Annotated in this window: 59 protein-coding genes and 3 tRNA genes; 28 read left to right on the top strand and 34 right to left on the bottom strand. The window is 65.3% G+C overall.

What is annotated here, in order from left to right; genetic code table 11:
• Positions 1-59 precede the first annotated feature (59 nt).
• The 16 genes from BEMPMBAN_RS22480 to BEMPMBAN_RS22405 form a co-directional block, all read right to left on the bottom strand.
• Entirely contained in the window at positions 60-593 is a 534-nt protein-coding gene (locus BEMPMBAN_RS22480) for a RusA family crossover junction endodeoxyribonuclease (protein WP_159233480.1), read from the bottom strand.
• Positions 593-1,366: a DNA translocase FtsK gene (locus BEMPMBAN_RS22475; protein ID WP_159233479.1), complete on the bottom strand. Its 774-nt coding sequence runs from the start codon at positions 1,364-1,366 to the stop codon at positions 593-595. Before BEMPMBAN_RS22475 ends, BEMPMBAN_RS22480 begins: the two co-directional genes overlap by 1 nt.
• Positions 1,363-2,370: a phage-derived integrase/recombinase RecT gene (locus BEMPMBAN_RS22470; protein ID WP_159233478.1), complete on the bottom strand. Its 1,008-nt coding sequence runs from the start codon at positions 2,368-2,370 to the stop codon at positions 1,363-1,365. The genes BEMPMBAN_RS22475 and BEMPMBAN_RS22470 overlap by 4 nt, the downstream gene beginning before the upstream one ends.
• Entirely contained in the window at positions 2,367-3,296 is a 930-nt protein-coding gene (locus tag BEMPMBAN_RS22465; RefSeq protein ID WP_200846085.1) for a PD-(D/E)XK nuclease-like domain-containing protein, read from the bottom strand. The genes BEMPMBAN_RS22470 and BEMPMBAN_RS22465 overlap by 4 nt, the downstream gene beginning before the upstream one ends.
• Positions 3,293-3,475: a hypothetical protein gene (locus BEMPMBAN_RS22460; protein ID WP_159233477.1), complete on the bottom strand. Its 183-nt coding sequence runs from the start codon at positions 3,473-3,475 to the stop codon at positions 3,293-3,295. The genes BEMPMBAN_RS22465 and BEMPMBAN_RS22460 overlap by 4 nt, the downstream gene beginning before the upstream one ends.
• Positions 3,476-3,741: 266 nt before the next feature.
• Positions 3,742-4,020, bottom strand: a complete 279-nt coding sequence (locus BEMPMBAN_RS22455) for a hypothetical protein (RefSeq protein WP_159233476.1) — start codon at positions 4,018-4,020, stop codon at positions 3,742-3,744.
• A gap of 238 nt (positions 4,021-4,258) precedes the next feature.
• Positions 4,259-4,729, bottom strand: coding sequence for a hypothetical protein (locus BEMPMBAN_RS22450; protein ID WP_159233475.1), 471 nt, complete (start codon positions 4,727-4,729; stop codon positions 4,259-4,261).
• Positions 4,730-4,892: 163 nt separating this feature from the next.
• The gene (locus BEMPMBAN_RS22445; protein WP_159233474.1) at positions 4,893-5,180 is read right to left on the bottom strand and encodes a hypothetical protein; all 288 of its coding nucleotides are present in this window, start codon (positions 5,178-5,180) and stop codon (positions 4,893-4,895) included.
• Positions 5,177-6,268 carry a PE-PPE domain-containing protein gene (locus BEMPMBAN_RS22440; RefSeq protein WP_159233473.1) on the bottom strand — a complete coding sequence of 364 codons (1,092 nt, stop codon included), beginning with the start codon at positions 6,266-6,268 and terminating at the stop codon, positions 5,177-5,179. The genes BEMPMBAN_RS22445 and BEMPMBAN_RS22440 overlap by 4 nt, the downstream gene beginning before the upstream one ends.
• 231 nt (positions 6,269-6,499) lie before the next feature.
• Complete coding sequence (locus tag BEMPMBAN_RS22435; protein WP_159233472.1) at positions 6,500-6,871, bottom strand: hypothetical protein; 372 nt, start codon at positions 6,869-6,871, stop codon at positions 6,500-6,502.
• Positions 6,872-7,457: 586 nt separating this feature from the next.
• Positions 7,458-7,643, bottom strand: coding sequence for a hypothetical protein (locus BEMPMBAN_RS22430; protein WP_159233471.1), 186 nt, complete (start codon positions 7,641-7,643; stop codon positions 7,458-7,460).
• Complete coding sequence (locus tag BEMPMBAN_RS22425; RefSeq protein ID WP_159233470.1) at positions 7,640-7,903, bottom strand: hypothetical protein; 264 nt, start codon at positions 7,901-7,903, stop codon at positions 7,640-7,642. Before BEMPMBAN_RS22425 ends, BEMPMBAN_RS22430 begins: the two co-directional genes overlap by 4 nt.
• The gene (locus BEMPMBAN_RS22420) at positions 7,900-8,139 is read right to left on the bottom strand and encodes a hypothetical protein (protein ID WP_159233469.1); all 240 of its coding nucleotides are present in this window, start codon (positions 8,137-8,139) and stop codon (positions 7,900-7,902) included. Before BEMPMBAN_RS22420 ends, BEMPMBAN_RS22425 begins: the two co-directional genes overlap by 4 nt.
• Positions 8,136-8,930, bottom strand: coding sequence for a phage antirepressor (locus BEMPMBAN_RS22415; RefSeq protein WP_159233468.1), 795 nt, complete (start codon positions 8,928-8,930; stop codon positions 8,136-8,138). Before BEMPMBAN_RS22415 ends, BEMPMBAN_RS22420 begins: the two co-directional genes overlap by 4 nt.
• Positions 8,927-9,157: a cyclin family protein gene (locus BEMPMBAN_RS22410; protein ID WP_159233467.1), complete on the bottom strand. Its 231-nt coding sequence runs from the start codon at positions 9,155-9,157 to the stop codon at positions 8,927-8,929. Before BEMPMBAN_RS22410 ends, BEMPMBAN_RS22415 begins: the two co-directional genes overlap by 4 nt.
• Positions 9,154-9,351 (bottom strand): helix-turn-helix domain-containing protein, encoded by a 198-nt coding sequence (locus BEMPMBAN_RS22405; protein WP_159233466.1) that lies wholly within the window; start codon positions 9,349-9,351, stop codon positions 9,154-9,156. The genes BEMPMBAN_RS22410 and BEMPMBAN_RS22405 overlap by 4 nt, the downstream gene beginning before the upstream one ends.
• Before the next feature lie 127 nt (positions 9,352-9,478).
• Between BEMPMBAN_RS22405 and BEMPMBAN_RS22400 the strand changes: the two genes are divergently transcribed.
• The 9 genes from BEMPMBAN_RS22400 (at position 9,479) to BEMPMBAN_RS22360 (ending at position 15,746) form a co-directional block, all read left to right on the top strand.
• Positions 9,479-9,757 carry a helix-turn-helix transcriptional regulator gene (locus BEMPMBAN_RS22400; RefSeq protein WP_159233465.1) on the top strand — a complete coding sequence of 93 codons (279 nt, stop codon included), beginning with the start codon at positions 9,479-9,481 and terminating at the stop codon, positions 9,755-9,757.
• A gap of 168 nt (positions 9,758-9,925) precedes the next feature.
• A tRNA-Glu gene (locus BEMPMBAN_RS22395) sits at positions 9,926-9,998 on the top strand.
• Between the two features lie 37 nt (positions 9,999-10,035).
• Positions 10,036-10,112 (top strand) — tRNA-Asp (locus BEMPMBAN_RS22390).
• 42 nt (positions 10,113-10,154) lie between these two features.
• Positions 10,155-10,231: transfer RNA gene (locus tag BEMPMBAN_RS22385), tRNA-Phe, on the top strand.
• On the top strand, positions 10,231-10,797 hold the full coding sequence (locus tag BEMPMBAN_RS22380) for a chorismate mutase (protein ID WP_159233464.1): 567 nt from the start codon (positions 10,231-10,233) through the stop codon (positions 10,795-10,797). Before BEMPMBAN_RS22385 ends, BEMPMBAN_RS22380 begins: the two co-directional genes overlap by 1 nt.
• Positions 10,798-10,818: 21 nt before the next feature.
• The gene (locus BEMPMBAN_RS22375; protein ID WP_159233463.1) at positions 10,819-11,448 is read left to right on the top strand and encodes a TetR/AcrR family transcriptional regulator; all 630 of its coding nucleotides are present in this window, start codon (positions 10,819-10,821) and stop codon (positions 11,446-11,448) included.
• A 29-nt stretch (positions 11,449-11,477) separates the two neighbouring features.
• Complete coding sequence (locus BEMPMBAN_RS22370; protein WP_159233462.1) at positions 11,478-12,083, top strand: TetR/AcrR family transcriptional regulator; 606 nt, start codon at positions 11,478-11,480, stop codon at positions 12,081-12,083.
• A 120-nt stretch (positions 12,084-12,203) separates the two neighbouring features.
• Positions 12,204-13,766 (top strand): phytoene desaturase family protein, encoded by a 1,563-nt coding sequence (locus BEMPMBAN_RS22365; RefSeq protein WP_159233461.1) that lies wholly within the window; start codon positions 12,204-12,206, stop codon positions 13,764-13,766.
• 564 nt (positions 13,767-14,330) lie between these two features.
• On the top strand, positions 14,331-15,746 hold the full coding sequence (locus BEMPMBAN_RS22360; protein WP_159233460.1) for a hypothetical protein: 1,416 nt from the start codon (positions 14,331-14,333) through the stop codon (positions 15,744-15,746).
• Positions 15,747-15,826: 80 nt separating this feature from the next.
• Here BEMPMBAN_RS22360 and BEMPMBAN_RS22355 read toward each other — a convergent pair whose 3' ends face one another.
• On the bottom strand, positions 15,827-15,976 hold the full coding sequence (locus BEMPMBAN_RS22355; protein WP_200846084.1) for a hypothetical protein: 150 nt from the start codon (positions 15,974-15,976) through the stop codon (positions 15,827-15,829).
• Positions 15,977-16,118: 142 nt separating this feature from the next.
• Here BEMPMBAN_RS22355 and BEMPMBAN_RS22350 point away from each other — a divergent pair, with 142 nt between their 5' ends.
• From BEMPMBAN_RS22350 to BEMPMBAN_RS22340, 3 genes are read left to right on the top strand one after another with little or no spacing between them, the layout of a single operon-like run.
• On the top strand, positions 16,119-16,559 hold the full coding sequence (locus BEMPMBAN_RS22350; protein WP_159233459.1) for an SRPBCC family protein: 441 nt from the start codon (positions 16,119-16,121) through the stop codon (positions 16,557-16,559).
• Positions 16,556-17,632: a CaiB/BaiF CoA transferase family protein gene (locus tag BEMPMBAN_RS22345; RefSeq protein WP_159233458.1), complete on the top strand. Its 1,077-nt coding sequence runs from the start codon at positions 16,556-16,558 to the stop codon at positions 17,630-17,632. The genes BEMPMBAN_RS22350 and BEMPMBAN_RS22345 overlap by 4 nt, the downstream gene beginning before the upstream one ends.
• 59 nt (positions 17,633-17,691) lie before the next feature.
• Positions 17,692-18,135 (top strand): SRPBCC family protein, encoded by a 444-nt coding sequence (locus BEMPMBAN_RS22340; RefSeq protein ID WP_159233457.1) that lies wholly within the window; start codon positions 17,692-17,694, stop codon positions 18,133-18,135.
• 3 nt (positions 18,136-18,138) lie between these two features.
• Here BEMPMBAN_RS22340 and BEMPMBAN_RS22335 read toward each other — a convergent pair whose 3' ends face one another.
• Positions 18,139-19,311 (bottom strand): pyridoxal phosphate-dependent aminotransferase, encoded by a 1,173-nt coding sequence (locus tag BEMPMBAN_RS22335; RefSeq protein WP_159233456.1) that lies wholly within the window; start codon positions 19,309-19,311, stop codon positions 18,139-18,141.
• A 47-nt stretch (positions 19,312-19,358) separates the two neighbouring features.
• Positions 19,359-19,850 (bottom strand): MarR family winged helix-turn-helix transcriptional regulator, encoded by a 492-nt coding sequence (locus tag BEMPMBAN_RS22330; RefSeq protein WP_159233455.1) that lies wholly within the window; start codon positions 19,848-19,850, stop codon positions 19,359-19,361.
• Positions 19,851-19,943: 93 nt separating this feature from the next.
• Here BEMPMBAN_RS22330 and BEMPMBAN_RS22325 point away from each other — a divergent pair, with 93 nt between their 5' ends.
• Positions 19,944-20,366 carry a Rid family hydrolase gene (locus BEMPMBAN_RS22325; protein WP_159233454.1) on the top strand — a complete coding sequence of 141 codons (423 nt, stop codon included), beginning with the start codon at positions 19,944-19,946 and terminating at the stop codon, positions 20,364-20,366.
• 21 nt (positions 20,367-20,387) lie between these two features.
• On the opposite strand, the gene BEMPMBAN_RS22320 is transcribed toward BEMPMBAN_RS22325, so the two are convergent.
• Genes BEMPMBAN_RS22320 through urtA form a run of 7 tightly spaced genes read right to left on the bottom strand, consistent with a single transcriptional unit; the run spans position 20,388 to position 26,690 of the window.
• Positions 20,388-21,086 carry an urease accessory protein UreF gene (locus BEMPMBAN_RS22320; RefSeq protein WP_159233453.1) on the bottom strand — a complete coding sequence of 233 codons (699 nt, stop codon included), beginning with the start codon at positions 21,084-21,086 and terminating at the stop codon, positions 20,388-20,390.
• Entirely contained in the window at positions 21,067-21,558 is a 492-nt protein-coding gene (locus BEMPMBAN_RS22315) for an urease accessory protein UreE (RefSeq protein ID WP_159233452.1), read from the bottom strand. Before BEMPMBAN_RS22315 ends, BEMPMBAN_RS22320 begins: the two co-directional genes overlap by 20 nt.
• Positions 21,555-22,373: an urease accessory protein UreD gene (locus tag BEMPMBAN_RS22310; protein WP_159233451.1), complete on the bottom strand. Its 819-nt coding sequence runs from the start codon at positions 22,371-22,373 to the stop codon at positions 21,555-21,557. The genes BEMPMBAN_RS22315 and BEMPMBAN_RS22310 overlap by 4 nt, the downstream gene beginning before the upstream one ends.
• Positions 22,370-22,990: an urease accessory protein UreG gene (ureG, locus tag BEMPMBAN_RS22305; RefSeq protein WP_159233450.1), complete on the bottom strand. Its 621-nt coding sequence runs from the start codon at positions 22,988-22,990 to the stop codon at positions 22,370-22,372. The genes BEMPMBAN_RS22310 and ureG overlap by 4 nt, the downstream gene beginning before the upstream one ends.
• A gap of 13 nt (positions 22,991-23,003) precedes the next feature.
• Entirely contained in the window at positions 23,004-24,719 is a 1,716-nt protein-coding gene (ureC, locus tag BEMPMBAN_RS22300; RefSeq protein WP_159233449.1) for an urease subunit alpha, read from the bottom strand.
• A complete protein-coding gene (locus BEMPMBAN_RS22295; protein WP_159233448.1) occupies positions 24,719-25,420 on the bottom strand; it encodes an urease subunit beta in 702 nt (233 codons plus the stop codon). The genes ureC and BEMPMBAN_RS22295 overlap by 1 nt, the downstream gene beginning before the upstream one ends.
• A 4-nt stretch (positions 25,421-25,424) precedes the next feature.
• Positions 25,425-26,690 carry an urea ABC transporter substrate-binding protein gene (gene urtA, locus BEMPMBAN_RS22290; RefSeq protein ID WP_159233447.1) on the bottom strand — a complete coding sequence of 422 codons (1,266 nt, stop codon included), beginning with the start codon at positions 26,688-26,690 and terminating at the stop codon, positions 25,425-25,427.
• Positions 26,691-26,879: 189 nt separating this feature from the next.
• Between urtA and BEMPMBAN_RS22285 the strand changes: the two genes are divergently transcribed.
• The 3 genes from BEMPMBAN_RS22285 to BEMPMBAN_RS22275 all read left to right on the top strand — a co-directional run bounded on the left by BEMPMBAN_RS22285 (position 26,880) and on the right by BEMPMBAN_RS22275 (position 30,081).
• Positions 26,880-27,899, top strand: coding sequence for a helix-turn-helix transcriptional regulator (locus tag BEMPMBAN_RS22285; RefSeq protein WP_159233446.1), 1,020 nt, complete (start codon positions 26,880-26,882; stop codon positions 27,897-27,899).
• Between the two features lie 184 nt (positions 27,900-28,083).
• Positions 28,084-29,103 carry a LacI family DNA-binding transcriptional regulator gene (locus BEMPMBAN_RS22280; RefSeq protein WP_159233445.1) on the top strand — a complete coding sequence of 340 codons (1,020 nt, stop codon included), beginning with the start codon at positions 28,084-28,086 and terminating at the stop codon, positions 29,101-29,103.
• Between the two features lie 75 nt (positions 29,104-29,178).
• Positions 29,179-30,081, top strand: a complete 903-nt coding sequence (locus BEMPMBAN_RS22275; RefSeq protein WP_159233444.1) for an ABC transporter substrate-binding protein — start codon at positions 29,179-29,181, stop codon at positions 30,079-30,081.
• Positions 30,082-30,087: 6 nt separating this feature from the next.
• On the opposite strand, the gene BEMPMBAN_RS22270 is transcribed toward BEMPMBAN_RS22275, so the two are convergent.
• Together BEMPMBAN_RS22270 and BEMPMBAN_RS22265 are read right to left on the bottom strand one after the other, a co-directional pair.
• Positions 30,088-31,215 carry an MFS transporter gene (locus tag BEMPMBAN_RS22270; RefSeq protein WP_159233443.1) on the bottom strand — a complete coding sequence of 376 codons (1,128 nt, stop codon included), beginning with the start codon at positions 31,213-31,215 and terminating at the stop codon, positions 30,088-30,090.
• 39 nt (positions 31,216-31,254) lie between these two features.
• A complete protein-coding gene (locus BEMPMBAN_RS22265; protein ID WP_234897643.1) occupies positions 31,255-32,799 on the bottom strand; it encodes an aldehyde dehydrogenase family protein in 1,545 nt (514 codons plus the stop codon).
• 235 nt (positions 32,800-33,034) lie between these two features.
• On the opposite strand from BEMPMBAN_RS22265, the gene BEMPMBAN_RS22260 reads away from it, so the two are divergent.
• From BEMPMBAN_RS22260 to BEMPMBAN_RS22235, 6 genes are all read left to right on the top strand, one after another.
• Positions 33,035-34,246, top strand: a complete 1,212-nt coding sequence (locus BEMPMBAN_RS22260) for an amino acid ABC transporter substrate-binding protein (protein ID WP_159233442.1) — start codon at positions 33,035-33,037, stop codon at positions 34,244-34,246.
• 31 nt (positions 34,247-34,277) lie between these two features.
• The gene (locus tag BEMPMBAN_RS22255) at positions 34,278-35,159 is read left to right on the top strand and encodes a branched-chain amino acid ABC transporter permease (protein ID WP_159233441.1); all 882 of its coding nucleotides are present in this window, start codon (positions 34,278-34,280) and stop codon (positions 35,157-35,159) included.
• On the top strand, positions 35,156-37,012 hold the full coding sequence (locus tag BEMPMBAN_RS22250; protein ID WP_159233440.1) for a branched-chain amino acid ABC transporter ATP-binding protein/permease: 1,857 nt from the start codon (positions 35,156-35,158) through the stop codon (positions 37,010-37,012). The genes BEMPMBAN_RS22255 and BEMPMBAN_RS22250 overlap by 4 nt, the downstream gene beginning before the upstream one ends.
• A complete protein-coding gene (locus BEMPMBAN_RS22245; RefSeq protein ID WP_159233439.1) occupies positions 37,009-37,767 on the top strand; it encodes an ABC transporter ATP-binding protein in 759 nt (252 codons plus the stop codon). The genes BEMPMBAN_RS22250 and BEMPMBAN_RS22245 overlap by 4 nt, the downstream gene beginning before the upstream one ends.
• Before the next feature lie 17 nt (positions 37,768-37,784).
• Positions 37,785-38,726, top strand: coding sequence for an NAD(P)-dependent oxidoreductase (locus tag BEMPMBAN_RS22240; RefSeq protein ID WP_159233438.1), 942 nt, complete (start codon positions 37,785-37,787; stop codon positions 38,724-38,726).
• Entirely contained in the window at positions 38,723-39,988 is a 1,266-nt protein-coding gene (locus tag BEMPMBAN_RS22235; protein WP_159233437.1) for a M24 family metallopeptidase, read from the top strand. The genes BEMPMBAN_RS22240 and BEMPMBAN_RS22235 overlap by 4 nt, the downstream gene beginning before the upstream one ends.
• A 407-nt stretch (positions 39,989-40,395) precedes the next feature.
• Here the strand turns inward: BEMPMBAN_RS22235 and BEMPMBAN_RS22230 are convergent, their stop codons facing one another.
• The 3 genes from BEMPMBAN_RS22230 to BEMPMBAN_RS22220 form a co-directional block, all read right to left on the bottom strand.
• The gene (locus tag BEMPMBAN_RS22230; protein ID WP_159233436.1) at positions 40,396-41,328 is read right to left on the bottom strand and encodes an alpha/beta hydrolase family protein; all 933 of its coding nucleotides are present in this window, start codon (positions 41,326-41,328) and stop codon (positions 40,396-40,398) included.
• Positions 41,329-42,000: 672 nt separating this feature from the next.
• Positions 42,001-42,189: a thioredoxin family protein gene (locus BEMPMBAN_RS32800; protein WP_234897642.1), complete on the bottom strand. Its 189-nt coding sequence runs from the start codon at positions 42,187-42,189 to the stop codon at positions 42,001-42,003.
• 310 nt (positions 42,190-42,499) lie between these two features.
• A complete protein-coding gene (locus tag BEMPMBAN_RS22220; RefSeq protein ID WP_159233435.1) occupies positions 42,500-43,099 on the bottom strand; it encodes a carboxymuconolactone decarboxylase family protein in 600 nt (199 codons plus the stop codon).
• Between the two features lie 222 nt (positions 43,100-43,321).
• On the opposite strand from BEMPMBAN_RS22220, the gene BEMPMBAN_RS22215 reads away from it, so the two are divergent.
• Positions 43,322-44,332, top strand: coding sequence for a LacI family DNA-binding transcriptional regulator (locus tag BEMPMBAN_RS22215; RefSeq protein WP_159233434.1), 1,011 nt, complete (start codon positions 43,322-43,324; stop codon positions 44,330-44,332).
• Between the two features lies 1 nt (position 44,333).
• Here BEMPMBAN_RS22215 and BEMPMBAN_RS22210 read toward each other — a convergent pair whose 3' ends face one another.
• From BEMPMBAN_RS22210 to BEMPMBAN_RS22200, 3 genes are read right to left on the bottom strand one after another with little or no spacing between them, the layout of a single operon-like run.
• Positions 44,334-45,710, bottom strand: coding sequence for an NADP-dependent succinic semialdehyde dehydrogenase (locus BEMPMBAN_RS22210; RefSeq protein ID WP_159233433.1), 1,377 nt, complete (start codon positions 45,708-45,710; stop codon positions 44,334-44,336).
• Positions 45,711-45,737: 27 nt separating this feature from the next.
• Positions 45,738-46,397 (bottom strand): GntR family transcriptional regulator, encoded by a 660-nt coding sequence (locus tag BEMPMBAN_RS22205; protein WP_159233432.1) that lies wholly within the window; start codon positions 46,395-46,397, stop codon positions 45,738-45,740.
• Between the two features lie 7 nt (positions 46,398-46,404).
• Positions 46,405-46,929 carry a VOC family protein gene (locus tag BEMPMBAN_RS22200; protein ID WP_159233431.1) on the bottom strand — a complete coding sequence of 175 codons (525 nt, stop codon included), beginning with the start codon at positions 46,927-46,929 and terminating at the stop codon, positions 46,405-46,407.
• Positions 46,930-47,092: 163 nt separating this feature from the next.
• On the opposite strand from BEMPMBAN_RS22200, the gene BEMPMBAN_RS22195 reads away from it, so the two are divergent.
• The 5 genes from BEMPMBAN_RS22195 to BEMPMBAN_RS22175 all read left to right on the top strand — a co-directional run.
• Complete coding sequence (locus BEMPMBAN_RS22195; RefSeq protein WP_159233430.1) at positions 47,093-49,282, top strand: alpha-ketoacid dehydrogenase subunit alpha/beta; 2,190 nt, start codon at positions 47,093-47,095, stop codon at positions 49,280-49,282.
• Complete coding sequence (locus BEMPMBAN_RS22190; protein ID WP_159233429.1) at positions 49,282-50,502, top strand: dihydrolipoamide acetyltransferase family protein; 1,221 nt, start codon at positions 49,282-49,284, stop codon at positions 50,500-50,502. Before BEMPMBAN_RS22195 ends, BEMPMBAN_RS22190 begins: the two co-directional genes overlap by 1 nt.
• Positions 50,503-50,664: 162 nt before the next feature.
• Entirely contained in the window at positions 50,665-51,768 is a 1,104-nt protein-coding gene (locus BEMPMBAN_RS22185; RefSeq protein ID WP_159233428.1) for an alkene reductase, read from the top strand.
• A gap of 195 nt (positions 51,769-51,963) precedes the next feature.
• Positions 51,964-53,175 (top strand): acetyl-CoA C-acetyltransferase, encoded by a 1,212-nt coding sequence (locus BEMPMBAN_RS22180; RefSeq protein ID WP_159233427.1) that lies wholly within the window; start codon positions 51,964-51,966, stop codon positions 53,173-53,175.
• Positions 53,176-53,186: 11 nt separating this feature from the next.
• A partial coding sequence (locus BEMPMBAN_RS22175; protein ID WP_200846083.1) for an enoyl-CoA hydratase/isomerase family protein occupies positions 53,187-53,961 on the top strand: 775 nt, incomplete at its 3' end.

Genomic DNA, 53,961 nt, shown 5'->3' with positions numbered 1-53,961 from the left:
CACCGTGTACCAAAACTGGCCGGTAGCGTTCTCCTTCTGGTCAACCAGATGTGGTCGTTTCAATCCCATAACGGCAGAGCACCTTTCGGCTTCTTCGGGACGGAGTAGTCCCGGGTCAGATTGGTGTCGTGCACACCGACCGCGACGACGGTTCGGGGCTCGTTCCGGTCGAGGAACAGCAGACCGGCTTGCGCGGTGCACTGGCAGTCATCGGCCCACAGCACACCCAGTGCGCCGCGCGCCGGCGGATTACCTGCATCGGCCACATGCTTCAAAAGGTTGTCGACGTCCACGACGCCGCGGGTAGGCCGGTAGAACAGGCACGCCAACGCCACATTCCCGGTGAACGGCTCCCGCACCGTGGCCCGCAGATACACGGCAGTCGTGCGTTCGGCGGCCACGTCCGCGGGGTCGTGGTAGACCCGCCGGTTCCTCATATCCGAACGCGGCCGCGACTTCGAATACGGCACACCAGGAATCGTCAACGTGAACGTCGGCTCGCCCGCCACCAGGCCGAGCGCGGCGAGCAGCGCACCGACACGCGCCGCGTCCGCCACGGTCGTGACCGGCCGCTCACCCAGACGAGTCGGCATCAGTCGCCCGGCTGCTCGTCGTCGATCGTGGTCTGCCCAGCTGCCGACTCCCCGCCGTCGAGCACGGGTTCGATCGATGGGGCGTCTTTCGGCTCACCCGGCAGCGGCGGCGACGGGTAGGCGGCCCCGATCCACGTGTCACCGATCTGCACCAGCTGCGTCCGCTGATCCGATGACCGGAACAGTCGGATCGTGCCTCCGCGGCGTTTCGCGACCTTCACCAAAGGCCCCATCACGCCCGCCGACCACAACGTCAAAGGTGTAGCGGCGTAATCCTCCTCGTCGTCGTCGGCCTTCAAAATCTGGCCGCGCAACAACATCCCGGCGCGGCGCAGCGGAAACTTCGACGCATCATGGGCGTGGAACTGAAACTCCGTGTCCGAATCAAACAACGCCGATGTTTCCGCGATCGTCACAATCCACCCCGGGTGCTCACCCTCTTTCAAGTTCTCCGGCGGATCCGCCTGATACATGTCGATGTCGACGGAATGGTTGTCGCCCTTCTTCGCCAGCCGGCGCAACACACCGAGCGCCGTCGTGGTCGACCCGACCGGCCACACCGCCGACGTCAAATTCCCTTCGACGGGAATCCACATGTGTCCCACCACCGACCCGGTCGTCGACGTCGCCGCCAACAAATCCACGTCGCCCGGTTCTTCTTTCCACGGCGCCCGATGCGACGACAAGTGCACACCACCCGTGTGCGGCGCTGCGGTGTGCAGCGCATCGGTCAGCAGGTCCACCAGCGACGCTGTCGCAACCGAGATCGTCACTTCGCGGCCTCCTCAGCGAACAGATCGATCACGGTCTGCGCCTGCTCCGGCGTCAACCTGTCGATCGCCTCCACCCGGTCCTGCTGGATCGTGGCGGCCACGAAGTCCCGCCACCCGTCGTCGTCGTACTTCTCCATGTCCTGGATCTGCTTGAGCTTCGCCAACTGGTCCGCGGTGGCGAACACCTCATCCGCCGGCGGCTCCGCTGCCTTGCTGCGCGTCTTGCCCTTCGCAGGCTGCTTCGGCGCCTCCACGGCCGGCTGATCGTCCGGCATCACCTCACCGTCGACGTCGTAATCCGGGGCCACATCGATCACCTGCGACTTCAAATCCGTGCGGACAGCGCCGTCCAACACCGACGCGGCGTTGAACTCCGCCGACAACGGCAGCCACTTCGACAGCTGCTTCACCGCCGTCTTACGCGCCATCGCCGCCCAATCCGTCACCCACGGCCCGTTGCTGCTCGCGCGGGACCGTTTACGGATCGCATCCACCTCCGCGGTCGTCATCACCACGAACGGATGCCCGCCGTCCTTCAACTCCGCCGCCGCGTACACATGCGTCGGCTCACCCCGATCACCCTTCGCCGGGACATGCTTCAAATCGCGATGCAAACCCAACGTGTAGTCGAACTCGTCGTTGCTGTAGACGATCTCAGCCCAAATGTCGACGAGCTGCCCGGAGTTGCGGGCCAACTTGATCAGGCCGCGATAGCCGGGGATGAACGTGACGTCGCGGCCGAACGGCACAAAGTACGACTCGCCGATCGGGCCCGGCTCGAGGCCGAGCTGCGACGCCGTCAGCAGCGCCCCCAGAAAGCTCTCGGGTGTGCACCGCGCCAACGCCGGCGTCTGCCGCAACACCGTCGTCGCGATCCGCGCCATCCGCTCCGGCTTCATATGCGACGGCAACGCCTTCGCGATCTCCGGCTCCATCTGCTTGATCAGCTGCGCCAACGTCGGCTGCTTCTGCTCGTTCGTGGCGACCTCGGTCGTGGTGGTCACTGATAGATCCCTTCCAATTCGTTGATGAGTGATTCGGCCTCCGCCTGGTCGGCGAAGTCCTGTGCTTCACGCAACGCCCAGCCCGGAAGGCTCAGCGTCACAGTCGTATCCGGTGCATAACCGGGCCAGACACCGCTGTCGCGGCACCGCCGATACGTGTCGATCGCCTGCCGGTTCAGCCGGCGGCCCTCCGCGATCGCGTCGTCGTCGTAACGCACCACCACCACCTCGAACGGTGGTTCCTTCTCCTGCACGACGAACAGAAAGTCGGGGTTATCGGACAGGCCCAGCGCGATCAACAGGTCCCGATACCAGGCGGCCTGCATGAAGTAGCCCAGCTGCCAAAACTTGCGGACCAAGGCGTCAGGGTTGGCCGTCACCGACGTTTTGTAGTCCACACACACGAGCTGGTCATCGACGGTGGTGAGCCAGTCGGTGCGGCCACGCAGCCGCACCCCGTCACCATCAGTCCAGTACATCGACCGCTCCGCATGCCCACGCTCGAACAGCGGACCCGCCTCCGCATGGTTGCGCACCTGCTCGGCCATCTGTTCGGCCAGCTCCCACTCCGGCAACCCCACCGGCGTCGCACCCGCCGCGCGGGCCTCCGCCTCCGCCTTCTTCCAGCCGGCCGTCGAACGTGGGCTGTCAGCGACGGTGCCGTCCTTCTTCACCCCCACGATCGCCGGATCCAAGATGACGAACTCGCCGCCCTCACCCAACACCATCAGATGCGCCAGATGCCCGAAGTCGTACACCCGCTTCGGTTTCTGCGGATGGTCCTGCGACCACCGGAACTTCGCCGGGCAACTCGGGGGTAGCAGCAGCTTCGCCCCCGACACCGACAGTGAGCTGCGGTCTGCGTGGTACGCCTCCTCCGCGACCCCGGCGAACACGCCATCCGGCTCGGCCTGCACCGCGGTCACCGCGCTGCCTCCGCAACAATCGCGGCGCGGCGGCCACGCTCATGCCGCGCAACCCGACCCCGCGCCCTCAGATACAGGTCCTCGGCGGTGCCATCGCACTCCCGCATCGCCGCGCACACCTCCGTCATCGCAGCGTCGATCCCCGCCTGATACACCTCGCCGTAGCTATCGCCGGTCATGCCTCGTCCCTTGTGACTAGTTGCTCACCGCACTGCCGGCACGCACCCGAGCGGCCCACCTGATGGCGGCACGACCGGGCGCGTTCCATCTCCGACATCCCGAAACGGGCCGACCGGGCCTCGTCACGCTCCGCCGCGTACACGGTGTCCTCGCGGGCGGCGTCGTTGTCGCAGCACCTCACGCACACACACACCGCACCGTGACGGGCAGTCGTGGGCGCGGTCATTCCGGTGCCCCCGAATCCGAGGGCCACAGGCCGCGCAGATCACCCAAGCGGGCGGCCACGATCCGGTCGAACTCGATGCGGGTTGCGTTCCCGGATCACCGCGATCGCCGACGCCACATGGGTGTCCCAGTCGTCGACCTCCCGCAGGGCCGCGGCTTCGGCGTGTGCCTGGCGAACGTGCGCGACCGCATCACCGGCCAGGAACGCCGCCGCCGAAGCCGCCAACAACAGCCCGAACGCGGGCAGGCTGAACCACACCGCCCACCACGCTGCGCAAAACAGCACAGCGGCGGGCAACACCAACGGATTACGGCTCATGACAGCGACTTCCGTAGCGAATCGGCAAAGTTTTCCATTTGTGCCGCCATCCTGGCTACGGACGCCGAAAGCTTCACGAATGACTTCCCGAATCCCAGGTAGGGATTCGCGGGACGCCTAATCTCAAACCCGGGGAGTTCACCCCCGTCGATGAACTCGTATACCGTGATGGTCTCGTTCACAGCCAGCTCCGCTCGAGCGCGGGCCAACAGTTCGTCGAGGCTGCGGCGGTTCGACATCATCCGTCAACCCCCCTGGCTGCGGGCAAGTCCAGTACCCAGCCAAATATTTCGGTGATCGTCGCGTCCGACGGAACCATCGCGAGCGCCACTATCGCAAACTCGACGAGCTGTCGATGAGTCAGTCGGCGCAACGCCTCGTAGACCACGACCGGATCCTCATCACGCAACATGCCCGCCCACTCAAATGCGGTCTGCGCCAGGCCCTCCACCTCGGCCGCCCGCTCCGCCGTGATCGACTCCGGGTCCGGCAGGTGCGGCGGCTCCACCGGCAACGCCTTCGACCGCAGACGCACCACATGCCGATCCGACAACTCCACCGCCTCAGCGATTTCCGCCGCCGACCTGCCGCACGCCGTCAACCGCCGCACCCGCTGCTGCCGCTCCCACGTGTCGCGGTGAACGTCCTGCGAAGACACAAACGCCTGCGCCTCACCGAGCACCGCATCCAAGTCCACCATCGCCGTCATGCCGCGAAATCCTCTGCGGTGCGGCGACAATCACACGACGACAACACTGACCGGGACGAGCCGCGCCGCTTCTTCAAACAGCCGACCTCGCCGTGCAGCCACTGCGGGCAGCCGCAGTCCGGGCACGCAGCGTCCAACCTGTGCGACACAAACCGGAACGCCATCACGCACCTCCCGTCTCGTCGTCCTGGTCGAGGCACGCGTCGTGAACATCCGGCAGGAACGGAAGCCGCGCCAACGCTTCCGGGAAGCGTCTTGCCAACTCCACGACGGCCGCCTGGTCAAGCTCGAGCCGCAGCCCGCCGGCGAACCGCACATCTACATGTGGGCGATGCCCTTGTCCCTCAATGCAGATAGGTGTCACCGACTGCACCGGGCCGAAGTGGGTGCCGACGGTGACGTCGCCCGTCATGCACAGCCGGTTCGGTGTGGCGTTCACGTTGAGCGTCACTCCGCACCCCCATCGCTGCCGTCACTGCCGTCACTGCCGTCGCCGCCGTCGCCGCTCTTGTCGCGGCCCGGTTTGTCGCCCGGGTCGGTGGTGTCAGGGCGCCCGGTGTCGTCCCCGGTACTGTCCGGGGTCGCGTGTGACGACCTCGCCGCGGCGCGGCCACTGGTTGTGCCGCCCGACCCGCTGGAGGGTGCTGTCTCGGTGACAGATTCGGCAGACAGGGTTTCGACATCGCTCGTCGTCGTGTCCCACTCGGCCTCCCCACGCAACGCCTCGGGCTCGACACCGTTGCCCCAGTCAGCACCCGCACCCTGTGGCACGTAGTCGGGCCGGTCGTAGTCACGCTCCACCAGCGGCCGATACTTTGCGTCCAGCTCCGCCATCCGCTCATCGGACAGCAGCCAGTCCCACTTCTTGAGCATGGGAAGCACGTCGGCCTCGATGAGCATGCGGGTCGTCTGCCCGTCCCGATAGACGAGGTGGCGGGGGTCATCAATGTCGACGTCGAAGTACGAGAAGTGCTGCGACGACGCCGTGTTGATCATCGAGTACCAGCCCCAACGGTCCGGTTTGTCGGCGATCTTGTCGTACTGCGCGACCACGTCGAGTTGTTCGTAGCGCGGCGCGGTGGCTGGGATAGCGGCGGCGCGGTCACGATCCCGGCCAGTCGGCTCCGGCGCCCCGAACGTCACCACCCGCACCCGGTCAACAGCCGGCGCGCTTTCGGGGTTGTCGGCCCACTCTCGTAGCTGCCGCTCGATAGATGCAGCTCCGAGGCTCCACCCGATCACCATGACCGGCCCCTTAGTCGCACCCACCGCGGCCGCGACCATCGCCGCGCCCCTCGGCACGTTCGTGAACGCCGTGAACAGCCCGGTCGGGTTGTTCACCGACTGGCAGGTGTGGTGCTCGCAGAACACGCCACCGAACGCCGTCTGCGTCTTGCCGGGGCGCTGCATGAGGCCCTCGGCTGCGAGGACGGTATCGGCCTTCGCAACCCCGGCAGTGATCGACCCGGCCGCGAGCATCCCACCGATGCCGACCAGCAGCAGACGCCGCCGCAGCACACGGGGCCGGATGCCCATCATCGCCCGAGCTCCGTTTCCATCAGTTCAGCCAGGCGGGGCGACCGGCCCAACACCACCGGCTCCAGCTCGGCGGTCCGCGCCAAATCGGCGCGCAGCCGGAGCGCCGCAGCATCGGTCGGCGTCCACACCGGCCTAGCAGAGGGCGGGATTATGATTCGGTGTGACATCGGGATTCCTTTCATCGATTCCGTTGTCGATAGACGGCCCCTCGTGACAGCGGGGGGCCGTCGCTTATGGGTTGGGATCAGCAGATCCGGCATCGAATAGCCGGTTGGCGAGCGAGCGCAGCCGATACTCCTCGGCACTGTCCGTCTGGAATTCAGCCCGAGTGCTCAATATCCGCGCCGCGTCGATGAGATCGCTGTGCGTGACTCCCGCTGGCGGTGTGGACTTCTTGATGCGATGGGAGCGCATAGCGCGGGCGCGTAGCGCGCCGACCAACTGCTCATGCTTCGGCCACTCCAGACAATTGGCGGCGTGCATCATCACCAGCCAGTCAGGCCACAACGGCATCTCGGCGGGATCGGGGGACTTCAGGTTTGGAGACTCGGCCGTGACGGAATCGGGGGGGAGGTCCGCCACGGCCGAGCCGGTATCGCCCACCGGGGATGTGATGGGCGACAGTTCCGCGGCCGCGCTGGCTGCGGAGTCTTGGTGTGGGCCAACGGAGCCACTACGAGCGTTCCCGTTGCTTTGTCCCGGCGTCCCGGTTGGCGCGGCCACACCCGCGGAATCATGGAGCCGGACCCACCGAATATCTAGTGGGCCAGCAGATTCAGCCTTCCAGCAGGTACCGCAGACGGGGCATACGTGAAGATCGCCCGCGGAACCCTGCCAGTATTCGGCATCCCCCACGCCGCACTCGTGAGGTTCGGACACCTCGACCTCAGCCTCAGCATCCGCCAACCCGTCGGCCGCCGCGTACATGCAGGTTGTGCACGGCTGCACACCCCGCCGCGTCGACACACCGCAATCCGTGCACGGCTCAATATGATTCGCCGGCATCAAAGCGTCGAGGAACCCGCCGATCGAATCAGTCGCCCACACGGCCAAACGCAGAGGCAGCGGCAAGACGCTCATCGGCGGAACCTCTCCACACGCGGATCAGTCCACGGCGCGTTATTGCGACGCACCAACCACAAACCGACAACCACAGCGGCCGCGAACACGGCAGGGACAGCGATGGCGATCACTGGTACACCACCACTTCCCACCGGACGACCAGCGAGAACACGCGCATCGCGAGCCAGATCGCCCACATGACAGCGAATCCGACCCAGATACCCATCCAAGCGAACCGGCGGTGTGAATACGCCCGACCGGCCATCAGACACGACAGGATGAGCATCACCGTGTTGATGAGCAACCAGTTCATGACGACCTCCTCGGAACGCCGGAACGATACGACTCCAGCTCCGCGCTCAACACCCGGATCTCGTCGCTGTACGTCGCGCACAACGCCGCAGCGTCAGCAGCTTTCGCCGTCAACTGCCGAACCTGGCGACGCAACAACGCGTTCTCAACGCGCAGCCGATCCAACTCACCCGCCACGCTGTCAGCCGCCGACAACACCGCCTCAACACCCGAACGCACACCGGAAAGCTGCTCGAGGCTGCGGAACACCGGGGCCGTCACGACGCCACCCGCGCCGCCAGGCGCTCACCAGCAGCCCGCAACTCCTCCGGCGCCGACGACTCCCGCAGACACGCCAACGCCAACGCCAACGCATCCGTCTGACCATCCAAAAAATCGACGTTCTTCGTCGACGGCGGAAACGGCTGCCCGTCATACGCCTCGCGGAACTCCCGCAACGACGAATCCAGCAGCCGCTCCAAAGCGCGCAACTTCTGAACCGGATCGATGATCGTCATGACACGACCGCCATCAACTCCAGCTGCCCACTGCCACCGAGCTTCTGATGCAAAGCCGCCAACCCCTTCGGCGTGACCCGCACGACAGGATCAGCGGCCACCACCTCATCGCGGCCAGCGTGGTAATACGGCTTACCGACCTTCTCAACCAGGCGGCCGCTATCCAACTGATCCTGATAGGCGCGCCAACGACCACCACGCGGCCGATAAATCCAGTGCATACCGTGCATCGCGTCGAACAGACGCCGCTCACCGATGCTGATCTTCGGATCCCGGCACAACACCTTCGCCGCGTCAGCGACCGAGTAGTCACCGGCCGCGTCGGCCAACTCGTTCCACGCAGCAGCTGGCGGCTCCAACTCGCGGGCCCGGGCTTCGGCGAGCTCGGCGCGTTCCTCAGCCTCGACGACCCACTGCGCCAGTTCCTTCTTCGACGGGAGCTGCACCGGGGCCGCAGGCATCTCGCTGTAACTGCCAGTGCGACGGATCTCGGGCAGCACCTTGTGCGTCACCCAGCGGCGGAACCTCGCCGCCTCCTTCTTGTCTGAGCGCAGCACCAGCGAGTAGAGGCCCGACTCCGCAATCGTGGCCATTTGCTGCTGGCCACCGGGGGTGTCAATCTGACTGACCCCCTTCTCGTCGTCATCGATACGAGACAGCGCCATTGAGAGGTTCGTCAGGCCGATCGCGGTGCAGACGTCGCGGGCGACAAACCACGGGTCACCGTCGACCAACACGACGCGCACGGGCTGGTGCTCGAATTTGAACAGCTGGAGATCGACGGCGGTCATGCGACCATCCCCAGCTCTACCGCTTCACGAGCGACCCGCTGGACGGCCTGCTCCATCTTCGGCGGCAAGTTCAGGTGGAGTGGCGCTCGCCAGCCGACGCTCGGCCAGCGCGTCATCGTGATGATCCCGCTCCGGCCGTCTGTGCACTCGGCCTTGATGTCCAACTGGCCGACGACGCCGCCCCGGTAGTCGACAGCCTGGAGAGTCCAGGTCTCGGTAGCGGTCATACCGATGCCTTCGCTTCACGCTTGGCGATCCACTTCTCGACGTCGCGGTGCTGGATGACGTAGGCGCCGGTCCGGCCGGGGAGTTTTTCGGCCTTGAGGTCGCCTCGCTCGATGGCGGCGATGACGGTGCGCTTGGCGATGCCGTGCTCAGTTACGATCGCGGCGACCGAAGTCGGTGGGGTGGTCTTGGGCATATGCACAAGTTAGACGCAGAGGAACACTTGTGCAAGAGCCAAACAACCGCGTGTTGCACAACTGTTTGCGTATGAGACATATCGCAGCGGTTGCGTGGTGTGCACAGTTGTGCTTAATGTGTTGCCTATGACCACCGCATATGAGTCAGGGAGCGTGCCTCAGATCGAGGTCCGCCATCGTCTACGTATCGCTCGGGAACACGCTGGCCTCGAACAGGACCAGTTGGCCGAGCTGATCGGCGTGTCCCGCAACACCGTGGGTAACGCCGAGAAGGGTCGGGTCCAGCCCCGCCGCATCACGATCAACGCCTGGGCGCTCGCGTGCGGGGTTCCCGCCAGCTGGATCTCCACTGGCAAAGTTGGCGACGGACCAGGGAATGGACCGAACCCTGGGAATAGGGATTAAAAGTCCGTAGCTCTACCAACTGAGCTATAGGGGCGTGCCGGTGGATGTGAAACCGGCTCTGCAAAGGATAGCGGCGGGCTGCTCGTTTGAGGATTTGGGTGTCGGTACCCTAAGCTATCGAAGCTCCCAACGATGTGTTGTTGTGAGTACCCCGAAGAGATTCGGCCGGCCCCCTTCGTCTAGCGGCCTAGGACGCCGCCCTTTCAAGGCGGTAGCGCGGGTTCGAATCCCGTAGGGGGTACACGCGGCGACCGTTCAGACGGAAGCTGCACAAGCAAGGCCCTGTGGCGCAGTTGGTTAGCGCGCCGCCCTGTCACGGCGGAGGTCGCGGGTTCGAGTCCCGTCAGGGTCGCCATTGCGGCGAGGCGCTTCGTTGGACGAAGTGGTCGGGCCGTCCGGCCAGGTAGCTCAGTTGGTACGAGCGTCCGCCTGAAAAGCGGAAGGTCGCCGGTTCGATCCCGGCCCTGGCCACCATGATCAACCCGGGTTTGCGCGCAGCCACGTTCTGCGCCACCGCCGCTCTGGCATTGCTCGTCGTCCCTGTTGCCCACGGCCAACCCGAGAACCCGTTGGTTCCGCTTGTGGACGCCGCCGCGCAACGACTGCAGGTCGCCGAGCCGGTGGCCGCCTCCAAACTGCTGACCGGCGGGCTCATCGAGGATCCGGCGCGGGAACAGCAGGTCCTCGATTCCGTGGCCGCCGACGCGACAGACCGCCAGATCGATCCGGCGTACGTCACGTCCGCCTTCCGGGATCAGATCGACGCCACCGTCGCCATCGAGTACACCCGGCTCGCCCAATGGAAGTTCGATCCCGCCTCGGCGCCCGTGCAGGCTCCGGATCTGGCGTCCTCGCGGGCCACCATCGACGGGCTCAACCGGACGATGGTCACCGAGATGGCAGCCGAGTGGGCGGTGTTGCACTCGTCGACGTGCCCGGCCGATCTCGACGCGGCGAAAACGGCGGTGACCGAGGCCCGGTCGCTGGATCCGGTCTACCGGCAGGCCATCGACTTCGCCACCCGCCACTACTGCCGCTGAGCGTGAAATCATGTCGGTGACATGAAACAGACGGACACCACCGGTTTGGGCGTAGCGCGCAGGGACACCGACGCGGACAGAAGCGATTTCAGGCAGCGGTTGCTCGATGCGCTGGAGGCCTCGATCGCCGAGGTCGGCTATGCCAAGACGACGGTGGCCGAGATCGTCCGCCGCGCCAGAACCTCCCGGCGCACGTTCTACGAGCATTTCGACAGCCGGGAAGCCTGTTTCGTCGCGTTGCTGTCCGACGCCAACATCGATCAGATCAGACAGATCTCGGACGCGGTCGATCCCAGCGCGCCCTGGCAGAAGCAGGTCCGACAGGCCATCGAGGCGTGGATCTCCTCGGGGGAGGAGCGGTCGGCACTGATGTTGAGCTGGATACGCGACGTCCCGGCGCTGGGCGCCGCGGCGCGGGGTCTGCAGCGGGACGCGATGGAGAGCTTCATCGACATGGTGGGCACTCTGGGGGCCACCGACGAATTCCGGGCGGCGGGCGTGGGTCCGGTATCCCGGCGGCGGATCATCATGCTGCTCGGTGGCCTGCGTGAATTGACGGCGATCACCGTTGAGGAGGGCGGCCGGATGGGCGATGTCACCGACGAGGCGGTCGACGCGTCGATCTCGCTGCTGATCCCCAACCGCGCCTGATCCCTCAGCGGTAGCGGTACTTTACGGGCATGGTCCGCCCTGCTCAGACTGCGCGCAGCGAGCGCACCCGGGAAGCGCTCAGGCGGGCGGCGGTGGTGAGGTTCCTGGCCCAGGGGGTCGAGGACACCTCAGCCGAACAGATCGCCGCCGATGCGGGGGTCTCGCTGCGGACCTTCTACCGGCACTTCGCCTCCAAACATGACCTGTTGTTCGCCGACTATGACGCCGGGCTGCACTGGTTCCGTGCCGCGTTGGCAGCGCGCTCGCCGGACGAGTCGATCATCGAGTCGGTGCAGTCGGCGATCATGGCGTCGCCGTACGACGACTGGGCGGTCACGAAGATCGCCTCGATGCGCGCCCAGGAACTGGACCCGGGCCGGATCGTGCGGCATCTGCGCCAGGTCGAGGCGGACTTCGCGGAGGCTGTCGAGGCGCACCTGGCCGGACCCGACCCGGCCGCGCCGGGGAGTGACGACCGGATGCGGGTCACCGTCACCGCTCGGTGCATCGCGGCCGCAGTGTTCGGGGCGATGGAGGTGTGGATGCTCGGCGAGGACCGCTCGCTGCCCGAGTTGGACCGGTTGTGCCGACACGCCCTGCAACTGCTGCGGACGGGCATCGAGGATCCGCTCTGACCCGCCGGAACGGTATTCCAGCAGGCGCGCACGCAATTTTTCGCTGCTGGAATACCGTTCCGGCGGGGAAAAGTTTCGTCAATATTGACAAAACCTGAGGGTGCGTGTCAGCCTCGGGCGATGACGGACTTCGATGCCATCGTCGTGGGCGCCGGACACAACGGCCTCACTGCCGCGGCCCTCATGCAGCAGGCGGGGCTGCGGACCCTGTGTCTGGACGCCAAGCTCTACCCGGGCGGCATGGCCTCCACTGTCGAGCTGTTCGACGGCTTCCGGTTCGAGATCGCCGGCTCGGTGCAGGTGCCCACGTCCGCGGTCGTCAGCGCGGCGCTCGGGTTGGACGAGCTGCCCACCGTGGACCTCGACGTCATGTCGGTGCAACTTCGCGGTGTCGGCGACGACCCCGTCATCTACTACACCGACCCGATGAAGCTGCTGACGCACCTCAACGAGGTGCACGGGGCCGAGGCCGTCAACGGGATGGCCGGCCTGATGGCCTGGTGCCAGGCTCCGACCAGAGCGCTCGGCCGGTTCGACGCGGCGCAGCCGCCGAAGACGCTGGACGAGATGTATGCCTGTGCGACAAACGAATTCGAACGGCAAGCGATCAACGACATGCTGTTCGGCTCGGTCAGCGACGTGCTGGACCGGTACCTACCGGACCGGGAGAAACACGGCGCGTTGCGTGGGATGCTGGCTTTCTTGGCGGTCAACACCACCTACCGGGGCCCCGCCACCCCCGGCAGCGCCGCCGCACTGGCTTTCGGGCTGGCGGTGCCCGACGAGAACGCGACGTTGATCAAGAAGTTCCGTGGCGGCATGGGGGCTGTCACCGAGCACCTGCTGCAGTTGTTCACCGCCGCTGGCGGCGAGTTGCGCCTGCGCAGCAAGGTCGACGAGATCCTCGTCAGCGACGGCCGCGTCGGCGGTGTGCGGCTGGACGACGGCTCGACGGTGAACGCCGCAATAGTCGTCTCCGCGGTCGCACCGGACCTCACTGTCAACGGCCTGATCGACCCCGGTGCGGTGCCGGCGGACATCCGAGAACGGTTCTCGCACATCGATCACCGCGGGAGTTACCTGCAGATGCACTTCGCGCTGGACGGACCGCCGACGTTCGCCGAGCCGTACCAGGTGCTCAACGACCCCGACTACCAGTCGGCCATCGGGATATTCAGCACGCCCGAGGAGTTGCAGCGGCAATGGGAGGATTCGGGCCGCGGGATCGTTCCCGCCGATCCCGCCATCGCGCTGCAGATCCCGTCGGCGAACGATCCCGGTCTGGCGCCGCCCGGTAAGCACGCGGCCTCAGCGTTCTCGCTGTGGTTCCCGATCGAGCAGAGCGAATCGAGTTACGGGGACATGAAGGCCGAGATGGGTCGTCGGGTGATCGAGAAGATCACCCGACTGGCCCCTGACTTCGAGAGCCTCATCACCCGCCACACCACGTTCACCCCCAAACACATGGGCACGATGTTCGGCGCCCCGGGCGGAGATTACTGCCACGGGCTGATCCATCCCGAGCAGATGGGGCCCAACCGTCCCGGCCCGAAAGGCTATGGCGACCAACCGATCCCGACCAAGGGGCTGTACCTGGGCAGTGCCGGCTGCCACGGTGGGCCGGGCATCACGTTCATCCCGGGCTACAACGCTGCTCAGCAGGCGCTCGCCGACCACGGTTGACCGAGTTGGCCCCGCCGGGTCCGTCCGTGGACTCTTCGGCCGGGGCTCCTGGGCGCCCATCCCGAAGTGTCCAGCTACCACAATTCTCGAGAGGGACGGCTCCGTCGGTTGACTGACGCAGGACGACGTGGAGGCCTGCGGAGCGTCTCTGGCTAACTCGACCCGGGCCGTCAAGAAGTATTTGCCCGCCCCTGGGGCGCGGCGCCGTCCTGCGCCGGCGTCGAGGACCGCGCCATTGGTCAATGGCAAAGTCGAGGACGCTGCCAACAACGCCATGCGCGGGAAAACGGCGGTGCGTGCGGTGTTTCAGCGAAGTAACGGGTGAGCTCCGGCAATTGCCGGAATGCGGAGTCGGGTCAACCGAAAATGAATTTTGCCCACGCGACGCAATAACATCCACAACGCTCGCTATTCAGCAAATTAGGTACGCATCGCAACTACGGTGATCAGGCATTTGTGCGAATGCATAGCCTCGATCGCATATTTCCAAAGCGCCCACAAAAGCGCCTTACTCGGGAGTAAATTACGCTGTGGCACAAATCACGTTCACGTAAAGGAGACAAGATGAACCGTGCTGCGAAGTCCTACCTCACCTCGGGTGTCGCACTGGCGGGCGCGAGTGTCATAGCCGTGTCGCCGATGGTGGCGGCACCGCTCGGTCCTCCAGGCGTGAACACGCAATCCGCCGTCACCGTGTCAACCGCTGAGCTGCAACTCGCCACCACGGTGAACCCCATCACGGCCTGGGCGGAGGTCGTCACATCCGCCTACAGCAACGTGGCCGCGCTGGGCGAAGAGGCGCTTTCCGACCCAGCACCCGTTCTCCGCCAGTTCATCCTGAATCAGATCGGCTACGGTGAGTCCGTCGTCTCGGCGGGTGCTGGCGCCATCAACGGTTTGATCGAGTACATCTCCCCGGATAATCCGTTCGGGCTGGGAGCCCAGCTCCAGACTGCCGCCGAAGAGCTGGCCTCGGGCAACATCGCTGGTGCCATCGAGACCGCAACGCAGGCAGTGTTCCTGGCGCCGTTGCTGAGCGCGGCGTTCCCTGTGCTGGAAAGCGGGGTACTGGACGTCCCGGGCACAATGGCGCAGAACTTCGCAAACGTCGTCAACGCCGTGACTGACGCGGCCACGGTGCTGCCCATTGCCCTGGGAGCGCTCGGAACGGTGTTGGCGCCGGTCAACGCGTTCGGCGACAGCCTGCAGGAGACGTTCGATTCGCTGGGTGACGGCGACCTCGGCGCAGCGTTCAACGCGATCATCAACATTCCCGCCGCTCTCACCGGCGCGGTGCTCAACGGCTACACCAATCTGGCCGGAACCGAATTCCCCGGCCTGTTCTCCGAAGACGGACTCGTTCATGCCCTCGTCGTGACCTTGCCGAGGGCAATCGCGGACGCGATCACCCCGGAGGAGGCGAGCTCGGAGTCGGTGACCACCGGCCCGACGGACACGCCTCCGGCGGTCTTGGCCAGCGCGGACACCGAAGGCGAGCAAGCATCTGACGCAGACACCGCGTCGGAGAGCGCCGACGGAGATTCGGGCGCCGTGGACGCCGTCGACGCCTCGGTGACCGAGGAGACCGGCGATGCGTCCGAGGCCTCGACCGAGCAGCCGGCAGCCGATAAGCGAGAGGTCGCCGACGAGGCCGAAGCCGTGGACGCCGACGATGTTTCCGGGTCGCAGGACGGTCTGGCTGAAGAGTCCGACGGTGTTGAGGAGGCTTCGGCGTCCGAGGAGACCGACGGGACCGGGGACTCATCCGCGTTGGAGGAGAGCCTCGCCGACGAGGTCGACGCCTCCGAAGATGGCTCCGGCGGTGACGACACCGGCGATAAGCGCAGTAGCGGGGCCGAAGGCGGCGACTCCGGCAATGCGAGCTCCGACTCAGCTAGCTCCGATACCGACTCCGGCTCGGGCGACTCCGACTCCGGTTCCGACTCGGACTCCGGTTCCGACTCGGGCGACTCCGACTAGACAAGGCGCACCGTTCGGCCCCCTCTGATGAGGGGGCCGAACGCTGCTCAGGTGGGTGACTTAAGCGGCCCGCCTGACGGTCAGGTCGCCGGCCCGCTGGGGGTGGCACCACCCTCGTCGGACCAGTCGGCACCTTCCTCAGCGCCCTTGGACGGATCGCTGAGCACATCGTCGTCGGCCTCGCCCGAGCCCGCGTCCGACTCGGTGGTATTCGGCTTGTCTTTGTTCACCGGTGAGTATTACCCCGCGGGCGCCCTGTTGACTCAGCCGCGGGCCTGTCGTTGCGCCATCCAGTCGGCGGGAATCCTGCCGCGCGGGCCGGTCCCCTCATCTCGATCCGAACGAGTTGCCGCGTGGTCTATCGTTCGCGCCATGGCAACCAAGGACTCCCGCGAAGTCGTGATCGAAGCAACACCCGAGCAGATCCTCGACGTGATCGCCGACGTGGAGGCGACACCGACCTGGTCGCCGCAGTACCAGAAGGCGGAGGTCCTCGAGAGCTACGACAACGGCAGGCCCAAGCGGGTCAAGATGACCGTCAAGGCAGCCGGACTGACCGACGAGCAGGTGATCGAATACACCTGGGCGGCCGACAAAGTCACCTGGACGCTGGTGTCGGCCGGCCAGCTCAAGGCCCAGGACGCCGGCTACACGCTGACCCCGGAGGGCGACAAGACCCGGGTGAAATTCGACATCGCGATCGACCTGTCCGTGCCGATGCCCGGCTTCATTCTCAAGCGCACGATGAAGGGCGGCGTCGAGACCGCCACCGAGGGCCTGCGCAAGCAGGTGCTCAAGGTCGTCAAGGGGTGAGGGCTGGGCCCCTCGCCGGGGTCAGGGTCGTCGAACTCGGTGGTATCGGCCCGGGCCCGCATGCCGCGATGGTGCTGGCCGATCTGGGCGCCGACGTGGTCCGGGTGCGCCGTCCCGGCGGCCTGCAGATGCCGCCCGAGGACGTCGACCTGATGCATCGCGGTAAGCGGGTGATCGACCTGGACCTGAAGGCGGACCATGAGGCGCTGCTCGCGCTGGTGGCCAAGGCCGATGTGTTGATCGACGGCTTCCGGCCCGGTACCTGCGAGCGCCTCGGCATCGGGCCGCAGGACTGTGAGGCCGTCAACCCGCGGTTGGTCTTCGCCCGGATCACCGGGTGGGGTCAGCACGGTCCGCTGGCGATGTCCGCAGGTCACGACATCAACTACCTGTCACAGACGGGGGTGCTAGCGGCGATCGGCTACCGCGACAGGCCGCCGGTGGCACCGCTGAATCTGGTAGCCGACTTCGGAGGCGGGTCGATGCTGGCGTTGGTGGGCATCATCGCCGCGCTGTACGAACGTGCGCAGTCCGGAAAGGGCCAAGTGATCGACGCGGCCATGGTCGACGGCGTCAGTGTGCTGGCGCAGATGGCGTGGACGATGAAGTCGACCGGCACGCTCAAAGACGAGCGAGAGTCCTTCCTACTCGACGGCGGGGCGCCGTTCTATCGCACCTACGAGACCGCCGACGGCGGCTACATGGCCGTTGGCGCGATCGAGCCGCAGTTCTATGCGCGGCTTCTCACGGGCCTCGGTCTGGCAGCCGAGGCCCTGCCGTCGCAGATGGACCGCTCGGCCTTCCCCGACATGCAGAGGCTGTTCGCCGAACGGTTCGCCACCAAGACCCGAGACGAGTGGGCCGAGATCTTCGCCGGGACCGATGCCTGTGTCACCCCGGTCCTCAACTGGACCGAAGCCGCACACAGCGAACACCTGCGCGCCCGCGAGACCATCGTCACCCGGCACGGCGCAGACCAGGCCGCGCCGGCGCCGCGGTTCTCGCGTACCCCACCGAACCCGGTCGCCGCGCCGCCGAGTGGCGCCACCCCCGTCGACCGGATCGGATGGTGACCGAGGTTAGCTGCGGAATCCTCTGCGCATGGCCGATCACCTGACTAGGATTTGCCAGTATGGCGGTACGCGCTTCCAGTGAAGTCGTGATCGAAGCCCCGCCTGCGGCGATTCTGGATGCGTTGGCCGACATCGACGCGGTGGCTTCGTGGTCGTCGCTGCACAAGGACGCCGAGGTGCTCGACCGCTATCCCGACGGGCGTCCCCACCACGTCAGGGCGACGGTCAAGATCATGGGGATCTCCGACCGGGAGATCCTCGAGTACCACTGGGGCGACGACTGGGTGGTCTGGGATGCGGCGGAGACGTTCCAGCAACGGGGTCAGCACGGCGAGTACAACCTGGTGCCGGTCGGCGAGGACAAGACCCGGGTGCGGTTCGACCTGATCCTCGACCTGGCCGCGCCGTACCCGAATTTCCTGGTCCGGCGGGCCAGGCAGATGGTTCTCGACGTCGCGCTGGAGAACCTCCGCGAACGGGTGATGCGGCCGACGGCCCAGTAGCACTCAGCGGCGCCGCAGCGTCTGCAGTCTCCGGATCGCTTCGTCAAGGGTGTCGTCGCGTTTACAGAAGGCGAAGCGCACCAGGTGATTCCACTGATCGGCGTGCTGGGAAGCGGGATCGCAGAACGCGGACATCGGGATGGCGGCCACCCCCACCCGCTCCGGCAGTTCCGCGCAGAACCCGGTGCTGTCCTCGTATCCGAGCGGCCGCGGGTCGGCGCACAGGAAGTACGTCCCGACGCTGTCATGGACGTCGAAACCGATGTCCGCGAGGGCATCCCCAAGCCTGTCGCGTCGCGCCTGCAGGGAATCGCGCAGCGCATCCACCCACGCGTCCTCGGTGGCGAGCGCCTGCGCCACCGCTGGCTGGAACGGGGCGCCGCCGACGTAGCTGAGGTACTGCTTGGCCGCCCGCACCCCGGCGATGAGTTCGGCCGGTCCGCAGGCCCACCCGATCTTCCAGCCGGTGACGTTGAACATCTTGGCCGCACTTGAAATGGTGATGGTGCGCTCGGCCATACCCGGGTAGCCGGCCAGCGGCAGATGGCGCCTGTTGTCGAAAACGAGGTGCTCGTATACCTCGTCGGCGATCACCAGCAGGTCGGCGGAGACGGCGAGCTCGGCCAGCGCCCGCAACTCGTCGTCGGAGGCGACCATGCCGGTCGGATTGTGTGGTGAGTTGACGATGATCGCCTTGGTCTTCGCCGTCACGGCGGCGCGCAGACCGTCGATGTCGATGGCGAAGCCCCGACCGGCGGGCCGCATCGGGACCGCGCGCCGATGACAGCCGGCCATCGCGATCACGGGGGAGTACGAGTCGTAGAACGGCTCGACCAGCAGGACTTCGGAACCGGGTTCGACGAGTCCCAGTACCGACGCGGCGATGGCCTCGGTGGCGCCGACGGTCACCAGAACCTCGGTGTTCGGGTCGTACTCGGTGCCGTAACGACGACGGCGCTGATCGGCGATGGCCTGCCGGAGTGCGGGGATGCCCAGGCCGGGCGGGTACTGGTTGACGCCTTCGGCGATCGCTCGTTGCGCGGCCTCGAGCATCGCCGGCGGGCCATCCTCGTCGGGGAAACCCTGCCCGAGGTTGACGGCTCCGATCCGCGCCGCCAGCGCCGACATCTCGGCGAAGATCGTCACCGTATAGGGCGCCAGCCTGTGAACCGTCATCAGGTTCGAAGCCTAGCGGTGCCGCCGGCCGCAGAGCTCGACGACCGCTATGTCAGGTCTGAGGGCCTGATCTTCAGCTTGGCCGCGATGCGCGCCAGTGCCTGCTGGTCGGTGGCGCTGAGTGGGTCAAGCACAAAATCGCGTACTGCCTGCACGTGGATCGGTGCGGCATCGACGACGAGGCGATACCCCACATCGGTGAGTGCGGCGATGGTGTAGCGCCCGTCGGTGGGGTCGGGGAAGCGCACCACCCAGTCGCGCTGTTCGAAACGTTTGACCACGTTCGACAACCGTGACAGCGACCCGTTGGTCAGGTACGCCAGTTCACTCATCCGGAGCTGGCGGCCCTCGGCCTCTGAAATATGGCTCAACGTCAAGTATTCGAACAGAGTCAGGTCGACCTTGCGCAGAGGCGCCTCGAGCCGGCCGGGCATCAGCAGGATCAGGGAGACCAACCCCGTCCACGCCTCTTTCTCCGTCGCGGACAGCCACAACGAATCATCTGCTGGAGCAGCGTCTTGCTTCTTGGCTCGAGCCATGTCGGCACCCTATCCCCACACCGTGACTTTACGCGTGAAGTCAACGCGTGTTAGGTTGACTTCACGCATGAAGTAAAACGAAGGGGATCGGGAATGTCCGAGGTCGAGCTCTCCATAACGCCGGGATACGGCGAAAAGCTCTACGAATTACTGCATTACAGTCAAGCGCTGCGAGTCGGGAACCGAGTCGAGATCTCCGGGCAGGGAGGCTGGGACGATGACATCACGTTCCCGGACTCCCTTGAAGAGGAGATCGTACGAGCATTCGACAACGTCGAGCGCACCTTGGCGACGGCGGGTGCGGGCTGGCGTGATGTCGTGACGGTGGACTCGTTCCACATCCCGGCCGAGGATGACACGATCGGTGACGCACACAATCGCGTCATGGTCGAACAGTTCCGCAAGCGGATGGGGGACCGCTCTCCGATCTGGACACAGATCGGTGTCGCCGCGTTGGGCGCACCGAAGATGCGGGTCGAGATCAAGGTCAGCGCGATCGTCGGGCGGGACGACTGATCGAACGCCCGCGGCGCACAGCTATGTGGCGAACAGCCGAGACGTGCGGGTTTCGTGGCGCATCCCGCTGATCTCCAGCGCGGGAGAGACGCTCCACAGATCATCGATGGCGCGGCGGCAGGCGTCGTGCGCGAGATCGGCCACCAGGGACGCGCGGCCCGCCTGGATCCGTTGGCTGCTCAGTGGCCCGAGCCGGCCGAGCCGGACCGTCGCGCTCAGCATCGACGCCATCACCGATCGGATCGACCCGAGCACCGCGTGGTGAACCGGAATTCCGAGCGCGGCCTGCAGCGCTCCCTCGACCACCGCGCAGTGGCCGGGTGTCGTTCCTTCGACGACGACATCCAGGTATCGGCTTTGCCCCACGATCCCGGTGTGCCGTGCCGCGGCAGCCAGTTGCCGTCCCGCGGATTCCGATGCGGTGCGGGCGTTGTCGAACAGTTTGTATGTGGCCAGAAGATCGTCGAGTTGGCACAGCGAGTCATGATGCGGGGCCGCTCGCCACGCCGCCGCGGTGACCGTGGCGTCCAGCGGCGCATAACAGTGCGTCAGGAATTCGGTGACCACCGCCGCGATCTCGTCGTCGCCTGCCTCGGGGCGCTCAGCCAGCCACTGTTCGAGCCCCTGACTATGGACCATCCGGCCAGCAGGAAAGGCGCTGTCCTGCAGCTGCATCCACAGCAGGAGCGCGACTTCTGGCTCAGTGGTGATGGCCGACATGTGAATCCGAAGACGTTCGTGACCATCCGTCGCTCGCCAGCGCAATCATTGCGACCTCACCGATCACACCCAGTTCCGCCAGCACATCCTCCGCAGCTTGCCTGCTGGTGAACAGCGGCGCGGCCACGCGATCCTCGCTGACGTCGACGGGGGCGTGTTGGTTTCCGAGGAGGTAGCCCAGCAGCAGCATCCGGCGGGCGCCGACCGCACCGAGGTTGTCTGCGAACCGCACGGTGACCGCCTCCTCGGCCGGCCGCCGGACCACCACGACCTCGTTGCCGTCGTCGGCGATCACCGCGCCGGCGCGCAAAAAGGTGCCACGCGGGAGGGCGACGTACACGACACGGCCGGTGTCGGTGGTGACGACCTGACGATGTTTGGCGGCGTCTCCCCAGCCGATGTCGACGTGGTGACGCCGGCGCCCGGTGAAGGTGACGTCGGCGATGTCACCAACGATGTGGTCGGCCTTCACGTCGCACCTGCTCGCGTCAGCACCTCGGTGCGCGCCGCATCGAACAGGTACCCCCGAGTGCGGTGCAGGTCCGGCGCGGACCCCGCCGTCAGACGGACGAACAACCCGGCCGCGCCGGGCAGCCGTCCAGCACCACCGGAGCAGCGGTCAAGGTTGTCGAGGATCAGCCGCACGCGTTCCAGCAGGGGGTCGACGACCCGGCCGGGGGTCACCGCGACGAACGTCGCCAGGTAGTCGTCCTCGGTCGGGCACTTGCCGACGCGCGGGCGGAGTACCTGACGGTCCCGGGCCACAGCATGGCCGGCGACGCGGACGACGATGGCGCTGTCGTAGCAGACATACCCGAACCGTTCTCCGTGGGCGATCCGGCCCGCCGCCACAGCCTCCCAACCAAGATAGGTGCCGCCGGGTTCGACATCGACGTCGAGCCGTTGAAGGAAGCTGGAATCCGCATGCGGGATCACAGTTCCGGGGTAGTACTCCAAGACGGCTCCGGCATGCACGGTGAAGGCGAGTCGGTGCCGAGCACCTGGGCCGTCACCGGCGAACACCTGGGTCGCGGCCTGGGTGGTCAGGTGCAGGTGGGTGCCCGGGTGGCACCGCACCGAGGTGTGCAGTTCGTCATCGGAGAAGGCGCCGCCGCTGGGGCTCTGCACACACAGTGAGGCCGCCCCGGGATGCTCGGGGTCGGAATGCATCGCCATGGTGACGCGCTGCGGGTAGCGCTGGCGCAGCGACGCCGTCCGGGTGCGCCCCGTCGTGTCGGCGACCACATCGATACCGAGCTCGCCGGGGCTGATGGCCGGGGCGGTCACCGGTTGCTCGTTGTGAGCATGGCTCTCTCGAGCAGTTGCGCGGTGAGTTCGGTCAACCCGAACCCCGACCGCAGGTCGGTGAACACGGTCGGCTTGGTGGGGCGGGCCACCGTACAGTCGCGGCGCATCACGTCCAGGTCGGCGCCGACGAGCGGCGCGAGGTCGATCTTGTTGACCACCAACAGATCTGCTTGGAGCAGACCGATCCCCTTCTTGCGGGGGATGTCGTCGCCCGCGGCGGTGTCGATGACGAAGATCCAGTAGTCGACCAGATCCGAGGTGAAGGTGGCGGCCAGATTGTCGCCACCCGATTCGATCAGGATCACGTCGAGGTCGGTGAACCGACGGCTCAGGAGATCGGCGGCGGCGAGGTTGGCCGAGGGGTCCTCCCGGATCGCGGTATGCGGGCAGGCGCCGGTCTCCACGGCCAACACCCGCTCGGGGTCGATGACACCGCTGCGCCGGACGCGCTGTGCGTCCTCGTCGGTGACCAGATCGTTGGTGATCACCGCGACGCTGAACCCGGCGCAGGACAGGTGCGGCACCAGGGTTTCCACCAGCCGGGTCTTTCCGGAACCGACCGGGCCTCCGATACCGATGCGCACTACATCAGCCACGTTGTCCTCCTGGTTATTTGAGCGTGTAGCGCCGGCCGAGCGGCACGCTGGTCATCGGTGTACTCACGCAGAGTTCGCCGTCGACGGTGACGCGATAGGTATCAGGTTCGATCGTGATGTCCGGCAGGTAGTCGTTGTGCAGCAAGTCGGCTTTGGTCAATGCCCGCGCGCCACGGCAGGCCACCAACCGGGTGTCCAAACCGAGTCGCTCGCCCAACCCGGCGTCGACGGCCGCGCCCGCAACGAAGTTGACCGACACATCGGCGGGGGTGCGACCGAATGCCGCCCATTGCGGGCGGTACCGCAGTGGTTCGCACGTCATCAGCGAGGCGTTTGCCTCACCCATCACCGACCACGCCGGGAATCCGCCCTTGAACACCACTTCGGGCCGGATGCCGAAGAACTTCGGCTCCCACAGCACGATGTCGGCCAGCTTGCCCGGCTCCAGAGATCCGACCTCATGGTCGATCCCGAAGAGCCTCGCCGGGTTGATCGTGAGTTTGGCGACGTAACGCAGGATGCGGGCGTTGTCGGATCCGGTGCCCTCGTCGGCGGGCAACACACCCCGAGTAGCGCGCATGTGTGACGCAAGTTGCCACGTCCGCGCGACGGTTTCGCCGATTCTGCCCATGCCCTGCGAATCCGACCCCATCGCCGAGATCGCACCCAGGTCGTGCAGGACGTCCTCGGCGGCGATGGTTTCGCGCCGGATCCTCGACTCGGCGAACGCGACGTCCTCGGGGATCCGGGGGTTGAGGTGGTGGCAGACCATCACCATGTCGAGGTGTTCGTCGAAGGTGTTGAGCGTGTAAGGGTTTGTCGGGTTGGTCGATGAGGGCAGACAGTACGGTTCGCCGACCACACGCATGATGTCGGGGGCGTGGCCACCGCCCGCGCCCTCGGCGTGGTAGGTGTGGATCGGCCTGCCGCCGATCGCGGCCATCGTGTCTTCGAAGAACCCGGACTCGTTGAGGGTGTCGGTATGGATCTGCACCTGCAGGTCGAGTTCATCGCCGGCGTCCAGCGATGCGCGGATGGCCGCGGGGGTGGCGCCCCAGTCTTCGTGGATCTTGAAGCCGATCGCTCCCGCGAGACCCTGCTCGATCAACGGGGGGGTGCTCGACGCGCTGCCGTTTCCGATGAACCCGAAGTTCATCGGGAATCCTTCGGCGGCGCGCAGCATCCGCGCGAGGTTGTTCGGACCCGAGGAGGTGATGCCCACGGTGACGGGACCCAGACCGCCGCCGATCATCGTGGTGACCCCGCTGGAGATGGCCTCTTCGACGAGGCCGGCGCTGTCGAAGTGCACGTGCACGTCGATGGCGCCGGCCGTGGCGATCATGCCCTCGCCGGCGCGGATGTCGGTTCCGGCGCCGATGACCAGGTCCGGATGCACACCGTCCATCGTGCGTGGGTTCCCGGACTTGCCGACCGCGGCGATGCGGCCATCCCGTATTCCGATGTCGGCCTTACGAATTCCCAAGACAGCATCGATGACGAGGACGTTCGTGATGACGAAGTCCAACGCTCCGGCGGCGTTGGTGAGATCTCCGTGCACCGCCATGCCCTCGCGCATGGTCTTGCCTCCGCCGAACACCGACTCGTCGCCGTAGACAGTCGCGTCGTGCTCGACCCTGGCGAGAAGTTCGGTGTCGGCCAGCCGGACCCGATCCCCGGTGGTGGGGCCGTACAGTTCCGCGTAGTGCCTGCGGGAGATACGGTGCGCCATCAGGGCCTGCTCGAGTCTAGGAATCCCGCTGCATGCATCCGGTCCATGAGGTCGGTCGGCGCCGCACCCGTCGTCACGGCGTTGGTGACGTCGTTCTGGCCGATCACCGTGCGCTCACCGCCGTAGCTCGTGATCGAGACCGCCTGCGCTTCACCGGGTTCAAATCGGACCGCCGTCCCGGACGGGATGTCCAGCCGCATGCCGAAGGCGGCCGTCCGGTCGAAACGCAGGGCCCGGTTGACCTCGAAGAAGTGGAAGTGCGATCCGACCTGGATGGGGCGGTCTCCGGTGTTCTCCACGGTCAGGGTGGTCCCAGGGCGGCCCGAGTTGAGCTCGAGTTCGCCCTCGCAGGGCAGGATCTCGCCCGGCGTCACCCCGGGCTCCGCAGCCCCGGCGCCGGGACCAATCGCCTCGTGCACGGTCACCAGCTTCTGGCCGTCTTCGAAGAACGCCTCGACCTGAACCGAGCCCAGAAGCGTCGACACGCCGGCCATCACGTCGTCGTCGGTCAACACTGTCGCTCCGTAGGCGGCAGCCTCGGCGACCGTCGCACCGGCGCGAGCGGCCTCGACGACCTCGTCGGCGATCAACGCGCGCGCCTCGGCGTAGCTGAGCGCCAGACCTGCGGAACGGTGCTTGCGTGCGAGTTCGGCTGCCAGGAACAAGAGCAGTCGGTCCTCGTCTTTGGGCGTCAGATGCATGGTGTCAGCCCGTGATTCCCTCGGCCCACGGGTACCCGTCCAGATAGGGGTCGGGCTCGATCGGTGCTGGGGACGCCCAGATCTGGTAGATCAGCCCGTCGTCGGCGACACGGCCGATCCGCGCGGTCTTGGTGACGTGATGGTTCTCGGCGTCGATGGTCACGGTGCCCTCGGGTGCATCGAGCGTGACACCGTCGGCGGTCGCCTGAATGTCGGCGACCCCGAACGAGTTCGCCTTCTCGACGTTCGCCTTCCACAGCATGACTGCCGTGTACGCCGATTCCATCGGGTCAGAGGTCACCCGATCGGCGCCGAACCTCGCCTTGAAGTCGGCGACGAACTGCGTGTTCTGTGGCGTGTCGAGGGTCTGGTAGTAGTTCCACGACGACAATTGGCCGACGAGTGTGTCGGGGCCGATGCTGCGGACCTCCTCCTCCCCGACGCACATGGACATCACAGGCATGGCGTCCGCAGTAAGCCCGGCGGCGCGGTACTCGCGGAAGAACGCCACCAACGAGTCGCCGACCACCACGTTGAACACCGCGTCGGCATCGGCGGTGCGGATCTTGTTGACGATGGTCGAGAAATCGGTGCTGCCGAGCGGCGTGTAGTCCTCGCCCTTGATCTCGATGCCGTTGGCCTCCGCGTACGCCTTGACGATCGCGTTGGACGTCCTGGGGAAGACGTAGTCGCTGCCGACCAGGTACAGCGACTGCACGCCCTGCTGCTTGAGGTAATCCAACGAGGGGATGATCTGCTGGTTGGTGGTGGCGCCGGTGTAGAAGATGTTGGGGGAGCTCTCCAACCCCTCGTACTGCTGGCCGTAGTAGAGCAGCGCGTTGGCGTCCTCGAACACCGGCAGCATCGCCTTGCGGCTCGCAGAGGTATAACCGCCGAATACCACAGCGACACAGTCGGATTGCACAAGTTTCTGTGCCTTCTCGGCGAACACGGTCGGCTCCGATGCGCCGTCCTCACCGATCAGGTCGAGCTGCTTTCCCAGGACGCCCCCGGAGGCGTTCACCTGCTCGACGGCCAGCACGATCGCGTCGCGGATCACGGACTCGCTGACGGCCAAGCCACCGGACAGCGAGTTGATCGCGCCGACCTTGACGGTTTCGCCCGAGGTATCGGCGCAGCCTTCCTGAGAGGCGTAGGCGGTGTCGTCACCCGCTCTGCTGCCGCAGCCGGCGGCCAGCAGCGTCGCCGCTGTCGCCAGCGCGAGAGTGCGGCGGAACGGGCCGGAGGAACTTTTCGATGAACCAAACATGTGAGGTACGCCTTCTGATTCGTGCCGTCAGCTCGGGCACCGCGCTGTGCCGTCGTTCGTGGTGTCGTCAGCGTAGGAACCGCATGGTTCGGGTGACTATGGGATGAATCTCCCATTTGCCGCCGGTGTTTGCGTGTCCGTCCCGACGGCGAAACACAGCCGAAACGTGGGCTGTCGATGATGTGCCAGATGGCAGGCACCTACGGCGACGTGCTGGGCAGCACCGCCAGTATCGAGACGCGCGCGCACGAGATGCTCGATGCGCTCGGGTCGCGCGCCGCGTCTTCGGCTTCGGCGATCTGCCTGTGGGACCCGATTGCCCGCAGCCACGTCGCAGTCGCCAACCACGACTATCCCGATGAGGTGATCGCCCACCTCAACACCTGGTTCATCGACCACGACCCGCTGTTCGAGTCGATGTGCAGCCGCGACCTCGGCGCGCTGCGCTGGCGCGATTTCCCCGACTACCGCAGCACCTATTCGGTGACCTCGGTCTTCACCCCCGCAGGATTCGACGAAGGGCTGTCCGCGCGTCTGGTGACCGCCGACGGCAGCTATGCCGGCACGATCCACGTCAACTGCGACGACCCGCGCTACCCGAGCGACGACGACGTCCGTGAGATCAACACGTTGCGCCGGCAGATGGCCGATCACCTCGATTTCTCGATGCGGCCACGCATGGTTGCCGAACTCCTCTCGCCCGACGCCCAGGCCTGGGCGGTGGACGGGTCCGGACGAACGCACCTGCTGCGACGCGGGGATGCGTTCGAGCATCCACTGGACCTCCGACTCGTGTCGGACATGGCGATGGCCACCCAATCGCTCGGCGTGCACCTGCGGCCGGAAGCGACCCGGTGGCACGACGGCTCGTCCTGGCTGCATACCCGGCACATCGCGACCTCGCCGCGGTATCGCAACGACAGCCTCAGTGGAGTGATCCTGATCAGTAGGGCGGAGCTGCCCTTCGGGATCACGCCACGCGAACTCGACGCCCTGACGTTGGCCGCGTTCGGCCTGACCAACAACCAGATCGCCGGACGGCTGTTCATCAGTGCCCGCACTGCTGGTCACCATGTGGAGAACGCGATCGTCAAACTCGGTGCAAGCAACCGGGCGTCGTGTGTGTCGCTGGCGATGTCCTGGGGCCTGGTGTCGGGGCGCATCCTGGCCGACCTGAATGCGGCCAGCGTGGCTCGCGAGCTCGCCTGAGCGACCCGAAATCCAATTCTCCCGATCACGTCGACGACGCCCCGCGGCCGATCCCAAGCCGCCCCTTCGCCGGTCGGGGCTTGCGAACGATTGCACCACCTTGCCTTCGGTGCGGGTTGCGGGCGGTAATCTGACCCAGGAGCCCACCAGCCCGGGCTTCAGGGAGGGTAGGGGAGCCCGGAGCATGCCGCGACGAGTGACGATCGATGATGTGGCACGCCTGGCGGAGGTCCACAAGGCAACGGTGTCGCGGGCGCTCAACGCCCAGACGCGGGATCAGGTCAACGTCGAGACGCTCAAACGCGTCAAGCGCGCGGCCCGTCAACTCGGATACGTACCGAACGCGATGGCCAGGGGACTGCGCACCAGCAGGTCGATGACCATCGGGGTGATCATCCCCGATCTGATGAACCCGATCTTCCCGCCCATCATCCGCGGCATCGAACACGTGCTGCAGGCACAGGGATACACCGTGCTCGTCGCGAACACCGACTCCCATGACGATGTGGAGATCTCGGCCTTCGAATCATTGCTGCAGCGCCGGGTCGACGGGTTCATCCTCGCGACAGGGCGTCTCGACGACCACACTGTGGTTGACGAGGCGAAGGCCGCCGATGTACCCGTCGTGTTGGTGAATCGGGGCGCCGGAATGGGCGGCTTTCCGTTGGTCTCCGGTGACAATGCACACGGAATCGACTTGGCGCTGGCGCATCTCATCGAACTCGGGCATCGGCGTGTTGTACATGCCGCGGGTCCCACTAATTTCTCCACCACTCGCTCGCGTGCTGAGGCATTCGAAGCCGCCGCGACGAAGGCGGGTGTAGAGCACGACACCAGCTACGCATCAGGGCTCACGATCGAAGCTGGATTCGACGTCGCCGACGAGATCCTTGCGGGTGGGGGCGGGTGTCCCACCGCACTGGTCGCCGGGAACGATCTTGTGGCGCTCGGTCTGATCAGGCGCCTGCGCGCCGAAGGCCTACGCTGCCCGGAGGACGTGTCGGTGGTCGGATTCAACGATATGCCGTTCGCGGAGGACTTCTGGCCGCCGCTGACCACTGTGCACATGCCGCTTCGGGAAATCGGCGCCGAGGCCGCCCGACTGTTGCTGCGCGGCATCGACGCGGGCGAGCAGGAAGCTGCGACGGTGACGCTGCCGGTGTCACTGGTGGTTCGAGGCTCCACGGGACCCGCGCGCACCTGACAGCCCGGCGGTCAACAGGGAGAGGCGACCGAGGTATTGTTCCTGCCAACCGGCCCCTACAATCGATTGCAACAGATGGATCAGCTCACGCTCGGCGTTTTCTCCCCATCGGTACTCCTCGAGGTCGCCCGCTGCACCGGTCGGCTCGCGGAAGTCGATCTAGACGTACGCGACGTATCGGTGCCGTCGTCACCTGCGCAGTTCACCTCGCTGCGCGCAGGTCATTACGACGCCGTTTTCACCAGCCCCGACAATGTGTTGGCCTACCGGTTCCTGCCCGCGAACCCATTGGGCGATTTGTTGGATGTGGAGATCGTCGCCGGCATTGACCGCGGCCTCGGACTGTGTCTGGGGGTGCGTCCGGACGTGACCGATCCTGCGGACCTGCGCGGTGGGCGCCTCGGAGTCGACGTGCCGAACTCCGGCTTTGCGTTTGTCGCCTACGCGCTGCTGGAGGAATTGGGTCTCTCGGTGCGCGATGTCGAGATCGTCGCGCTCGGTTCTACACCCAAGCGGGCCAGTGCCTTACACACCGGCGGCTGCGATGTGACGGTCCTCAACGCGGGTAACGAGCTCGCCGCTCGCGGCCAAGGGTGCTCGGTGCTGGCCGACGTCACCTGCCTCGGACCCTATCTGGGAACTGTGGTGGCACGCATGCGGCAGGCACCAGGAGCTGAGATGGTGGACCGGTTGATACAGACCCTGGCTGAGACGTCCGCTGCCATCGTCGGCGGTGAACTCGAACGGGAAGCCCGCGAGGCTGCTGCCCGGTTGCTCGGCCTCGCACTGGAACTGGCCGCCGAGCACGTCGCGGTACTGCAGGATCCGGCCCGTGGACTGATTCCGGGCGGGACGGTGGACACCGCCTCGCTCAGCACGCTCGTGGAGCTTCGGCGCCGGTTCCTGCCTGTTCCCGAGCTCGACGACCTGGTGTCGCGTCTGGACGAGGTGACACGAAATGGAGTTCTGATCGCCTGATCTCGATCATTCGCGCTCTACGTATCTGGCGCGGGCGACGCTGGTGGCGATTGCGTAGACCACTGCTACGGCGGTGCTGACCGCGAACAGCAGGCCGAAGCGGTGTGCACCGGCGGCGAGGTTGCCCGCCGCCGCGCCGATCGATGCACCGACAAACAGTGCTATCGAGAAGAACGACATCCCGATCGCACGGCTGTCGGCGACGGCATCGGTCATCCAGGTCTGCATCGTCGTGTGACCGAGTGCCCAAGCCAGTCCGAGCAACGACGCCGCAGCCGCGACTCCGGAAAGCGAGACATCGATGGCGACAGCGGCATACGCTCCGATGGTCGACAGCCCTGCCAACACCATGAGCACCCACGACGGCCACCGCCCCAGAATGATTTTCATCAGCTGGCTCACGATCACCACCGCGGCACCGAATGCCGCGGTGGCCAGCCCGGCTGCGAGAACGCTGGACCCCGTGGCCTGCAGGGCCACCGCGAGGTAGTTGAACACCCCGATCAGCAGCACGCCCTCGATCACGGTGAATACCAGGATGGTGAACGCCCAACGGTTTCCGGCCAGTCGACGGATTGACGCCAGCAGGCGTTTCTCGTTGCCCGGGGCCGATTCCCTCAGGCGGGTCAGGCAGCCGGTGAGTACCAGACACGCCGCGGCGACACCACCGTAAACCCAACGCCAACTGAACCATTGGGCGATCACTCCTGCTCCGAGGGTTCCTGCGGCTAGACCCAGCGAGATCGCAGCAGCCAGGTTCGCCGTCGCCACGGCACGCTGCTTGAGCGCCAGGGTATCTCCGTAGTAGATGAGCACGGTGGTGATGGTCGCGGAGAAGGCCGCGCCGGCGAGTCCCCGCATCACGCTGTAGGTCAGCGCATCGGTGACCAGCGCGGAGCCGAGATTGGCCAGCCCGGCCAGGGCCGTTGACGCCACCAGTACCCGCACCCGCCCGAACCGGGCCGCCAGCGTGCTCCACACCAACTGCAACGCCGCGTACGAAACCGCATAGACGGTCAGCGACTGACCCACCGCGTCGATCGAGACCCCGAGGTCCGCGGCGACAACCGGCACCAACGTCGGCATCACCGAGCGGTCGATCATCGACAGGAATGCCGCGATGATGAGGATCATTCGCCAGTCGCGTTCGCCCCGCGACCGATCAGCGGCCGATCACCCACGTCGCGGCGGCCACACCGGAATCTCACCCCGGCCGGACCGGAAACGCACCGCCTTGGACCGCACGAACTCGTGCAATGTCTCCGGCGCATTCTCGCGGCCGAATCCGCTGCCTTTGATGCCGCCGAAAGGGGATCCCAGAAACGAACGGCGCATGTAGTTGTTGACGAAGACCATGCCGGCCTCCAAGCGCTGCGCGACGTGCCACGCCTGTGCTTCGTCCCTGGTGATCATGGCTGCGGTCAGTCCGTAGCGCGTCCCGTTGGCGATCTCGATCGCCTCGTCGAGGGTCGAGTAACGCATGATGAGGGCGATGGGGCCGAAGATCTCTTCCTGACCGACCGTCGAATCAGGGGTCACGTCGGCGAGCACGGTGGGTGGCACCCAGAAGCCTTCGGCGTACGCGGGGTCGGTGGGCGCCGTGCCCTGACCGACGAGGCGGGCGCCCTCGTCGAGCGCGGTCTGCAGGTAGCCGAGCACCCGGTCGCGTTGTCGGGCGTCGACCATCGGACCGACATCGGTGCGGGGGTCGAGGCCGTCACCGACGACCAGCGCGGTCGCCGCCGCAGTGAACCGCGCCAGGAACTCGTCATAAACGTTGTCGTGAACCAGGATTCGTGCGGTGGACGTGCACGCCTCGCCCTGGTTGTAGAACATGCCCTCGATGGACACTTCCACAGCCAGATCCATTTCGGCATCGGGGAACACGATCAGCGCGTTCTTGCCGCCGAGTTCCATGGTGGCATAGGTCAGGTTCTGTGCGGCCGTTTCCAGCACCCGCCGCCCGGTCGCCGTGGCGCCGGTGAAGCTGATCCGCTCGACCCGTGGGTGACCGGCCAGCGCCGCGCCGGCCTCCAACCCCGGCACCGCATTGAGCACGCCGGGCGGTAACACCTCGTTGGCGATTTCGACGAGTCGGAGCACGGTCAGCGGCGCCTGTTCGCCGGGTTTGATCACCACCGTGTTGCCGGTGATCAACGCCGGCGCGCCCTTTTTCGCGAAGTGAATAGGCGGCCAGTTGAAGGGCAGGATGCACGCGACGACGCCATAGGGTTCGTAGAGGACCCGGGTTTCGATCGGGCCCTGGTCGATGATCTCGCCGGGCAGGCTGTCACCCAGGCCGGCGAAGAAGTCGAAGCAATTGGAGCTGAAAGCGACGTCGTTGGCCAGCGCGTCGCGCTTGGGCTTGCCGTTCTCCCTCGAGACGAGTTCGCCGAGTTCGTCGGCATGGGCACGGATCCGCTCGGCCACCTGTTTCAGATACATGCCGCGTTGCCGGCCTGACAGTTCCCGCCAGGCGGGCAGGGCCAGGCGGGCTGAATGTACGGCGCGGTTGACCACTGCCGCATCGGCCGAGACGACCCGGGCCAGTGGTCGAGCCGTCGACGGCTCGACGACTTCGAAGGTCTCCCGATCGTCGACGGGGACGAACTGGCCGTCGATGAAGGCGCCCCATTCCCTGCGCTCCAGCGGTCCGGGCCTGGTGAACGCGGTGTCGGTCATCGTCATGATCACTCCAATGTCGTCTGATCGACTCATGCAATCGATTGCACCCGACTATAAGGGTGCGCACGCTCGGGCGAAAGATCGGTTCGCAAGTGCTCAGCTTGAAAATCGAATTCGACAGTGAGTGCAGTGATCACTACTTGCCCACCGCCGTCACCTGTTGACACCCACTGCGGGCATGTGTGACGATTCACTGCAATCGATTGCAAGTGAGCTATGCAACAGACGCGGGCTCGTCGGGGCAATCGGTCTGACAGAGAGGTTGGACATGCGCAATACCAAAGTTCTTCGCGCGCTCGCGGCGGCGGCCGCGATCGCGCTCGCTGCTGCGGGGTGTGCCGCTGATGACAGCGGCGACAGTGACACCATCCGAATCGGTGCGTCGCTTCCCCTGACCGGTGAGTTCAGCCAGGGCGGACTCGACACTCAACGCGGGTACGAAACCTGGGTCGAGATGACCAACGAGGCCGGTGGGTTGTTGGGCAAGCAGGTCGAGATCGTCGTCAAGGACGACGCCACTCAACAGGAGACGGCGGTCAGCAACTACAACAACCTCATCTCCCAGGACGGCGTCGACCTGCTCCTCGGCAGCCAGTCTTCGTTGCTGAATATCCCGGCCTCGGCCATCGCCGAGAAGAACAACATGCTTTTTGTCTGCCCGTCGTGCGGTTCGCCCGATATGTTCAACCGCGGGTTCCAGTACACCTTCTTCTCGCAGCAGGCCATCGCCACCGATCAGGCGAAGGTGTTCGCCGAGTGGATTGCCAACCTGCCGGCCGAGCAGCGTCCCAAGACCGCCGCGTACCCCGCGCTCGATGATCCGTTCGCCGGACCTGTCGCCGAAGGCGCCGAGGAGATCCTCTCGGCCGCTGGCATCCAGACCGTGTACAAGGATCTGTACCCCGCCACCACCAAGAACTTCGACTCGGTGGTCAACGCCATGCGTGATGCCGGGGCTGAAATCGTGGTTCAGGGATCACACTTCGAAGATGGAGTCAACATGATCCGGTCGATGAACCGGGCGAACTACCAGCCTTCGATCTTGTACCAGAGCAGCTCGCCCACCTACGGCGCGCAGTACCTCGCTGCGGTCGGTCCACAGAACGCCGAAGGTGTGTTCTTCGCATCGAGCTATAGCCCGCTGGCCGATACGGTGGAGAACCCTGAATTCGTCCAGCGGTTCGAGGAGAAGTTCGGTCAGAGCCCGCCTGAGGATGCCGCCGACGGATTCGCTGCGGGTCAGGTGCTCGCCGCCGCGGTAGCCGCAGTCGGATCCATCGACGATCAGGAGGCGTTGGCGGATTGGTTGCGCGCCAACAGCGTCGACACGCTGCTGGGCAGACTCAGCTGGAATGAGGACGGTAGTCCCAAGGGCGACTTCCTCGTTGGACAGTGGCAGGACGGGGTGTCGCAGGTGGTGCTGCCCACCGACGTGGCGACTTCCGACCAGATCATGCGCTGGCGCGGCGGCGAGATCTGATGTCCGCAGACCTCTTTAGGAGCTGAGTCCCATGACGTCCCTCGTGCAAACGCTCATCCTGGGCACGCTCGTCGGCGCGCTGTATGCGCTGATGGCGTCCGGCCTGACCCTGATCTTCGGGGTCATGCGGGTGATCAACCTCGCCCACGGCGCCTTCGCTGTGCTCGCGGCCTTCCTGACGTACACACTGTGGAAGCAACTCGGGTTGGACCCGCTGCTGTCCATCCCGATCGTCATGGCGGTGATGTTCGGGTTCGGTTGGCTGGTCTACGTCCTGGTGATCCGCCACGTCCGTGGCGCACACGTCACCATGACCGTACTGGCCACGTTCGGGATCGCGTTGATGCTCGAGGGCGTCATGGGCTTCATCTGGGGCAATACCTCCAGCACCGTGGTGGTTTCGTACACCGACGCCTCCCTGTCGCTGGGGTCGATCTATGTCCCGCAGGCCATGCTCATCGCCGCGGTCATCGCGGTCGCGGTGATGGGCGCGCTCTATCTCCTGCTCAACCACACCTGGGCGGGCCGGGCCATCCGCGCGGCCTCGTCCAATGAGAGCGGCGCGTTGCTGGTGGGGGTGAGTGTTGCGACCATCGCCGCGCTCACCTTCGCCATCGGCGTGGCCACGCTCGGAGCCGGTGGTGCGATGCTGTCGACCATCTACCCATTCCTGCCCGGAACGCACTACCAGTGGATCGCCCGACTGTTGGCGATCGTGGTCCTCGGTGGTCTCGGCAGCCTGCCGGGCGCGATCCTGGGCGCACTGGTGATCGGCATCGGGGAGATGGCCGCCACCGCGTATGTCGGCGCGGCCTGGCCGGTCGCGGTTCCGTTCCTGGTCATCATCGTCGTGCTGATCACCCGGCCGCAGGGCCTGCTCGGCACTCGACTCAGAGAGGACGCCGTGGCATGACCAACTCTCGTCTGCTCGATCCGAAGCTGTACACCTGGGCGACCCGCGCAGTGGTTGCCGTCGCGGCCATCGGCATCCTGCTTTTCCCGCTCTCACCAAGCATGTCCGCCCAGAACATCGTGATCCTGTCGCTGGTGCTCGCCATTGGCGCCAGCGGACTGAACATCATCACTGGCTTCACCGGCTACGTGTCGTTGAGTCAGGGCGCGTTCATCGGGATCGGCGCCTATGTCGGCGCCATTCTGTCGAACCGGTTCACCGACATCGAGCCACTGCTCTGGGTCCCGCTTGCCGGGGTCATCGCCGCCGGTATCGCGATGCTGCTCGGCCTGGTCACCTACCGTTCACGCGGCCCCGCGTTTGTGATCATCACCGTGGCGTTCCTGTTCCTGATCCAGTTCGTGGCCATCGAGTGGGTTCCGGTCACCAACGGATCCGCCGGGCTGACGCTGCCACTGCCGGATTGGCTTGAATCCTGGGGTAATTGGCCGTTCCACCTGCTGCTGTGCGTGCTGCTCGGGCTGTCTCTGCTCATGACGTGGTGGATCCGGCGCACCAAGTTCGGCATGGGTTTGATCGCGATCCGCGAGGACGAGGGCAAGGCAGGCACCATCGGCGTCAACGCGCCCGTCTACAAACTGCTCGCATTCGGTGCCAGCGCGTTGTTCGTCGGCATGGCCGGCTCGGTGTACGGGTACTACCTGTCTTTCGTCGATCCGATCGGCATGTTCTCGATCATCACCAGTGCGCTCATCGTGCTCTCTGTAATCCTCGGTGGCCGCGGCACCCTGTTCGGCCCAGTACTGGGCGCCTTCATCATCCAGCCCGTCAACATCTACGCCAACCAGGCGTTCGGTGGGGGCAATGCCCGCCTCGTCCTGTTCGGCGGCCTGCTCATCCTGCTGGTGATCCTGCTGCCCAAGGGCATTCTGCCGACACTGGCTGGTTTCCTCGAAAGTGCGAGAGCCAAGGGCACGGTGGGGCTTTCGGGTGCTCGACTCAACCCGTTGGACCGTCCGCTGGCGCCCACCGAGGTCCGCAGGCCCGAACCGACCGGCAAAACCCTGCTCGAGGTTCGGGGCCTGCACAAGAGCTTCGGCGGAAATCATGCGGTCGCCGACTGCAGCTTCACGGTGCCCGAGGGATCGATCACCGCGCTGATCGGTCCGAACGGATCGGGCAAGACGACGGTGTTCAATCTGATCTCCGGGACCATGGCCCCCGACAAGGGCGAGATCCTTTTGAACGGTGAACACCTCGAAAAGATGTCACCGTGGTCCCGCGCGCACCGCGGGGTCGGCCGGACCTTCCAGATCACGCGGCTGTTCCGGGAGATGACGGTGCTGGAGAACGTCGTCTCACCGCTGCGGGACTTCTCGGTCGGCCAACTCGGATTGGGTGCGGTCAGTGGATCTGAGGCCGCTCGGGCCGAGGAACTGCTCGAGTTCGTCGGCATGGCGGCCTATCGCGAGGCTCGGGCCGGGGCGTTGTCCTACGGTCAGCAGAAGCTCGTCGAACTCGCCCAGGTGCTCATGCTGGATCCGAAGCTGATCCTGCTCGACGAGCCAGCCGGTGGCATCAACCCGACCTTGATCGAGCGGATGGGTGATCTGATCCGCGAACTGAACGCCAAGGGGACGACGTTCCTGCTGGTCGAGCACAACATGCCGTTCGTGGTCGGATTGTGTGACCCCATCCGGGTGCTGGCTCGCGGAGCGGTGATAGCACAGGGGACACCGGAGCAGATTCAGAAGGATCCGCTGGTGCTCGACGCCTATCTCGGCGACGACTATCTGCTCGAGGCACCGTCCAAGGGCACAAGCGTCTCAGTGGNGGAAAGGAATCCCGCATGATCCGACTCGAAGGAGTGGTCGCCGGTTATGGCGGCGGCAATGTCCTCCAGGGTGTTGATCTCGAGGTCGCGGCCGGAGAACTCGGCTGCATCGTCGGACCGAACGGCGCCGGAAAGTCCACCGTGTTGCGCGCGGTGAGCGGGATCCTCAAGCCGAGTGCCGGCCGAATCCTGCTCGACGGCAAGGACATCACCGGGATGGCGCCCGATGCGGTGCTGGGCTGCGGTGTCACTCAGGTTCCGCAGAGCAACGGGCTCTTCCCGACGCTCACCGTGAAAGAGAACATTCTGATGGGCGCCTATGTCATCCGCCGTCAGCGCGCATTGGTGAAGCAGCGCTATGACGAGGTGCTCAACATGTTCCCGCTGGTGAAGGACAAGACCGGGATCCGCTGCGGCAACCTCTCAGGTGGGCAGCGGCGCATGGTGGAGTTCGCACGGTCCCTCATGCTGGATCCCAAATTGGTCCTGCTCGACGAGCCGTCCCTGGGCCTGGACCCGAAATCGCTGACCGTCATCGACGAGGCCGTGGCGATCATGCGCTCCAGCGACAAAGCCGTGCTGATGGTGGAGCAGAACGTCCGGTTCGGCCTCCGGATGGCATCCAGCGGCATCGTGATGGAAAGCGGGCGGGTATTACTCACCGGCCCAGCACAATCCGTGCTCAACAACCCCGAGATCGCTGATCTCTATTTCGGCGGAGCGGTACAGGCGCCTGCGGCCTCCGACACCCCGGCCACCCAACCCACGGCCTGAAGAGAATAGGAAATCACATGTCTGTCGCGAATCTGAAGATCGGCTGGATCGGTGCGGGCCGGATGGGTGCTCAGCTCATAACTCGGCTGCTGGACGCCGGTTACGACGTCACGGTGTACAACCGAACGGCGTCGAAGGTTGCTCATCTGGCAGAGAAGGGCGCAAGAGTGGTTGCCCGGCCGGTGGATCTGGCTGATCGTGATCTGGTGTTCTCGATGGTGTCGTCGTCCAATGATCTGGAGGAGGTGATGCTCGGTGAGGGTGGCTTGCTGACCGGCGAGGCCTCGCCTCGGATCATCGCTGATTCGTCGACGGTGTCGGCGGAGGCCAGTGCGCGGATTCGGGAGGCGGCCAATTCGCGCGGGTGTGACTTGTTGGCCACCCCGGTTAGTGGGAATCCGAAGGTGATCGCCGCGGGCAAGTTGACGGTGGCTGTGTCGGGTCCGCGTGAGGTCTTTGAGTCGATCGAGCCGGTGCTCAACGTGTTCGGTCGCAGTGTCACCTACGTCGGTGAGGGCGAGGTGGCGCGATTGGTGAAGATCGCCCACAACCTGATGCTGGGTGTGGTCACTCAGTGTCTGGCCGAGATTACGGTGTTGGTGGAGAAGGGCGGGGTCAGCCGTGCTAACTTCCTGGCTTTCCTCAATGACTCGGTGATGGGTTCGGTGTTCACGCAGTACAAGACGCCGGCGTTGGTGAATCTGGACTTCAGCCCGACGTTCACCATGGAGTTGCTGCAGAAGGACTTCGATCTGGGGCTGGAAGCGGCGTACGCGCTGAAGTCTCCGATGCCGATTGCGTCGGCCACCCGGCAGATCGTGGCTCAGGCCGCGGGTGCGGGGTTGGGTATCGAGGAGGATTTTGCGACGTTGTTGCTCGAGGTGGCCCGTGGTGCGGGTATCGAGTTGAAGCCGGAGAACGTGTCGGTGGACGACGGTCTGACGCCGGTGCATTCATGACAGCGCTGATTGCCCCGCCGGTCACGGTGCGCCCCCTCGGCGCACCCGGCCACATGGGTGTCGACTATGAGGAGCGGGTGGATCTTGCCCGACTGAGGGATTACCGGATCGGGCGGGCGAAGGCGGCGCTGGAGGCCAGCGGTTGCGGCGCCTTCCTGCTCTTCGACTTCTACAACATCCGCTACACCACGCAGACCTGGATCGGTGGTGCACTGGGCGACAAGATGATTCGGTACTGTCTGCTGACCCGCGAGGGTGACCCGATCCTCTGGGACTTCGGTTCCGCAGTGCGGCACCACAAGCTGTACTCCCCGTGGCTGCCGCAGGAGAACTGGCGGGCGGGTTTCCTCGGATTTCGTGGCGCCGTGGCTCCGGACGCCGGGCTGATGCGTGATGCGGTCACCGAGATCAAAGGCATTCTCTCCGATGCCGGGCTGTCAGACCTGCCGGTGGGCATGGACATCGTGGAGCCGCCGTTCCTGTTCGAGATGCAGCGCCAGGGGCTGTCGGTGGTAGATGCGCAGCAGAGCATGCTCGACGCGCGGGTGATCAAGTCGGCCGACGAGATCATGCTGCTCAACCAGGCCGCGGCCATGGTCGACGGGGTGTATCAAGACATCGTCGATGTGCTCAAGCCCGGGGTCCGGGAGAACGAGATCGTCGCACTTGCCAACAAGCGGCTTTACGAGATGGGCTCGGATCAAGTCGAAGCCGTCAATGCGATCTCCGGTGAACGGTGCAATCCCCATCCGCACAACTTCACTGACCGGCTCATCCGGCCGGGTGATCAGGCGTTCTTCGACATCATCCACTCGTACAACGGGTATCGCACCTGCTACTACCGGACGTTCGGAGTGGGCAGCGCCACGCAGAGCCAGCGTGACGCCTACAAGCAAGCCCGGGAATGGATGGATCGGTCTATCGAAGCGATCCAGCCCGGGGTCGGATCGGATCAGATAGCCCGGCTGCTACCGAAGGCCGAGGATTTCGGCTTCGAGAACGAGATGGCCGCGTTCGGACTACAATTCGCCCACGGTCTGGGACTCGGGTTGCATGAGCGGCCCATCATCTCGCGGTTGAATTCGCTGGAGAACCCGGTTGAGTTGCAGGCCGGCATGGTGTTCGCGATGGAGACCTACGCGCCGGCCTCCGACGGCATCTCCGCTGCCCGCATTGAGGAAGAGGTCGTGGTCACCGACAACGGGCCGGTGATCCTCACCAAATTCCCGGCACAGGAGTTGTTTGTCGCCAACGAGTACTAGCTCGGATGTTGGACGGGGTATTGAGAGTCTTGGGGCGCGGATACTCGAAATATCCTGTCCTGCAGGGTGGAATAGGACTCCCCTAGGGGCTAATCACTCCAGCGGAAAGGCGCTTCGTAGGCGCCTACCAACTGCGGCTACGTCTCGACGCCACCTGGAGGCGGGCCGCCTGGATCGCGACCGACTCGATGCATTGAACTGTTGGCCCCAAAGACGTTGCGCGGCAGACCGACGGCATAGCTGTACTCAAGCCCGGCTACCGGTCGATCTGAGCTACTCTCCGGGCAACAACGCGGTCCTCCCGGCGATCACCTCAGGTGGTGCACTCACGAACAGTGGTGCACGTGGCGGATATGTATCGCAGCAACATCGGCGGCCCCCGCGATCTATTGCGAACATTCGTTGGATCAGTGACGGTCGAGAAAATCGACGATGGAGGCGAGCGCTTCGCGTTGGGTCTCGTCGACTCGGGGCGCACCGTCGGCGTTGCTTTCCGGATATATGTAGCCGTGTATCTCGTGGTTCCAGGTGCGCCACTCGGCGTCGGTGCGCTTCTCCGCTAGCAGGTCGAAATTCAACCGGAAGATTCCTTGGAGTTCGTCCTGGTCGCGGCCAATGATGAGGACCGGTATGTCGACACTATCTAGGCGGGCCGACACTTCATCGGGGTCGGTTATCCGAGCCCGGGCGTGCTCGACACTACGAATATTGAGAGAATCAAGCTGGCGCAAGCCGTCATGACACGCCACAGTCGGCTCCTCGTCGAGTCCGAGTGTTAGTAGCTCGTGGGATGCTGGCTCCGCTGCGACCCCTGCACGGAGCAGGCCTGGATACTGCGAGAGTAGCTTGAAAAGCATCTCCGCTGCGTGACTCACTCCTAGGTGAAAGAGCCGGCTTGCGTCAATACGCGGGTTCTTCGAAACATCTCGAAGTACTGCGACTTCGTCTTCGAATTCGAGTGGGGCGCGATTCATCAGCTCCATGCCTTGTCGACTCTCGACCAGTAGCGGTCCACCGGTGTTGTAGCCAAGCTCGACCTCCGTCCGATAGCGCGTCCAGGCGCACGCGTAACCCGCTTCGGTCAGAACGTCGGTCACGTACCGAAAGCGACGCACCCGGTCTTGCAGCCACTCAAGTCCGCCGCCGCCATTTCCGTACGCGACGAGGACGAACGGATGAGGGCCGTCCCCCGCCGGGATCCGCAGTGCATACGGTGCATATAGACCGTCGAGCGTCTCGGCGAGCATGTATTCGACCGGAAGGTCCGAGCCGGGCAGTTTTTCAGAGAATAGTTTAAGGGCCACGTAATAGATGATAGCCGTCAGCGCAAACGATTGCAACGTCCAAAATTATTGTAGACCACCGTAATTCGCGCATATGGGATGTGTGTTTTTGCTGTTGGGACGGGAGTGCGCAAACGCCACCACGCTCGTGCCGGCAGGTGCGCCACCACACGAATTCTGCTCCAACGCATTTGGGGTTTACTGAGGCCGCTGCTACTGAGGAGTCTTACAAGGCTAAGGCTAAGGCTAAGGCCAAGGAACGGGGTCGGGATATGTTGCGCTCAGGGCCGCACACGATACGTAGTCCGAGATTGTTTTTACCATCAGTGAGAACCGTTTCTATGTACCATGATTGGACACCTCGTGATAGAGGGGCCCAACCTCAAGAATGGTGATCGCACCGTAAACAGACTGCTATCGGTACTGGTGTGTCCAGCTGGTGTCAGCGGTCGGATATCGGTCCTCCCTATCGATTGCTCGTTTCGGCGACGTCTGGCTTGTTCACAGCCCAGTTCACCCACAGGTGGGCGCGGCGTTCATCCACAGGTGGGCGCGGCCATCGTCGTCACCTGCTTATTGCCGGCTCAGCGGAGGCCGACGCTTGCGCGAACTCGATGACTTCAGCGTCGAGCAGGGGCTTTGGTTTGGCGCCGACAATGCGTTTCACGACCCGCCCCGAGCGAAGGTCAACATAGAGGGAACGAAACTTGTCGCGAATTGTACTACTGTTTACGGGTTTTCGTCGACGTCGACCGTCGACAATCGGCCGGCGTTTTCTTCGGCGATCCTATTGAGGATCGGCGACACCGCACGACATGGGCCGCACCACTCCGCCCAGAAGTCAACGAGGACGGGCTTGTCGTATTCGCGAACCTCGGTTTGGAACGTCGCATCGGTGACTGCTTTCGTGCGCGACATGCTGCCTGCTTTTATCGAGGGATCTTCGTCAAATCCTGGCTACGCACGCAGAGCCAGGTAGTGTTCTGCGTCGACGGTCGCCACAGTTCCCGACCCAGCGGCCGTGATATGGCCTGCTTGTTGGTTGGGTCGATCACATCCCCCGCCGCGGACACGCAGGGAACGGTCGTGCGTGATGAGCGACCGTCGACAGCAATGGAGTTGCCAATTAAGCGTGGCTGCACGTTCGCACGGGCGGTGTAGTTCGCTGACGTGTATCCGGCTGGTCCGGAACCGGATGATGATCACCTGATGTCTGCTGTTGATCGGATCAGCTGTGGGGGGAGGCGGTAAGCGCATCGGCTACTTCTTCGGTCAGACCTGCCGTGGACTCGGTGCCCAGGTCTCCGTGCTTGATGCCCAGTGTTTTGAGAAATTTCTGCTGGCCCATCGTCAAACCGATGAAGTACCCGAGTTCGACGATCTGGGGTTCGGTGAACTCGGCGTGCAGTGCCGCCCACACCTGGTCGTCAGCCATATCCGGATCCCAAGCAATGGCCTCGGCGAACAACAGCGCCGCCCTCTCACGTGGCGTGAAGCGGTCTGATTTGCGGAACTCGATGACGTCATCGAACTCACGCTCGGTGAGGCCAGCTGCGGTAGCCAGATGGGAGCGCTGTCCAGCGCAGTAGCCACACTCCAACGACTTGGCAACGAACACCCGGGCGAGTTCTTTGACAGAGTGGTCAAGTACACCCTCGCGGAAGACGTTCTGCCACGCCTGATTAAAGCTGCGCAGTACCGCAGGCACGTGTGCGCGGATCGCCTGGCTCTCGACGCGGGGCGTGCCATAGGTCCTGGAGTCAGCAATGTACCCGGCGAGCTCGGGGTCGGTAATCGAGTCGGGGTCAACGTAACTGATACGGGCCATCAGAACTCCTTTCCAGTTAGCAATCGATTGCCAACTGGTGAATTCTATCGTGAGGTGGCAATCGATTGCCACCGACGTTACCGCTGGCTGACGATGCGCGCAACCTTTGGCGTTCCGTCTGCCTGAAGTGCCTGGATAGGCGCGCATCCACCGCGCGGCTGTGAGAGACGGGGGCCTAGCCCCAAGATTCAAGTGGCGCACAGGGCTGACTACGCTTGCCGCGTGTCCAAGCCGACGATCCAGGATGTCGCCCGCGCTGCCGGCGTTCATCCGGGTACGGCGTCGCGCGCACTCAACCCCGGACTCACGGGCCGGACGACCCCGGAGACCACCCGACGTGTCAGGGAGGCGGCGACGCGCCTGGGCTATGTGCCCGACCAGTCCGGGCGAAACCTGCGCACCCGCCGCTCGCACACCATCGGGGTACTGATCCCCGATCTCGGCAACCCGGTGTTCCCGCCGATCGTCCGCGGTATCGAGGACGGTCTGCGCGACGCTGGCTACGAGGCGCTGATCGCCAACACCGATGACAGTCCTGAGCGCGAAGACCAGTTGATCAGGGTCCTCACGGCGCGGAACTGCGATGGCTTCATCATCGCCTCCTCACGACGCGACGACCCCGCCGTGGCCGCCCTATTGGATTCGAAAATGCCTGTAGTGCTGGTCAACCGGTTGATGGACACCGTGACAGCCTCGGTGGCCAGCGACGACGCCACCGGCATGCGGGCCGCGGTGAACCATCTCGTCGGGCTGGGGCACCGCACCATCGCGCACGTCACCGGCCCGAATACGCTGTCGATGACCCAGGTTCGGCGAGCTGCTTTTGAGGAGGCAGTAGCCGCGGCCGGGCTGGCTGCCGATCCGGGCCTGATCGAGACCGCCGCTCGCTACGCAGTCGACGAAGGCCATCACGCATTCAGCCGCCTCTTGGACCGCCGCGCACCGACAGCAGTGATCGCCGGCAATGACATGATCGCGATCGGCTGTTATACGGTGCTGCGTGGCCGCGGGCTCCGCTGTCCCGAAGACGTGTCGGTCGTCGGCTTCAACGACATGCCGTTGTCAGGCTTCCTGGACCCTGCCCTGACGACGGTGGCCATCCCGCAGAATGACATCGGAACAGCTGCGGCGCAATTGATCCTCGAAATGATCGCTGATGGCCGCTCGTTGCATCGGCTGTTGCCGGTATCGCTCGTGGTGCGGGGGTCGACGGGCCCGCCGCCGGTGCGGTAGCTCAGGCCCTCCAGACCGTCTTGAGGTTGCAGAACTCGCGGATACCCGCTGCGGCGAGCTCGCGGCCGTAACCCGAGTCCTTGACCCCGCCGAACGGCAGCTCAGGGTAGGAGACGGTCATCCCGTTGAGGAACACCGCCCCGGCGTCGAGGTTCGCAATGAACCAATCCTGTTCTGCTTCTTCGTTACTCCACACCGCCGAGCTCAGGCCGAACGTCGTCTGGTTGGCGATGCGCACGGCCTCGTCACGATCTGCCGCCTTGTACACCGAGGCCACCGGCCCGAACGTCTCCTCCATCACGATCCGCATATCGTCGGTCAATTCAGCCAGAACAGTCGGTTCGTAGAACCACCCCGGCCTGTCCGGGGCGGCGCCACCGGTGAGTAGTTGCGCACCCTTGGCCACCGCATCGTCGACAAGTTCGGCGACATCGGTGCGACCGGACGCGGTGGCGAGGGGACCCACTTCGGTGGCTTCGTCCATCGGGTCACCGACGACCAGAGCTTTCATCTTGTCGGCGAACAGCCCGACGAACTGGTCGTAGACATCGGCGTGGACGATGAATCGCTTTCCGGCGATACATGATTGACCGTTGTTGGAGATCCGGGCTTTGACAGCCACAGCGGCCGCGGCCTCGAGGTCGGCGCTGGGCATGACGATGAAGGGATCTGAACCGCCGAGTTCGAGCACCGCCTTCTTGATCTGGTGGCCGGCGGTCGAGGCCACCGAACGGCCTGCCGGCTCGGAGCCGGTGAGCGTGACGGCCTTGATGCGTCGGTCCTCGATCACCGCGGCGACCTCGGCAGACCCGATCAGCAGCGTGCGAAACGAACCGGCGGGAAAGCCGCCCTTCTCGAAGATCCTGTCGAGGTACAACGCGGACTGCGGGACGTTTGAGGCGTGCTTGAGCAGGCCGGTGTTGCCTGCCATCAATGCCGGCGCGGCAAACCGGATGACCTGCCACAGCGGGTAGTTCCATGGCATCACTGCCAGAACGACCCCGAGAGGCTGCCACACGGTGCCTGCCGAGGACGCAGCAACTGCCGATGGATCGGCGAGCTCCTCAGCGCCGAGGAAGGATTCGGCATTGTCTGCGTAGAAGCGAATGTTCTTTGCGCACTTGAGTACCTCCGCGCGCGACTGCGCGATGGGCTTGCCCATCTCGAGCGTGATCATGGCGGCGGCGGCGTCCACATCGGCTTCCAGGAGGTCGGCCGTTGCGTGCATCCATTCGGCTCGCTGGGCGTAGCTGGTGCCCCGAAGCGTCTGCGCCGCCGCGAAGGCCTCGGCGATGCGCCGTTCCACCTCGGCGCTGTCGTGCGGTTCGAAGGTTTCGACGGTGTCGCCGGTGGTCGGGTTGATGGTGGCGATTGCCATGTGGAGGTCCTGTTCGGTAGTAGGGAATCACTCAAAAACTTCGGGATGACGGGCGAGTTGGCGCCGGGTGCGCCGGATGTGGCCGAGGAGCACCCGCTCGGCGTCATCGGAATCGCCGTCGCGGATCGCGGCGACCAGCATGTGGTGCTCGTCGTGCAGGATGCGATGACTGTCTTCGTCGAGCAGTTGGGTGAACGCGCGGCGATAGTGCTGGGTGGTGTTCCACAGTCGCTCCACGGTCGGCCCCAGGAACGTGGTACCTGCTCCGGCGTAGCTGCCGAGGTGGAATTCGCGATCCAGCTCCAGGAATCGCTCGACGTCGTGGACTGCCCGCATCTCCTCGGCAAGGGTGGCCAGCCGGTCGATGTGCTCCGGCAGCAGGTGCGGCAGGCTATAGCGCAGCAGCAGCGGTTCGATTCGTTCGCGGACCTGGTAGAGCTCCACGCATTCGTCGAGGCTGAGGCGGGCGATCCATGCGCCGGCATTGGCCACCGTAGTGACGAGGCCATCGGATTCCAGTTTTCGCAACGCTTCTCGCACGGGCACTCGGCTGGCGCCGTACTGGCTCGCGAGCTCCTCCTGCCGTAACCGCGTTCCGGGCGGATACGCCCCGCGCAGGATGGCGTTGCGTAGTTCATCGGCTACCCGGGTGCCGGTGACGCCGTCACGCACATGTGGTTGGGTCATCGGGGAGTCAGTCCGCCGGGTGGTTCGGATTCCACAGCAGCACCTCTGCATCGGCTTCGTAGGCCTTGCCATTGGGAAAGCTGACCAGTTCGAATTGCATGCCCCACGGGCTCAAAAAGTACACCCAACGTTGCCCTTCGCTGGCGTTTCGACTGGTCGTCGGCTCACCCAGCACCTCAATCCCTTCGGACTGCAGATACGTCACCGCGGCGTCGAGATCTTGGACGTAGAAAGCCAGATGGTGCCCGCCGACGTCGCTGTTGCGTGGGGCTGGTGCCTGACCATCGGCGGGCTCGTAGTCAAAGACCTCAAAATTGGCGCCCCTGCCGCAGCGGTAGAACCGCAGCTCACGCATGACCGTGCGCGGATGGACATTGAGGTGTTCCTTCATCCAGTCGTCGTCGTGGGCGTACGGCCCGAGTGTGTAGACGTGGGTGCAACCGAGGATGCGGACGAAGAAGTCGTGCGCCTGTTCGAGGTCGGGCACGGTGAAGCCGATGTGGTCGGTGCCGACCAGACCGGGTAGTGACATGAGACCTCCTGAGTGGATCCAATAGGGCCCATAGTAATGGCAATATTGCGAATCGTTGGGAAATCACTAGCCAAAGTGGATCCAATCCGGGTATCTTCGGCACCTGGAGCTAAATGATCGACCGGCAATTCATGCCGCCCCGCCGTCGATGGAGATGAGGGACATGCCACAGCAGCGCAGCCTGGAAACGGGCTCACCCTGGGTCGAACTGTCGACCACTCCCGACGACTGGAAGGCCGCTGATCCGGTGCTTCTGGGCACCATGCTCGCCGAGCTGCACCTCATCCGCGTATTCGAGGAAACCGTCCTCGAGCTTGCCGGCGACGGTCTTGTGCACGGACCCGCGCACTCCAGCATCGGGCAGGAGGGCGGCGCGGTTGGATCCATTGTCGGCCTGCGGTCAACCGACGCGGTCAACGGTTCCCACCGCGGGCATCATCAGTTTCTGGCCAAGGCGTTGACCCACGTGTCCGGCGGGGTGATCGACCCGGCCGCGGCGGTCACCCCCAAGATTCAGCGCCTATTGCAGAAGACGCTGGCCGAGATTCTCGGCCTGGCCCAGGGATTCTGCCGCGGTCGTGGGGGCTCGATGCACCTGCAGTGGTTCGAGGCAGGTGCACTGGGCACCAACGCAATCGTCGGTGGCGGGGTTCCGATGGGCGCCGGGAACGCGTGGGCGCAAAAGCACAGTGCTACAACCGACTTGACGATCAGCTACTTCGGTGACGGCTCCAGCCAGATCGGCTCGGTGCTGGAGAGCATGAACCTTGCGGCCGCCTGGAAGCTGCCATTCTGTTTTTTCATCGAGAACAACCTGTACGCGGTGTCGACCCGGGTCGACGAGATCACCGCCGACCCGCGCCTGTCGGTCCGCGGGCAGGGCTTCGGGATTCCCGGCTGGCGGGTCGACGGAATGGATCCGCTCGCGGTGTATCTGGCGACCCAGCAGGCCGCCGAACAGATGCGCAACGGCGGTGGTCCCGCCGTCATCGAGGCGGAGGTCTACCGGTTCTTCCACCAGAACGGTCCATACCCGGGCAGTGCCTTCGGCTACCGCGACAAGGACGAGGAAGCGCAGTGGCGCGCTCGGGACCCCCTCGAGAAGGTGGCGGGCCAGATGATCGCGCTCGGGCTCATCGACGAGGCCGGTGTGGCTGCACTGCGGAAACAGGCGCAGGACGCGATGTCCGCGGCAGTTTCCGAACTGTTGGAATCCGATCCGGAAAAGCCTGGGAAGCACCGGATCCGCCCTGAGCTCTGGCCGGACCCCAGCTTCGTCAACGTCGGTATCCGCGGCGATGCCAGCGAGCTGGACTCGCTGCCGGTACTCGAGCCTACGACATTCGAAGGACCCTGGCGGGGAGTGAAATTCGTGGAAGCGGTCTCGGGGGTGATGGACCGCCGGATGGAGACCGACGAGCGGATCGTGATCTTCGGCGAAGATGTCCACCATCTCAACGGTGGCACCAACGGTGCCACCAAGGGCCTGGCCAAGTACGGCGAGAACCGGTTGGTCGGCACCCCGATCAGTGAGAACGCCTTCACCGGAATCGGGGGAGGCATGGCGCTCGACGGGCGGTTCCGACCCGTTGTGGAGTTCATGTACCCCGACTTCATGTGGGTAGCCGCCGACCAGGTGTTCAACCAGATCGGCAAGGCGCGCCACATGTTCGGCGGCGAGAACCCCGTTCCTTTCGTTCTCCGCACCAAGGTCGCGATGGGGTCCGGCTACGGCTCGCAGCACTTGATGGACCCGGCCGGGATCTTCGCCACCAGCCCGGGCTGGAGGATCGTGGCGCCGTCAACAGCTGCCGACTACGTCGGACTCATGAATGCCGCACTTGCACTGCAGGATCCAGTACTGGTGATCGAACACGTCGACCTGTACGGGATCAGCGATCAGGTGCCCGCCGGAGACCTCGACTACATCATTCCACCCGGCCGGGCCGCGATTCGGCGTGTCGGCAACGACGTGACGGTGATCAGTTACCTGTCGATGGTGGCCCACTGTGCCCAGGCGATCGAACAGACCGGCATGGACGCCGAATTGATCGACCTGCGTTGGCTGGACCGCGCATCGATCGACTGGCCCACTCTCGAGGCCAGCGTGAAGAAGACCAACGCTGTGCTCATCGTGGAACAGGGCGCGCAGGGCAGTTCCTACGGCGGCTGGCTGGCCGACGAGATACAGCGCAGACTCTTCGATTGGCTCGATCAACCTGTCGAGCGGGTGTCGGGGGAGGAGGCGTCACCGAGCATCTCGAGAGTGCTCGAACGCGCCGCCATCGCGCGCACCGAGGAAGTGGTTGCCGGACTCGACAAGATCCGCATCGGCATGGGTGCGGTGAACTGATGGCGACCGTGGTGCGGATGCCCGAGGTGTTGGCCAACGCGACCGAGGCCATCATCCAGACCTGGCTGGTGTCCGTCGGCCAGGAGATCTCGATAGGTGATCCGATTGCCGAAATCGAAACGGACAAGGCCGTTGTCGAGTATGCGGCCGAAGTGGACGGGGTGCTGTCGCGGCTGCTGGCAGACGCCGGAGCGACGGTAGCCGTCGGCGAACCGATCGCCCTGGTGCTGGCGCCGGGCGAAGCCGATACCGACGAACCTGCCCCGGTGACCAGCGAGGCGCCGCGGGATCCGGAATCGGGGGCGCCGATGCTCGAGAAAGCTGAACCGATTCTCGACGCGCCGACCTTGACCAACGGCCGACGGCTGTTCGCTACTCCGCTGGTGCGCAAGCTGGCCCGGGAGAAGGGCATCGACCTCGATGCGGTGACCGGCACGGGCCCGGGTGGACGCATCGTCCGCCGGGATCTGGACCGGTTGCCGGCCGAGAAGGCCGAGCCTGCGGCGCAGCCGGTGACGGAACCCATGCCTGCTGCTGCAACAAATTTTGCCGACGTTCCACTCAGCGGCATGCGCAAGGCGATCGCACGAAGGCTCACCGAGAGCAAGGCTACGGCGCCGCACTTCTATGTTGTTGCCGACTGTCGGGTGGACGCCCTGCTGGACTTGCGGCGCACCGTCAACGAAGCCGGCGGCACCAAGGTGTCGGTGAACGACTTCGTACTCAAGGCGGTGGCGGGTGCGTTGGTGGAAGTGCCTGAGGCGAACGCGATCTGGAACAGCGATTCGATCCGGCGTTTCTCGACCGTTGACGTCGCAGTAGCGGTTGCGGTGGACGATGGCCTGCTGACGCCGGTGATCCGGGGCGTGGAGGACCTGACGGTGTCGGCGATCGCCACCCAGATCGCCGACCTGGCGGGACGCGCCCGTGCCGGCAAGATCAAACAGCACGAACTCGAAGGTGGCAGCTTCTCGGTATCGAACCTCGGCATGTACGGGGTCAGCGAGTTCTCCGCAATCTTGAACCCGCCGCAGTCCGGAATCCTCGCCGTTGGCGGGGCAAGCCAACGTCCCGTCGTGGTGGATGGTCAACTGGCCGTGGGCACAGTGATGACCGTGACCCTGTCGGCTGATCATCGTGTGATCGACGGCGCGGTGGCCGCGCGGTGGATGTCAGCATTCGTACGCCGGATCGAGAATCCCCTGCTGATTCTGATCTGACGAGCTGGCACGCACCTTGGGCACTTGCCATGTCCGACGATCAGGACATCGGTGGTCTCTTGCGACAGTCACGCGATCTTCATCGGCGAGGGGCCTTCATCAAGGGCAAACTATCCATACCCATCGGGAATGAAAGCCCGTTCAGGGGCGCTGACTGCAGGCATGACCTTCGCTCTTGGTGAGAACTCTGCGCTGTTGAAGCCCGTCACGCTGGGTGCTGACACCCTGCCGAACCGGATTTTCATGGCGCCGTTGACCAGAACCCGTGCCGACGCCGACGCGACACCCTCTGATCTGGCCGCTGTCTACTATGCGCAACGGGCGTCAGCGGGCCTGATCATCAGCGAGGCCACGGCCGTCTGCGAGCAGGCCAACGGCGCCTACCTGAACACCCCGGGTATCTACACCGACCGGCATCAGGACAGGTGGGCCGAGATCGCGTCCGCGGTGCATGCCGCCGGCGGCAAGATGTTCGTCCAGTTGTGGCACGTCGGCCGGATGGCGCACCCGGATATCAGCGGTTTTGAGACAGTGGGTCCATCGCCCATCGCCGCCGACATGGCGGCCCACACCCCGGCGGGCAAGCAGCCCCTGCCGGTGCCGCGGGCGCTGACGGAACGCGAGATTCAGTCGATCGTCGGGCAGTTCCGATCGGCTGCACGCCGGGCCGTCGATGCCGGCATGGACGGTGTTGAGATCCATTCCGCCAACGGTTACCTCCTCCACGAGTTCCTGTCGGACGTCGTCAACCAGCGCACCGATGGCTACGGCGGGTCGGCGCGCAACCGTGCCCGGTTAACCGCTGAGGTGGTCGAGGCCGTGGCGGCCGAGATCGGTCCGGAGCGCGTCGGACTGCGCATCTCGCCCGGAAACGGTGCGGGCGACATGCACGAGTTCGATCAAGTCAGCGCCTACGAGGCACTGCTCTGCCGGATCGCCCCGCTGGGCATCGCCTATCTGCACATGTTGATCGAGCCCGCGAAACCCGCGTTCGCCACTCTGCGCACCCAGTGGGAGGGTGCGGTGGTGCTCAACACGCCGCGTGAGGTCGACTCCGACTTCGCCACGCTCGAGCAGCTCGCCGAGTGGGGCGTGATCAGCGCAGCCGCCGTCGGCCGTGCGTTTCTGGCCAACCCGGATCTGGTTGAGCGGCTGTCCGTGGGCGCAGAACTGAACGAGCCCGACGTCGCGACGTTCTACGCCGCCGGGCCCGCCGGGTATATCGACTACCCGACGCTCGCCGAAGCTGCGCAGCTTTCGGCCTAGTTCGCGACCAGACACAAACTCGCACGATTCCGCTCGGGATCGTGCGAGTTTGCGTCTGCTCGGCGGGAGGCGGTCCAGCAAACCCGCCCAACCAACGGGTTGGGCGAAGCTGCTAGGCTGCGGTCCAGAGGACTGTCCTCCCGCGGACCCGCACCATGGGGTCCGCACACCAACGTCAATAGGAGTGGGACACCGATGTCCGAAGAAGCCTTTATCTATGAGGCCATCCGCACCCCCCGCGGCAAGCAGCGAAACGGCTCGTTGAACGAGATCAAGCCCGTCAACCTGGTGGTCGGCCTGATCGAGGAGATCCGCCACCGCCATCCCGATCTGGACGAGACCATGATCAGCGACCTGATCCTCGGCTGCGTCTCGCCCGTCGGCGATCAGGGCGGCGACATCGCCCGCACTGCCGGTCTGGTGGCCGGCCTGCCCGAGACCACCGGCGGATTCCAGCTCAACCGCTTCTGCGCCTCCGGCCTGGAGGCCGTCAACCTGGGCGCCCAGAAGATCCGTTCCGGCTGGGACGACCTGGTGATCGCCGGTGGCGTCGAGTCGATGAGCCGCGTGCCGATGGGCTCCGACGGCGGCGCCTGGGCCAGTGACCCGGAAACCAACTACCGCATCGGTTTCGTGCCGCAGGGCATCGGCGCCGACCTGATCGCCACGATCGAGGGCTTCTCCCGCGAGGACGTCGACGCCTACGCAGCGCGCTCGCAGGAGAAGGCCGCCGCAGCGTGGTCGGGCGGATACTTCGCCAAGTCCGTCGTGCCGGTGAAGGACCAGAACGGCCTGGTGGTCCTCGACCACGACGAGCACATGCGCCCGGGAAGCACCATCGAAAGCCTCGGCAAGTTGAAGACCGCCTTCGACGGCATCGGTGCGATGGGTGGCTTCGACGATGTGGCGCTGCAGAAATACCACTACGTCGAGAAGATCAACCACGTCCACACCGGCGGTAACAGCTCGGGCATCGTCGACGGTGCCGCCTTGGTGCTGATCGGTAGCGAGAGTGCCGGCAGCGCTCAGAATCTGACCCCGCGGGCCCGGATCGTGGCCACCGCCACCAGCGGCGCGGACCCCGTCATCATGCTCACCGGCCCGACACCGGCCACCCGCAAGGTGCTCGACCGCGCCGGGCTCACGGTCGACGACATCGACCTGTTCGAGCTGAACGAGGCGTTCGCCTCGGTGGTGCTGAAGTTCCAGAAGGATCTGAACATCCCCGATGAGAAGCTCAACGTCAACGGTGGCGCCATCGCGATGGGTCACCCGCTGGGCGCCACCGGCGCCATGATCACCGGAACCATGGTCGACGAGCTCGAGCGCCGCGGCGCGCGACGCGCGCTGATCACGCTGTGCATCGGCGGCGGCATGGGCGTGGCGACCATCATCGAGCGGGTCTAGGAGATATGACCATGGCAGAGAACACTATTGCGTGGGACAAGGATGCCGACGGCATCGTCACCCTGACGCTGGACGACCCCACGGGTTCAGCCAACGTGATGAACGAGCACTACAAGGAGTCCATGCACAAGGTGGTGGAACGCCTTGTGGAAGAGAAGGATTCGATCACCGGCGTGGTGATCGCGAGTGCGAAGAAGACCTTCTTCGCCGGTGGTGACCTCAAGGGCATGATGAACGTCGGCCCGGACAACGCCGCCGAGTCGTTCGCCGAGGTGGAGTTCATCAAGGCCGATCTGCGCACGCTGGAGACCCTCGGGGTGCCGGTGGTCGCCGCCATCAATGGCGCTGCCCTCGGTGGTGGCCTGGAGATCGCGCTGGCGTGTCATCACCGCATCGCCGCCGACGTCAAGGGCGTGGTCATCGGCCTGCCGGAAGTGACGCTGGGTCTGCTGCCCGGTGGTGGTGGCGTCGCCCGCACGGTGCGGATGTTCGGCATCCAGAAGGCGTTCATGGAGGTGTTGTCCCAGGGCACCCGGTTCAAGCCGGGCAAGGCCAAGGACATCGGTCTGATCGACGAACTCGTACCGTCGGTGGACGAGCTGATCCCCGCGGCGAAGGCCTGGATCAAGGCCAACCCCGAAGCGCACACGCAGCCGTGGGATCAGAAGGGCTACAAGATGCCCGGGGGTACCCCGTCGCAGCCGGCGCTGGCGGCGATCCTGCCGTCGTTCCCGGCGCTGCTGCGCAAGCAGCTCAAGGGCGCGCCGATGCCGGCGCCGCGGGCGA

Origin of the sequence: Mycolicibacterium austroafricanum (assembly GCF_902705885.1) — a bacterium.
GTDB lineage: Bacteria > Actinomycetota > Actinomycetes > Mycobacteriales > Mycobacteriaceae > Mycobacterium > Mycobacterium vanbaalenii_A.
Note: the sequence above shows the minus strand (reverse complement) of the source record. Positions and strands in the feature narration are given on the sequence as shown.

What these genes read in the sequence shown, in the direction of transcription:
- BEMPMBAN_RS22450 (WP_159233475.1), bottom strand. Translation starts at nt 4,729, where the DNA reads ATGACGGCGATGGTGGACTTGGATGCGGTGCTCGGTGAGGCGCAGGCG.
- BEMPMBAN_RS22205 (WP_159233432.1), bottom strand. Translation starts at nt 46,397, where the DNA reads ATGACCCAACCACATGTGCGTGACGGCGTCACCGGCACCCGGGTAGCC.
- BEMPMBAN_RS22430 (WP_159233471.1), bottom strand. Translation starts at nt 7,643, where the DNA reads ATGAACTGGTTGCTCATCAACACGGTGATGCTCATCCTGTCGTGTCTG.
- urtA (WP_159233447.1), bottom strand. Translation starts at nt 26,690, where the DNA reads ATGTTTGGTTCATCGAAAAGTTCCTCCGGCCCGTTCCGCCGCACTCTC.
- BEMPMBAN_RS22370 (WP_159233462.1), top strand. Translation starts at nt 11,478, where the DNA reads ATGGTCCGCCCTGCTCAGACTGCGCGCAGCGAGCGCACCCGGGAAGCG.
- BEMPMBAN_RS22460 (WP_159233477.1), bottom strand. Translation starts at nt 3,475, where the DNA reads ATGACCGGCGATAGCTACGGCGAGGTGTATCAGGCGGGGATCGACGCT.
- BEMPMBAN_RS22190 (WP_159233429.1), top strand. Translation starts at nt 49,282, where the DNA reads ATGGCGACCGTGGTGCGGATGCCCGAGGTGTTGGCCAACGCGACCGAG.
- BEMPMBAN_RS22285 (WP_159233446.1), top strand. Translation starts at nt 26,880, where the DNA reads ATGGCAGGCACCTACGGCGACGTGCTGGGCAGCACCGCCAGTATCGAG.
- BEMPMBAN_RS22180 (WP_159233427.1), top strand. Translation starts at nt 51,964, where the DNA reads ATGTCCGAAGAAGCCTTTATCTATGAGGCCATCCGCACCCCCCGCGGC.
- BEMPMBAN_RS22295 (WP_159233448.1), bottom strand. Translation starts at nt 25,420, where the DNA reads ATGCATCTGACGCCCAAAGACGAGGACCGACTGCTCTTGTTCCTGGCA.
- BEMPMBAN_RS22265 (WP_234897643.1), bottom strand. Translation starts at nt 32,799, where the DNA reads ATGAGTCGATCAGACGACATTGGAGTGATCATGACGATGACCGACACC.
- BEMPMBAN_RS22330 (WP_159233455.1), bottom strand. Translation starts at nt 19,850, where the DNA reads ATGGCTCGAGCCAAGAAGCAAGACGCTGCTCCAGCAGATGATTCGTTG.
- BEMPMBAN_RS22455 (WP_159233476.1), bottom strand. Translation starts at nt 4,020, where the DNA reads ATGAGCCGTAATCCGTTGGTGTTGCCCGCCGCTGTGCTGTTTTGCGCA.
- BEMPMBAN_RS22220 (WP_159233435.1), bottom strand. Translation starts at nt 43,099, where the DNA reads ATGGCCCGTATCAGTTACGTTGACCCCGACTCGATTACCGACCCCGAG.
- BEMPMBAN_RS32800 (WP_234897642.1), bottom strand. Translation starts at nt 42,189, where the DNA reads ATGTCGCGCACGAAAGCAGTCACCGATGCGACGTTCCAAACCGAGGTT.
- BEMPMBAN_RS22335 (WP_159233456.1), bottom strand. Translation starts at nt 19,311, where the DNA reads ATGACGGTTCACAGGCTGGCGCCCTATACGGTGACGATCTTCGCCGAG.
- BEMPMBAN_RS22280 (WP_159233445.1), top strand. Translation starts at nt 28,084, where the DNA reads ATGCCGCGACGAGTGACGATCGATGATGTGGCACGCCTGGCGGAGGTC.
- BEMPMBAN_RS22400 (WP_159233465.1), top strand. Translation starts at nt 9,479, where the DNA reads ATGACCACCGCATATGAGTCAGGGAGCGTGCCTCAGATCGAGGTCCGC.
- BEMPMBAN_RS22440 (WP_159233473.1), bottom strand. Translation starts at nt 6,268, where the DNA reads ATGATGGGCATCCGGCCCCGTGTGCTGCGGCGGCGTCTGCTGCTGGTC.
- BEMPMBAN_RS22325 (WP_159233454.1), top strand. Translation starts at nt 19,944, where the DNA reads ATGTCCGAGGTCGAGCTCTCCATAACGCCGGGATACGGCGAAAAGCTC.
- BEMPMBAN_RS22240 (WP_159233438.1), top strand. Translation starts at nt 37,785, where the DNA reads ATGTCTGTCGCGAATCTGAAGATCGGCTGGATCGGTGCGGGCCGGATG.
- BEMPMBAN_RS22260 (WP_159233442.1), top strand. Translation starts at nt 33,035, where the DNA reads ATGCGCAATACCAAAGTTCTTCGCGCGCTCGCGGCGGCGGCCGCGATC.
- BEMPMBAN_RS22210 (WP_159233433.1), bottom strand. Translation starts at nt 45,710, where the DNA reads ATGGCAATCGCCACCATCAACCCGACCACCGGCGACACCGTCGAAACC.
- BEMPMBAN_RS22255 (WP_159233441.1), top strand. Translation starts at nt 34,278, where the DNA reads ATGACGTCCCTCGTGCAAACGCTCATCCTGGGCACGCTCGTCGGCGCG.
- BEMPMBAN_RS22195 (WP_159233430.1), top strand. Translation starts at nt 47,093, where the DNA reads ATGCCACAGCAGCGCAGCCTGGAAACGGGCTCACCCTGGGTCGAACTG.
- BEMPMBAN_RS22340 (WP_159233457.1), top strand. Translation starts at nt 17,692, where the DNA reads ATGGCGGTACGCGCTTCCAGTGAAGTCGTGATCGAAGCCCCGCCTGCG.
- BEMPMBAN_RS22270 (WP_159233443.1), bottom strand. Translation starts at nt 31,215, where the DNA reads ATGATCCTCATCATCGCGGCATTCCTGTCGATGATCGACCGCTCGGTG.
- BEMPMBAN_RS22245 (WP_159233439.1), top strand. Translation starts at nt 37,009, where the DNA reads ATGATCCGACTCGAAGGAGTGGTCGCCGGTTATGGCGGCGGCAATGTC.
- BEMPMBAN_RS22375 (WP_159233463.1), top strand. Translation starts at nt 10,819, where the DNA reads ATGAAACAGACGGACACCACCGGTTTGGGCGTAGCGCGCAGGGACACC.
- BEMPMBAN_RS22320 (WP_159233453.1), bottom strand. Translation starts at nt 21,086, where the DNA reads ATGTCGGCCATCACCACTGAGCCAGAAGTCGCGCTCCTGCTGTGGATG.
- BEMPMBAN_RS22360 (WP_159233460.1), top strand. Translation starts at nt 14,331, where the DNA reads ATGAACCGTGCTGCGAAGTCCTACCTCACCTCGGGTGTCGCACTGGCG.
- BEMPMBAN_RS22405 (WP_159233466.1), bottom strand. Translation starts at nt 9,351, where the DNA reads ATGCCCAAGACCACCCCACCGACTTCGGTCGCCGCGATCGTAACTGAG.
- BEMPMBAN_RS22420 (WP_159233469.1), bottom strand. Translation starts at nt 8,139, where the DNA reads ATGACGATCATCGATCCGGTTCAGAAGTTGCGCGCTTTGGAGCGGCTG.
- BEMPMBAN_RS22275 (WP_159233444.1), top strand. Translation starts at nt 29,179, where the DNA reads ATGGATCAGCTCACGCTCGGCGTTTTCTCCCCATCGGTACTCCTCGAG.
- BEMPMBAN_RS22200 (WP_159233431.1), bottom strand. Translation starts at nt 46,929, where the DNA reads ATGTCACTACCCGGTCTGGTCGGCACCGACCACATCGGCTTCACCGTG.
- BEMPMBAN_RS22365 (WP_159233461.1), top strand. Translation starts at nt 12,204, where the DNA reads ATGACGGACTTCGATGCCATCGTCGTGGGCGCCGGACACAACGGCCTC.
- BEMPMBAN_RS22480 (WP_159233480.1), bottom strand. Translation starts at nt 593, where the DNA reads ATGCCGACTCGTCTGGGTGAGCGGCCGGTCACGACCGTGGCGGACGCG.
- BEMPMBAN_RS22185 (WP_159233428.1), top strand. Translation starts at nt 50,665, where the DNA reads ATGACCTTCGCTCTTGGTGAGAACTCTGCGCTGTTGAAGCCCGTCACG.
- BEMPMBAN_RS22410 (WP_159233467.1), bottom strand. Translation starts at nt 9,157, where the DNA reads ATGACCGCTACCGAGACCTGGACTCTCCAGGCTGTCGACTACCGGGGC.
- BEMPMBAN_RS22350 (WP_159233459.1), top strand. Translation starts at nt 16,119, where the DNA reads ATGGCAACCAAGGACTCCCGCGAAGTCGTGATCGAAGCAACACCCGAG.
- BEMPMBAN_RS22415 (WP_159233468.1), bottom strand. Translation starts at nt 8,930, where the DNA reads ATGACCGCCGTCGATCTCCAGCTGTTCAAATTCGAGCACCAGCCCGTG.
- BEMPMBAN_RS22380 (WP_159233464.1), top strand. Translation starts at nt 10,231, where the DNA reads ATGATCAACCCGGGTTTGCGCGCAGCCACGTTCTGCGCCACCGCCGCT.
- ureC (WP_159233449.1), bottom strand. Translation starts at nt 24,719, where the DNA reads ATGGCGCACCGTATCTCCCGCAGGCACTACGCGGAACTGTACGGCCCC.
- BEMPMBAN_RS22235 (WP_159233437.1), top strand. Translation starts at nt 38,723, where the DNA reads ATGACAGCGCTGATTGCCCCGCCGGTCACGGTGCGCCCCCTCGGCGCA.